The sequence below is a fragment of the Nocardia sp. NPDC058114 genome (genome assembly GCF_042884695.1).
Classification (GTDB): Bacteria; Actinomycetota; Actinomycetes; order Mycobacteriales; family Mycobacteriaceae; genus Nocardia.
The window spans coordinates 457,650-512,793 of the sequence record NZ_JBHVTK010000006.1; the positions used below are offsets into that span (position 1 = coordinate 457,650).

General features: G+C 67.7%; 60 protein-coding genes (2 of these 60 only partly in view). 30 read left to right on the forward strand and 30 right to left on the reverse strand.

Going from position 1 to position 55,144, the window contains the following annotated elements:
- A protein-coding gene (locus tag ACFVVI_RS23955) for an SDR family oxidoreductase (protein ID WP_378989724.1) crosses the window boundary here: on the reverse strand, nt 1-529 show its 5' portion. Its footprint begins 308 nt before the window's first position; 529 of the gene's 837 nt are visible here — the first part of the coding sequence; the start codon lies at nt 527-529; its stop codon lies beyond the left edge, outside the window.
- Nucleotides 530-665: 136 nt separating this feature from the next.
- Between ACFVVI_RS23955 and ACFVVI_RS23960 the strand changes: the two genes are divergently transcribed.
- Nucleotides 666-1,139, forward strand: a complete 474-nt coding sequence (locus ACFVVI_RS23960) for a MarR family winged helix-turn-helix transcriptional regulator (RefSeq protein WP_387446934.1) — start codon at nt 666-668, stop codon at nt 1,137-1,139.
- A gap of 78 nt (nt 1,140-1,217) precedes the next feature.
- Here ACFVVI_RS23960 and ACFVVI_RS23965 read toward each other — a convergent pair whose 3' ends face one another.
- Both ACFVVI_RS23965 and ACFVVI_RS23970 read right to left on the reverse strand, forming a co-directional pair.
- A complete protein-coding gene (locus ACFVVI_RS23965) occupies nt 1,218-2,921 on the reverse strand; it encodes an aldehyde dehydrogenase family protein (protein WP_387446935.1) in 1,704 nt (567 codons plus the stop codon).
- Nucleotides 2,918-4,489 (reverse strand): GMC family oxidoreductase, encoded by a 1,572-nt coding sequence (locus tag ACFVVI_RS23970; RefSeq protein ID WP_378989726.1) that lies wholly within the window; start codon nt 4,487-4,489, stop codon nt 2,918-2,920. Before ACFVVI_RS23970 ends, ACFVVI_RS23965 begins: the two co-directional genes overlap by 4 nt.
- A gap of 165 nt (nt 4,490-4,654) precedes the next feature.
- Here ACFVVI_RS23970 and ACFVVI_RS23975 point away from each other — a divergent pair, with 165 nt between their 5' ends.
- Complete coding sequence (locus ACFVVI_RS23975) at nt 4,655-5,884, forward strand: PucR family transcriptional regulator (RefSeq protein WP_387446936.1); 1,230 nt, start codon at nt 4,655-4,657, stop codon at nt 5,882-5,884.
- Here ACFVVI_RS23975 and fadD11 read toward each other — a convergent pair.
- The 7 genes from fadD11 to ACFVVI_RS24010 are packed head-to-tail and all read right to left on the reverse strand — an operon-like array spanning nt 5,871 to nt 14,346.
- The gene (gene fadD11, locus ACFVVI_RS23980; RefSeq protein ID WP_387446937.1) at nt 5,871-7,670 is read right to left on the reverse strand and encodes a fatty acid--CoA ligase FadD11; all 1,800 of its coding nucleotides are present in this window, start codon (nt 7,668-7,670) and stop codon (nt 5,871-5,873) included. The genes ACFVVI_RS23975 and fadD11 overlap by 14 nt on opposite strands.
- On the reverse strand, nt 7,667-8,614 hold the full coding sequence (locus ACFVVI_RS23985) for an alpha/beta hydrolase (protein ID WP_387446938.1): 948 nt from the start codon (nt 8,612-8,614) through the stop codon (nt 7,667-7,669). The genes fadD11 and ACFVVI_RS23985 overlap by 4 nt, the downstream gene beginning before the upstream one ends.
- Entirely contained in the window at nt 8,611-9,483 is an 873-nt protein-coding gene (locus tag ACFVVI_RS23990) for a short-chain dehydrogenase/reductase (RefSeq protein ID WP_387447025.1), read from the reverse strand. The genes ACFVVI_RS23985 and ACFVVI_RS23990 overlap by 4 nt, the downstream gene beginning before the upstream one ends.
- The gene (locus ACFVVI_RS23995; RefSeq protein ID WP_387446939.1) at nt 9,483-10,940 is read right to left on the reverse strand and encodes a flavin-containing monooxygenase; all 1,458 of its coding nucleotides are present in this window, start codon (nt 10,938-10,940) and stop codon (nt 9,483-9,485) included. The genes ACFVVI_RS23990 and ACFVVI_RS23995 overlap by 1 nt, the downstream gene beginning before the upstream one ends.
- A 3-nt stretch (nt 10,941-10,943) precedes the next feature.
- The gene (locus ACFVVI_RS24000) at nt 10,944-12,440 is read right to left on the reverse strand and encodes an aldehyde dehydrogenase family protein (protein ID WP_387447027.1); all 1,497 of its coding nucleotides are present in this window, start codon (nt 12,438-12,440) and stop codon (nt 10,944-10,946) included.
- On the reverse strand, nt 12,437-13,468 hold the full coding sequence (locus ACFVVI_RS24005) for a PDR/VanB family oxidoreductase (RefSeq protein WP_387446940.1): 1,032 nt from the start codon (nt 13,466-13,468) through the stop codon (nt 12,437-12,439). Before ACFVVI_RS24005 ends, ACFVVI_RS24000 begins: the two co-directional genes overlap by 4 nt.
- Entirely contained in the window at nt 13,465-14,346 is an 882-nt protein-coding gene (locus ACFVVI_RS24010; protein ID WP_387446941.1) for a metal-dependent hydrolase, read from the reverse strand. The genes ACFVVI_RS24005 and ACFVVI_RS24010 overlap by 4 nt, the downstream gene beginning before the upstream one ends.
- 98 nt (nt 14,347-14,444) lie before the next feature.
- On the opposite strand from ACFVVI_RS24010, the gene ACFVVI_RS24015 reads away from it, so the two are divergent.
- The 7 genes from ACFVVI_RS24015 (at nt 14,445) to ACFVVI_RS24045 (ending at nt 21,070) form a co-directional block, all read left to right on the forward strand.
- On the forward strand, nt 14,445-15,062 hold the full coding sequence (locus tag ACFVVI_RS24015) for a TetR/AcrR family transcriptional regulator (RefSeq protein WP_378989735.1): 618 nt from the start codon (nt 14,445-14,447) through the stop codon (nt 15,060-15,062).
- A 236-nt stretch (nt 15,063-15,298) separates the two neighbouring features.
- Nucleotides 15,299-16,798: a CoA-acylating methylmalonate-semialdehyde dehydrogenase gene (locus tag ACFVVI_RS24020; protein ID WP_378989736.1), complete on the forward strand. Its 1,500-nt coding sequence runs from the start codon at nt 15,299-15,301 to the stop codon at nt 16,796-16,798.
- A gap of 7 nt (nt 16,799-16,805) precedes the next feature.
- Nucleotides 16,806-17,945, forward strand: a complete 1,140-nt coding sequence (locus ACFVVI_RS24025; RefSeq protein ID WP_379314287.1) for an acyl-CoA dehydrogenase family protein — start codon at nt 16,806-16,808, stop codon at nt 17,943-17,945.
- The gene (locus ACFVVI_RS24030; RefSeq protein WP_387446943.1) at nt 17,942-19,012 is read left to right on the forward strand and encodes an enoyl-CoA hydratase/isomerase family protein; all 1,071 of its coding nucleotides are present in this window, start codon (nt 17,942-17,944) and stop codon (nt 19,010-19,012) included. Before ACFVVI_RS24025 ends, ACFVVI_RS24030 begins: the two co-directional genes overlap by 4 nt.
- Entirely contained in the window at nt 19,009-19,905 is an 897-nt protein-coding gene (gene mmsB, locus ACFVVI_RS24035; protein WP_378989739.1) for a 3-hydroxyisobutyrate dehydrogenase, read from the forward strand. Before ACFVVI_RS24030 ends, mmsB begins: the two co-directional genes overlap by 4 nt.
- Nucleotides 19,906-19,922: 17 nt before the next feature.
- The gene (locus ACFVVI_RS24040; protein WP_387446945.1) at nt 19,923-20,576 is read left to right on the forward strand and encodes a TetR/AcrR family transcriptional regulator; all 654 of its coding nucleotides are present in this window, start codon (nt 19,923-19,925) and stop codon (nt 20,574-20,576) included.
- Complete coding sequence (locus tag ACFVVI_RS24045) at nt 20,555-21,070, forward strand: SRPBCC family protein (RefSeq protein ID WP_387446946.1); 516 nt, start codon at nt 20,555-20,557, stop codon at nt 21,068-21,070. Before ACFVVI_RS24040 ends, ACFVVI_RS24045 begins: the two co-directional genes overlap by 22 nt.
- Nucleotides 21,071-21,088: 18 nt before the next feature.
- On the opposite strand, the gene ACFVVI_RS24050 is transcribed toward ACFVVI_RS24045, so the two are convergent.
- Together ACFVVI_RS24050 and ACFVVI_RS24055 are read right to left on the reverse strand one after the other, a co-directional pair.
- Nucleotides 21,089-21,730 carry a LuxR C-terminal-related transcriptional regulator gene (locus ACFVVI_RS24050; protein WP_387447028.1) on the reverse strand — a complete coding sequence of 214 codons (642 nt, stop codon included), beginning with the start codon at nt 21,728-21,730 and terminating at the stop codon, nt 21,089-21,091.
- Between the two features lie 23 nt (nt 21,731-21,753).
- Complete coding sequence (locus tag ACFVVI_RS24055) at nt 21,754-23,151, reverse strand: sensor histidine kinase (RefSeq protein WP_387446948.1); 1,398 nt, start codon at nt 23,149-23,151, stop codon at nt 21,754-21,756.
- A 169-nt stretch (nt 23,152-23,320) separates the two neighbouring features.
- On the opposite strand from ACFVVI_RS24055, the gene ACFVVI_RS24060 reads away from it, so the two are divergent.
- Nucleotides 23,321-24,412 (forward strand): alpha/beta fold hydrolase, encoded by a 1,092-nt coding sequence (locus ACFVVI_RS24060; RefSeq protein ID WP_387446949.1) that lies wholly within the window; start codon nt 23,321-23,323, stop codon nt 24,410-24,412.
- Here ACFVVI_RS24060 and ACFVVI_RS24065 read toward each other — a convergent pair.
- Nucleotides 24,409-25,182 carry a phosphotransferase family protein gene (locus tag ACFVVI_RS24065; RefSeq protein ID WP_387446951.1) on the reverse strand — a complete coding sequence of 258 codons (774 nt, stop codon included), beginning with the start codon at nt 25,180-25,182 and terminating at the stop codon, nt 24,409-24,411. The genes ACFVVI_RS24060 and ACFVVI_RS24065 overlap by 4 nt on opposite strands.
- Nucleotides 25,183-25,396: 214 nt before the next feature.
- Here ACFVVI_RS24065 and ACFVVI_RS24070 point away from each other — a divergent pair, with 214 nt between their 5' ends.
- Both ACFVVI_RS24070 and ACFVVI_RS24075 read left to right on the forward strand, forming a co-directional pair.
- Nucleotides 25,397-25,753, forward strand: a complete 357-nt coding sequence (locus ACFVVI_RS24070) for a hypothetical protein (RefSeq protein WP_387446952.1) — start codon at nt 25,397-25,399, stop codon at nt 25,751-25,753.
- 548 nt (nt 25,754-26,301) lie between these two features.
- A complete protein-coding gene (locus ACFVVI_RS24075; RefSeq protein ID WP_387446954.1) occupies nt 26,302-26,841 on the forward strand; it encodes a DUF6328 family protein in 540 nt (179 codons plus the stop codon).
- Nucleotides 26,842-27,050: 209 nt separating this feature from the next.
- Here ACFVVI_RS24075 and ACFVVI_RS24080 read toward each other — a convergent pair whose 3' ends face one another.
- On the reverse strand, nt 27,051-27,617 hold the full coding sequence (locus ACFVVI_RS24080; protein WP_387446956.1) for a hemerythrin domain-containing protein: 567 nt from the start codon (nt 27,615-27,617) through the stop codon (nt 27,051-27,053).
- 94 nt (nt 27,618-27,711) lie between these two features.
- Nucleotides 27,712-28,032 carry a hypothetical protein gene (locus ACFVVI_RS24085; RefSeq protein ID WP_387446957.1) on the reverse strand — a complete coding sequence of 107 codons (321 nt, stop codon included), beginning with the start codon at nt 28,030-28,032 and terminating at the stop codon, nt 27,712-27,714.
- A 398-nt stretch (nt 28,033-28,430) separates the two neighbouring features.
- Here ACFVVI_RS24085 and ACFVVI_RS24090 point away from each other — a divergent pair, with 398 nt between their 5' ends.
- From ACFVVI_RS24090 to ACFVVI_RS24100, 3 genes are all read left to right on the forward strand, one after another.
- A complete protein-coding gene (locus tag ACFVVI_RS24090) occupies nt 28,431-28,706 on the forward strand; it encodes a hypothetical protein (protein WP_387446958.1) in 276 nt (91 codons plus the stop codon).
- Entirely contained in the window at nt 28,703-29,086 is a 384-nt protein-coding gene (locus ACFVVI_RS24095) for a DUF1304 domain-containing protein (protein WP_387446959.1), read from the forward strand. Before ACFVVI_RS24090 ends, ACFVVI_RS24095 begins: the two co-directional genes overlap by 4 nt.
- A 120-nt stretch (nt 29,087-29,206) precedes the next feature.
- On the forward strand, nt 29,207-29,407 hold the full coding sequence (locus ACFVVI_RS24100) for a hypothetical protein (protein ID WP_378989752.1): 201 nt from the start codon (nt 29,207-29,209) through the stop codon (nt 29,405-29,407).
- 37 nt (nt 29,408-29,444) lie between these two features.
- Here ACFVVI_RS24100 and ACFVVI_RS24105 read toward each other — a convergent pair whose 3' ends face one another.
- From ACFVVI_RS24105 to ACFVVI_RS24120, 4 genes are all read right to left on the reverse strand, one after another.
- The gene (locus ACFVVI_RS24105) at nt 29,445-30,923 is read right to left on the reverse strand and encodes an FAD-dependent oxidoreductase (protein ID WP_387446961.1); all 1,479 of its coding nucleotides are present in this window, start codon (nt 30,921-30,923) and stop codon (nt 29,445-29,447) included.
- 105 nt (nt 30,924-31,028) lie between these two features.
- Entirely contained in the window at nt 31,029-31,583 is a 555-nt protein-coding gene (locus tag ACFVVI_RS24110) for a type 1 glutamine amidotransferase domain-containing protein (RefSeq protein WP_387446962.1), read from the reverse strand.
- A 46-nt stretch (nt 31,584-31,629) separates the two neighbouring features.
- Entirely contained in the window at nt 31,630-32,097 is a 468-nt protein-coding gene (locus ACFVVI_RS24115; protein ID WP_387446963.1) for an SRPBCC family protein, read from the reverse strand.
- 225 nt (nt 32,098-32,322) lie between these two features.
- Nucleotides 32,323-32,682 carry an Rv2640c family ArsR-like transcriptional regulator gene (locus tag ACFVVI_RS24120; RefSeq protein ID WP_378989757.1) on the reverse strand — a complete coding sequence of 120 codons (360 nt, stop codon included), beginning with the start codon at nt 32,680-32,682 and terminating at the stop codon, nt 32,323-32,325.
- A 99-nt stretch (nt 32,683-32,781) separates the two neighbouring features.
- Between ACFVVI_RS24120 and ACFVVI_RS24125 the strand changes: the two genes are divergently transcribed.
- The 5 genes from ACFVVI_RS24125 to ACFVVI_RS24145 all read left to right on the forward strand — a co-directional run bounded on the left by ACFVVI_RS24125 (nt 32,782) and on the right by ACFVVI_RS24145 (nt 35,949).
- The gene (locus ACFVVI_RS24125; RefSeq protein WP_378989758.1) at nt 32,782-33,300 is read left to right on the forward strand and encodes an ArsI/CadI family heavy metal resistance metalloenzyme; all 519 of its coding nucleotides are present in this window, start codon (nt 32,782-32,784) and stop codon (nt 33,298-33,300) included.
- Nucleotides 33,301-33,373: 73 nt separating this feature from the next.
- Entirely contained in the window at nt 33,374-33,745 is a 372-nt protein-coding gene (locus tag ACFVVI_RS24130) for an ArsR/SmtB family transcription factor (RefSeq protein ID WP_378989760.1), read from the forward strand.
- Nucleotides 33,742-34,830 (forward strand): ACR3 family arsenite efflux transporter, encoded by a 1,089-nt coding sequence (gene arsB / locus ACFVVI_RS24135; RefSeq protein ID WP_387446964.1) that lies wholly within the window; start codon nt 33,742-33,744, stop codon nt 34,828-34,830. The genes ACFVVI_RS24130 and arsB overlap by 4 nt, the downstream gene beginning before the upstream one ends.
- Nucleotides 34,831-34,842: 12 nt before the next feature.
- Nucleotides 34,843-35,256, forward strand: coding sequence for an arsenate reductase ArsC (locus ACFVVI_RS24140; protein ID WP_387446966.1), 414 nt, complete (start codon nt 34,843-34,845; stop codon nt 35,254-35,256).
- Between the two features lie 75 nt (nt 35,257-35,331).
- A complete protein-coding gene (locus ACFVVI_RS24145) occupies nt 35,332-35,949 on the forward strand; it encodes a hypothetical protein (RefSeq protein ID WP_378989763.1) in 618 nt (205 codons plus the stop codon).
- A gap of 4 nt (nt 35,950-35,953) precedes the next feature.
- Here the strand turns inward: ACFVVI_RS24145 and ACFVVI_RS24150 are convergent, their stop codons facing one another.
- Nucleotides 35,954-36,214 carry a hypothetical protein gene (locus ACFVVI_RS24150; protein WP_378989764.1) on the reverse strand — a complete coding sequence of 87 codons (261 nt, stop codon included), beginning with the start codon at nt 36,212-36,214 and terminating at the stop codon, nt 35,954-35,956.
- Between the two features lie 258 nt (nt 36,215-36,472).
- Here ACFVVI_RS24150 and ACFVVI_RS24155 point away from each other — a divergent pair, with 258 nt between their 5' ends.
- On the forward strand, nt 36,473-37,555 hold the full coding sequence (locus ACFVVI_RS24155) for a fatty acid desaturase family protein (RefSeq protein ID WP_387446968.1): 1,083 nt from the start codon (nt 36,473-36,475) through the stop codon (nt 37,553-37,555).
- Between the two features lie 46 nt (nt 37,556-37,601).
- Here ACFVVI_RS24155 and ACFVVI_RS24160 read toward each other — a convergent pair whose 3' ends face one another.
- The gene (locus tag ACFVVI_RS24160) at nt 37,602-38,063 is read right to left on the reverse strand and encodes a PaaI family thioesterase (RefSeq protein ID WP_378630826.1); all 462 of its coding nucleotides are present in this window, start codon (nt 38,061-38,063) and stop codon (nt 37,602-37,604) included.
- Nucleotides 38,064-38,152: 89 nt separating this feature from the next.
- Between ACFVVI_RS24160 and ACFVVI_RS24165 the strand changes: the two genes are divergently transcribed.
- Nucleotides 38,153-38,719: a TetR/AcrR family transcriptional regulator gene (locus ACFVVI_RS24165; RefSeq protein ID WP_378989766.1), complete on the forward strand. Its 567-nt coding sequence runs from the start codon at nt 38,153-38,155 to the stop codon at nt 38,717-38,719.
- A gap of 45 nt (nt 38,720-38,764) precedes the next feature.
- On the opposite strand, the gene ACFVVI_RS24170 is transcribed toward ACFVVI_RS24165, so the two are convergent.
- Complete coding sequence (locus tag ACFVVI_RS24170; protein ID WP_387446970.1) at nt 38,765-40,006, reverse strand: PE-PPE domain-containing protein; 1,242 nt, start codon at nt 40,004-40,006, stop codon at nt 38,765-38,767.
- Nucleotides 40,007-40,181: 175 nt separating this feature from the next.
- Nucleotides 40,182-40,877, reverse strand: a complete 696-nt coding sequence (locus tag ACFVVI_RS24175) for a DUF2993 domain-containing protein (protein WP_387446972.1) — start codon at nt 40,875-40,877, stop codon at nt 40,182-40,184.
- Between the two features lie 119 nt (nt 40,878-40,996).
- Between ACFVVI_RS24175 and ACFVVI_RS24180 the strand changes: the two genes are divergently transcribed.
- Complete coding sequence (locus tag ACFVVI_RS24180; protein ID WP_387446974.1) at nt 40,997-41,833, forward strand: alpha/beta fold hydrolase; 837 nt, start codon at nt 40,997-40,999, stop codon at nt 41,831-41,833.
- Between the two features lie 99 nt (nt 41,834-41,932).
- A complete protein-coding gene (locus ACFVVI_RS24185) occupies nt 41,933-43,036 on the forward strand; it encodes a metallophosphoesterase (RefSeq protein ID WP_387446976.1) in 1,104 nt (367 codons plus the stop codon).
- A gap of 30 nt (nt 43,037-43,066) precedes the next feature.
- Here ACFVVI_RS24185 and ACFVVI_RS24190 read toward each other — a convergent pair whose 3' ends face one another.
- Both ACFVVI_RS24190 and ACFVVI_RS24195 read right to left on the reverse strand, forming a co-directional pair.
- Complete coding sequence (locus ACFVVI_RS24190) at nt 43,067-44,131, reverse strand: PQQ-dependent sugar dehydrogenase (RefSeq protein ID WP_387446978.1); 1,065 nt, start codon at nt 44,129-44,131, stop codon at nt 43,067-43,069.
- Nucleotides 44,132-44,200: 69 nt separating this feature from the next.
- Nucleotides 44,201-44,827, reverse strand: a complete 627-nt coding sequence (locus ACFVVI_RS24195) for a winged helix-turn-helix transcriptional regulator (protein ID WP_387446979.1) — start codon at nt 44,825-44,827, stop codon at nt 44,201-44,203.
- An 83-nt stretch (nt 44,828-44,910) separates the two neighbouring features.
- Between ACFVVI_RS24195 and ACFVVI_RS24200 the strand changes: the two genes are divergently transcribed.
- The gene (locus ACFVVI_RS24200; RefSeq protein ID WP_387446980.1) at nt 44,911-45,804 is read left to right on the forward strand and encodes an alpha/beta fold hydrolase; all 894 of its coding nucleotides are present in this window, start codon (nt 44,911-44,913) and stop codon (nt 45,802-45,804) included.
- Here ACFVVI_RS24200 and ACFVVI_RS24205 read toward each other — a convergent pair.
- Complete coding sequence (locus tag ACFVVI_RS24205; RefSeq protein WP_379312983.1) at nt 45,789-46,211, reverse strand: PaaI family thioesterase; 423 nt, start codon at nt 46,209-46,211, stop codon at nt 45,789-45,791. The two genes, ACFVVI_RS24200 and ACFVVI_RS24205, sit on opposite strands and share 16 nt — an antisense overlap.
- 55 nt (nt 46,212-46,266) lie before the next feature.
- Between ACFVVI_RS24205 and ACFVVI_RS24210 the strand changes: the two genes are divergently transcribed.
- Entirely contained in the window at nt 46,267-46,884 is a 618-nt protein-coding gene (locus tag ACFVVI_RS24210; protein WP_387446981.1) for a TetR/AcrR family transcriptional regulator, read from the forward strand.
- A complete protein-coding gene (locus ACFVVI_RS24215; RefSeq protein WP_387446982.1) occupies nt 46,874-47,590 on the forward strand; it encodes an HD domain-containing protein in 717 nt (238 codons plus the stop codon). Before ACFVVI_RS24210 ends, ACFVVI_RS24215 begins: the two co-directional genes overlap by 11 nt.
- Nucleotides 47,591-47,629: 39 nt before the next feature.
- Here ACFVVI_RS24215 and ACFVVI_RS24220 read toward each other — a convergent pair whose 3' ends face one another.
- Nucleotides 47,630-49,090 (reverse strand): phospholipase D-like domain-containing protein, encoded by a 1,461-nt coding sequence (locus ACFVVI_RS24220; protein ID WP_387446983.1) that lies wholly within the window; start codon nt 49,088-49,090, stop codon nt 47,630-47,632.
- Between the two features lie 52 nt (nt 49,091-49,142).
- Nucleotides 49,143-50,246 (reverse strand): alanine dehydrogenase, encoded by a 1,104-nt coding sequence (gene ald, locus ACFVVI_RS24225; RefSeq protein ID WP_378989780.1) that lies wholly within the window; start codon nt 50,244-50,246, stop codon nt 49,143-49,145.
- Nucleotides 50,247-50,366: 120 nt separating this feature from the next.
- Here ald and ACFVVI_RS24230 point away from each other — a divergent pair, with 120 nt between their 5' ends.
- The 3 genes from ACFVVI_RS24230 to ACFVVI_RS24240 all read left to right on the forward strand — a co-directional run bounded on the left by ACFVVI_RS24230 (nt 50,367) and on the right by ACFVVI_RS24240 (nt 53,131).
- Entirely contained in the window at nt 50,367-50,879 is a 513-nt protein-coding gene (locus ACFVVI_RS24230) for an Lrp/AsnC family transcriptional regulator (protein ID WP_387446984.1), read from the forward strand.
- A gap of 60 nt (nt 50,880-50,939) precedes the next feature.
- On the forward strand, nt 50,940-52,217 hold the full coding sequence (locus tag ACFVVI_RS24235) for an MFS transporter (RefSeq protein WP_387446985.1): 1,278 nt from the start codon (nt 50,940-50,942) through the stop codon (nt 52,215-52,217).
- Nucleotides 52,218-52,315: 98 nt separating this feature from the next.
- Complete coding sequence (locus ACFVVI_RS24240; RefSeq protein ID WP_387446986.1) at nt 52,316-53,131, forward strand: cyclase family protein; 816 nt, start codon at nt 52,316-52,318, stop codon at nt 53,129-53,131.
- Between the two features lie 6 nt (nt 53,132-53,137).
- On the opposite strand, the gene ACFVVI_RS24245 is transcribed toward ACFVVI_RS24240, so the two are convergent.
- Complete coding sequence (locus ACFVVI_RS24245) at nt 53,138-54,691, reverse strand: FAD-binding oxidoreductase (protein WP_387446988.1); 1,554 nt, start codon at nt 54,689-54,691, stop codon at nt 53,138-53,140.
- Between the two features lie 123 nt (nt 54,692-54,814).
- A protein-coding gene (locus tag ACFVVI_RS24250) for a GTP pyrophosphokinase family protein (RefSeq protein ID WP_379312973.1) crosses the window boundary here: on the reverse strand, nt 54,815-55,144 show its 3' portion. It continues 462 nt past the right edge of the window; the window shows 330 of its 792 coding nt (coding positions 463-792); its start codon lies beyond the right edge, outside the window — the gene reads right to left on this strand; the stop codon is at nt 54,815-54,817.

A 55,144-nucleotide genomic window follows, 5' to 3' on the forward strand; every position in this document is an offset into this window, starting at 1 on the left:
TCGCCAGGACCTTGGTGAGCATGTCGACGCCGGCCTTGGCCGCACACACGTGCGCCTGGGTGATCGTCGGCAGCTCCGACTGCGGTGCCGAGATGTTGATGACGGAGGCGCCGGGCTTGCGCAGGAATTGGTAACTCGCGCGCAGGACGTTGTAGGTGCCGAGCAGGTCGATGTCGACGACCGACTTGAATCCGTTGGCGGACATGCCGACGGCGGCGGCGGGGAAGTTGCCTGCCGCACCGGAGATCATGACGTCGAAGTCGCCGAACTGCTCGTGCACCGATCGCAGGACGGCTTCGGTCGCGCTGTAGTCGCGGACATCGGCGCTCCCACCGAAGGCTTCGGCCCCGAGCTCGCGCAGCCGTTCGACGGCCGCGTCGACCTTGTCCGCGGAGCGGCTGAGCACCGCCACGCGAGCACCGGCCCGCGCGAAGTCCTCGGCCACACCGAGATTGATGCCGCTGGTGCCGCCCGCGACGACGACGACCTTGTCGGCAAGGTCGATCTTCTGGATGAATTCTGACGCCATGCCGGGCAGACTATCAGTAGTACGAACTATTATCTGTAGCGATTATCGGTGATGATGGCTGCCGATGACCGACGCGGGTGTGGCGCCGACTACGATCGCCTCTGCTGTCCAGCTCAGAAATCGAGGTTTCCCACCAGTGACCGAACCGTTGATCCCGGACATGGTCGCCGACCACACCAGCTGCCTGCTGATCAAGCTCGGGCAGGTGATGTTCCGTGTGAGCGAGGATCGGCTCGCCACCCTGGGCCTGCGGACCAGACACTTCATGATCTTGAAGGTGCTGGCAGGCGACCAGGCCAGCTCTCAGCTCGAACTGGGAACCCGGCTGCGCATCGACTCGACCACCATGGTCGCCGCGATCGACCATCTGGAGTCGGCGGGCCTGGCCGCCAGGATTCGCGATCACCGCGACCGCCGCCGGTTTCTCGTCGAGATCACCGAGCAGGGAATGCGCGCCGTCGAGCAGGCCGACGAGCTCGTCCGCACGCTGAACGACGACCTCTTCGACGGTCTGGATCAGGATCAGCGCGCGCACTTGCACCAAGCGTTGCTGGCGATGAATTCCGGCGAGGCGTTGCCGCGGGCTTACGACGCCGTGCGGCAACGCTGACCCCCGCGCGAGAGCGTTCCACCGGATCTCGGTGCCGGTCGATCCGGTGGAACGGGGTTTCGTCGCTGCGGCGAACAGCTAGCCGCGCAGGGCGGAGGCGAAGATCGCCGGTAGCTTGGACCACCCCGGCGCCGCCGAGAAATAGGCCAGCAGACGGCCCGTGGTGGCGGCGGTCTTGTTGGTCACGAACCAGGGCGGCTTGGGCGCCAACGTGAATTCACCGCGCGTGATCGACCTGGGCGCGGGTCGGAACGGCCCACGGACGACAGTGCGTTCGGGATCTTCGATCAGCAGCGCGTTGTGGACCACGCCGATACCGCTCTGCACATCGTCGAGGGTATGGCCGGGGAACGCACCCCAGCTCGCGCGGGCGGTCAGATAGCCGACTCCGGTCCAGGCGTTGATCGCGACGGTGCCGTATCGAAGGTCGACGATCGCTTCATCGAGCGCGGCGCCGAGCTGACGCAGCGTCTTCGGGTGGGCGATGATGTTCACGCCCAGGGTGCCGATGAACTGCTCGTTCGAGACCTCGACCGCGGCACGCAGGAACGCCGACCCGGTGCCGGGCAGTTCGGTGACACCGAAAACGGGGGAGAAGTACTCCTCGTGCAGCGCTGGTTCGTCCTTCGACGGCGAGATTCCGAGCACCAGCGTGCGGTCGTTGTTCGGGCCGACGCTCTGTGCCTGCGGATATTCCTTGCGCGCGTTGGCCACTCGACTCTCGCTGCCCGGGTAGTACGCCGGTCGCCCCGGTGCCCGCTCGAACGCCGCACGCAGCTCGGCGAGGAATTTCTCCTTCTGTGGCCAGTCCGCGCTCACGATGGCGACCTGGGACGCGACACAGTTGTACCCGTTGTTGTGCAGTCGCTGCGTCGCAAGGTGTTCGGCCTGGAACTTCAGATCCGCCTCCGACCACTGCCCGGGGATCACGATGGTGGGTGAGACGCCGCCGAGTTCGCTGGTGATCGGTTTCGTCAGCAGCGGTGTGTTCGCTGCTTTGCGTTGCGCGCCTTCGGCTCCCCGGCCGAACACGATGGCGTCGTGGGTGTTGCTGCTGCCGGTCATGTGCACCGAGGTCACGTCGGGATGGTTGACCAGCGCGGTGCCGACATCGGCACCGCCGGTGAGGATTCGCAAGAACCCGCGATCGATCAGCGGGGCGAAAATGCGCTCGAACACCGGAAGCAGCGGATCGGTGACGGGGTTGAGCTTCAATGCCACGACCCGGTTGTCCGCGATCAATTGGTACAGCAGGTCCAGCGGCGGAATGGAGAAGATGTTCCCGGCGCCGAGCACGACGCCGACCCCGCCTGCCGTGCGTGGTGCGCGTGCGCCCGAACCTGCTCGTGCCCGGACGGTGGCGGCGTCGACGCCGGGCTTGGTCCACACCTCGGCGGTGAAGCCGTTGAGCAGCAGCCGATCGAAGATCCCGTGCGGGAGCACGTGCACGGCCGACCTGTTGCCGGGCGCCGCGGTGACCTCGAAGCCGTCGACCGGGCTACGACCGGCGTCGAGCGCGGCGAGGCTTTCGATCAACGCGCCGGTGCCGGTGATCACCGGATAGGGGCCGCTGATCCATTCCTCGCCGACCAGGGGTGAATCCTTCGGCAGGCCCTTGATGCCGATGGCGATGTCTACCCAGTCCTGCGCGTGTTGCTCGGTCAGGTCGTGCACCTGCTGCAGCAGCAGGCGACGGTCGGCGAGCGCAGTCGCCGCCCACCGCGCCGCGCCCTCGGTCAATGCCTCGATCGCGGCGTCGATTGTCGTTGCTGTGCTGGTCATTTCGTTCCTCCGGTGGTGGCGACGGCATCTTCGCGAATGAGGTCGGCGGCCTTCTCGGCGATCATGATGGTCGGCGCGTTCGTATTGCCGCGCACGACCGTGGGCATCACCGACGCGTCGACGACGCGCAAGCCCTGCAGGCCGAGCACCCGCAGGCGGCTGTCGACGACCGACCCGATGGCACACGTCGATGTCGGGTGATAGAGCGTCTGGCCGTATCGGCGGGCGAAGGCGAGCAGGTCTTGCTCCGAATCCGACTCGGGGGCAACGAAGTCCGCGGTGATGTGCTCGGCGAGAGCGGCCCGGCCCGCGATGTCGAGGGCGATGCGCAGGCCCGCCACAATGCTGCGCCGGTCCTCGTCGGTGGCGAGGTAGTTGTGCACGATTCTCGGCGCGGTGGTCGGCGCCGCCGAACGGAGCATCACCTTGCCGACGCTCGTCGGATGGAGCACACAGGGTCCCACGGCGAATCCGTGCGCGACGGGTGCGCCGAGTCCCTCCTCGTGGAACAGCACCGGTGCCAGGTGGAACTGCACGTCCGGACCTTCCAGGCCGGACCTCGTCTCGAAGAATCCGCCCGCCTCTCCGATGTTCGAGGTGAGCGGACCACGGCCCTGCTCCTGCAACAACGCGAGGTTCTCCGGCGACAGCGCGGTCATCAGCGATTCGGTGTCGGTGCGGTAGTTGATCAGCGTCATGTAGTGGTCTTGCAGGTTCTCGCCGACCGGAAGGTCGCGCACCACCTCGATCTGGAACAGCGCGAGCTCATCGGCGGGACCGACGCCCGACAGCAGCAACAGATGCGCCGATCCGTAGGTGCCGCCGGAGAGGATGACTTCGCGTTCGGCACGAACCGTCTCGACCTCGCCGCCACGGCTGATCTCGACGCCGACCGCCCGATCGCCCTCGAACAGCACCTTCTGGGCGAGCGCATCGGTGATGACGGTCAGGTTCGGCCGCGTCATCGCCGGATGCAGATAGGCGACGGCTGTGCTGCACCGCATGCCGTCGCGCTGAGTCACCTGATAGCGGCCCACGCCCAATTGTGTTGCGCCGTTGAAGTCCTCGTTGCGCGCGTACCCGGCCTGCTCGGCCGCTTCGACGAAGGCTCCGGCAATGGCGTGCTGCGAACGACTCTCCGAGACGCGCAGTGGTCCACCGGCGCCGTGATAGGCATCCTTGCCCCGTTCGTTGTCCTCGGCTCGCTGGAAATACGGCAGGACATCGTCGTAGGACCAACCCTCGGCACCGGCCGCGGCCCAGGCGTCGTAGTCGGCACGGTTGCCCCGGATGTAGATCATCGCGTTCATCGAGCTCGATCCGCCCAGCATCCGGCCCCGGGGCAGGTACGCGCGCCGACCGCCCAGCTGCGGTTCGGGTTCGGTGTCGAGATCCCAGTCCCACTCGCTCTTGAACAAGGCGCCGAACGCGGCCGGGATATGGATCTCGTCGGCGCTGTCGGCCGACCCTGCTTCGATGACGGCGACCGATACCGCCGGATCCTCGGAGAGTCTGGCAGCCAACACGGCGCCTGCCGAACCCGCGCCGACGATGACGTAGTCGTACATTGCAATGCCTCTCGATGCGATGTAGTGAGGTGGATCACTTGTCTCGATCGTGGCCGACGGCGGGCGGGCAGCCTATGGTCCAGCGCTCCGGATTACCGTGACCTCAGTGTGCAAGTGCACAACGCAGCTGGTAGAGACGCTTTTCGCAGCGCCTACAATAAGAGGATGACGACAGTTCCCGAGGTGTCGTCCGACGTATCGGTGGAGCTTGTCGACAGGCTGTTGCTGCGGGCGGACGAGCTGACCGACGTGCTGGTGGCGCAAATCCTGTCCGGCGACCATGCCTATGCCGAGGCGACCCGGTTGACCCACCAGGACCTGCGCCAGGCCACCTACGACAACCTGGTGACTCTGCTCGGTCAACTCGGGGGTCGCTCCCGGCCGCGGCTGGACGCCGCGCGCGCCGCCGGACGGCTCAAGGCCGAGCAACAGGTTCCGCTGGCGGCGCTGCTGCACGCGTACCGGCTGGCGGGCCGGTTGCTCTGGGACCGGCTGCTCGGCGAGATGGGCGGCGAGCTCACAGAATCGTTGGCGCACAAGGGCTCCGAGCTGTGGAGCATCATCGACGACTACTCGAGCGCGGCCGCGGAAGCCTACGGTGAGGTGGCGTTCGAACGCGCCCATCGCGACGCGCAGACCCGCAGCCTCGCGTTGCGCTCACTGCTGTCGGCCGCCGTCGACGACGGCGCGCCACTGTGGGAAACCCTGCGCCTGCTGAACCTGCCGGAGACCGGGACGTTCCTGGTGGTCAGCGCCGAAATCGTCGAGCCGGTCGCGGCCCCGCTGCGCGGCGTCGAGGAACGTCTGCGCTCGATCGGCGTGCACTCGATCTGGACGGTCGAATTCGACACCCATATCGGCTTGATCAGCCTGAAATCGGGCACGACGCGGGCCGAAGCCGACGCGGTCCTCGGGGGCCTGGCCACCGGCCGGGTCGGGGTGAGCCGCCCGTTCGACGATCCGCGTCGAGCCCACGACGCGCTCCACGAGGCGAAACTGGCGTGCCGGTGCGCCCGGCCCGGCGATATCGAGGTCAACAACTTCGGTGACCAGCCGATCCCGTTGCTGATCGCGCATCTGCCGGAGGTGAGTCGTCAGCTCGCCACCGGAATTCTCGGCTCGGTCCTCGAGCTGCCCGCGATGGAGCGGGACACGCTGTTGGAGACGCTCGAGGCGTGGTTCGCCGCGGGCGGGGTGGTGGCCGATGCGGCGAAACGACTGCACTTCCACCGCAACACCGTGCACCAACGGCTGCGGCGAATCGAAGCCCTCACCGGCCGCAGCTGTACCGATCCCACCGCGGCCGCCGAGTTCTACTTCGCCTTGCAGACAACCCGACTCGTCCGACCGCGCCAGGCGGGGTCGGACGAGTCGGGTACCGCTATCCGGCGTTGACGACCTCGGCGGGCGGGTTCTCCGCGTAGAGCTCGTCGATCTGCGCGGTGTACTTCTCGGCGATGACCTTGCGCTTGAGCTTCAAGGTGAGCGTGACCTCGTCACCGCCCGCCTCCCAGAACGTGGGCAGAATGCGGAAGCGCTTGATCTGCTCCACCCGCGAGAGCTTGCTGTTGCCCTGTGCCACACCGGCTTCGATCGCGGCCCGCACCGTGGGATCGACCGCCAGCGCGGCGGCGGAAGCGTCGGGGAGCGCGTGCTCGCGTGCGTAGGGCTCGACGGATTCGGCGTCGAGCACGATCAGCGCGGTGTTGTAGGACCGGCCGTCGCCGAGCACGGCCATCGCGCCGATCAGCGGCGTGGCCGCCTTGATCGCGTTCTCGATGTTGGTGGGGGACATGTTCTTGCCCGCCGCGTTGATGATCATCTCCTTCTTGCGGTCGACGACACGAAGGTAGCCCTGGTCGTCGATGCTGACGATGTCACCGGTGCGCAACCAGCCGTCGGCGTCGATCGCCTCGGCGGTCTGCTCGGGCATCCCTCGGTAGCCCTTCATCACCAGCGGCCCACGCACGTGCAGTTCACCGTCGTCGGACAGCCGTGATTCCATGCCGGGCAACAGCTTTCCGACCGCCCCGAGCTTGGCGTCACGGGGGTGGCTGACGCTGCAGATGCACGACAGTTCCGACATGCCCCAGATCTCGGCGATCGGGATGCCGAGACCGGCGAAGAAGGCCAGCGTCTGCGGCGGGATCGGGGCCGCGCCGGACATGGCCCACCGCACCCGGTCCAGACCGAGGGCGGCGCGCAGCTTGCTCAGCACCAGTTCGTCGGCCCGCGCCCATTCGGCGGCGAGCTCGGCGGGTACCGGTTCATCGGCGAGCTGATGGGCGGCGCGGGCCGCGGCGACCGACATCGCCCACGCCATGCCCTGGCGGCGGGTCTCGTCGGGTTCGGCCGCGACCTTGAATTCGATGGCGGCCTTGAGCTTTTCCCACACCCGCGGCACCGCGCCCCAGATGGTCGGGTGCAGGTCGGCGAGGGCGGCGGCGATCTGCTTGGGATCGCCGACACTGGTCACCTGGGTGCCGAGCACCTCCTGGACATAGAGCGCGGTCAGCCGGTCGGCGATGTGCGCGGTCGGCATGAACGAGGTGATGGTGTCACCGAATTCGATGCCGAGGATGTCGGCGATGCCGTACACCTGGAACAGCAGGGCGGCATGGGTGGTCTCGACGCCCTTGGGCGCGCCGGTGGTGCCCGAGGTGTAGATGAGCGTCGCGACGTCCTCGCCACGGACCGCGCGCCAGGCGGCGTCGAAGTCGAAATCGTCACGGCCCGCCGCGAGCAGATCCTTCACCGACAGGGTTGCCTCGGGCGCCTCGTCGACGCACACGATGTGGTCGACGTCGACCCCGGACGAGGCGATCAGCTTCGCGTACTGCGGCTCGCAGATCACCACGCGCGCTCCGGCATTGCCGAGCACGTAGGCGAGCTGTTCGGGGGAGAGCGTGTTGTACACCGAGAACGAGGTTGCGCCCAGATGCTGCGCACCGACTTCCAGGGGATAGAACTCCACCCGGTTGCTCATCATCAGTGCCACGGTGTCGCCGCGACGCACACCGAGACCGGCCAGTCCGGCGGCGACGGCGCGAACCTGGGTCGCGTACTCGGCCCAGGTGAGGGTCTTGGTGTCGCCGGGGGTGCGCAAGGCGATCGCGGTGGGGGCGATCGAGGCGGTGTGCTGGAACGCTGCGGGCAGGGTGTCGAATCGGGAAATGCTCACGAGGCAGGCGCTTTCTGGGTCATGACCGCGGGGGCGGTGTCGAGATGGGTGGCGACGAAGCGAGCCGCTGCGCGATAGGCGGTCCTCGACTCGGGGACGACGATCGGCAGGGTCTGGAAGGCGTGCATCTGATCCGGCCACACCTGCAGTTCGCACTGCGCCCCGGTGGCCTGCCAGCGCCGCGCGAGTTCGGTCGCGTCGGCGCCGAAGTACTCGGTGTCGCTGGCGTGGATCAAGGTGGGCGGCAGCCGCATTCCGTGGACAGGCCGCAGGTCGAACGGTTCGGCGGTGAACGCGGCGATCGCCTGCCTGGCGATCTGGGTGGACAGCAGACCGTCGCGGTGCTGGTTCCCGTGGCCGATGGCGGTGGCCAGACTCAGGTCGGCCATCGGGGAGAACAACACCAGCGCACCCGGTTCGGGCTGCCCGGCGCGGGCGTTCTCGATGGTCAGATGAGCGGCCAGGAAGCCGCCGGCGGAATCACCGGCGACGACGATCCGGTCCGCCGGACAGCGCCGCGACAGCCACTCGAAGGCGGCGGCCACATCGGTGGGTGCGGCCGGGAACGGGTGCTCGGGCGCGAGGCGGTAGTCGAGGGTGAACACCGCGAGCTTGGTCGCGGTGGACAGCCGGGAGGCGACGCCGCGGTACCCGAGGGCCGAACCGGCGACGAACCCGCCGCCGTGGATGTAGAGCACGACCGCGTCGGTACGGTCGGCGCGCGGCCCACGCACCCACTCGCCGCGGATCCCGTCCTCGTCCACCGGCTCGGTCGCCGTCGCGCGCAACGGCGGCGCGCCCGCCCGCAGTGCCTGTTCGATCAGCAACCGCGACGGCGGCAGCGTGTAGGCGTTCACCGGCGCGAACGCGGCCAGCTGACCCACCGTGAGCGCCGACACCCGCCGGACGGTGCGCGCCCGCAGCGACCCGCGTTCGGCGCTCACCGGCGTTGCTCGATCGCCCGGATCAGCGCGTGCACCGTGGAGTCGGCGGCGAGCCGGTGATCGAGCACGACGTTGATCGCACCGCGCAGCAACGCGTAGGGCTCCCACCCGCTCGGGGCGATGGTTCGCGGTGCGCGCCGGGCGATGCCGTCGGCGATCGTCTTGGCCGCGTACTCGGCGGTGATCCGAACATTGAGCGGCCACGGCAGCATCGCGTCGAGCTCTTTGCCCAGGTCGTCGGTGTCGAGCATGTCGTGGGTCATCGCGGTGTCGACGACGCCGAAGTACGCGACGCCGGCACTGGCCCCGCTCGCGGCGAGTTCCACGCGCAGTGCCCGCCCCAGCTGTTCGACCGCGGCCTTGCTCACCATGTACGGCGAGCCGCCCATCCCCGGTGCGAACGCCGCGCACGACGACACCACCACGACGTGCCCGCGCGCGGACACGATGTGGTCCAGGGCCGGGTGCACGGTGTTGAACACGCCGGTGAGGTTGATCCCGATCACCCGGTCGAAGTCCGCCGGGTCCATCGTGCGCACGGTGGCGGGCTCGGGCGTCACGCCCGCGTTGGCGACCACCACGTCGAGGGTGCCGAATCGGCGCACCACCTCGTCGACCGCCGCTGTCATCTGCGCCCGGTCGGCGACATCGGCGCCGATACCGTGGGCGTCCAACCCCAACTCGTCGGCGGCCCGGCGGGCCGCGACCGCGTCGATATCGACCACCACGACCCGCGCACCACGGTGGGACAGGATCGCGGCCAGCTCACGGCCGATGCCCTGGCCCGCGCCGGTGATCAGGACGACCTTGCCCGCCACGTCGTAGGAACGCGTGAACCAGGAGGTCGGCGCGAGATCGGACAGGCCCATCATGCCGACACCTCATAGGACTCGATGTCGAATCGTCTGGTGCGGCGGCGGTATTCGAAGCTCCAGTTCGGGTACAGCCCGGCGTTGCCGCCCTCGGCGGTGGTGTAGTAGCTCTCGCAGCCGCCGGTGAGCCACACGGTCTCGGCGCTGCGCCTGCCCATCTCCTCGACGAAGTCGCGCTGGACCTGCGACCGCACCTCGATGCGGGTTTCGCCGCGGGCACGCAGCGTGCTCAGCGCGTCGACGATGTAGGCGATCTGCGACTCGATCATGAACACCGCCGACTGGTTGCCCGCCGCACCGAACGGACCGAGGGTGCAGAAGAAATTCGGGAACCCGGCCACCGCGGCACCGAGATAGGTCTGCGGACGCTGCCGGAACAGCTCGGCGATCGAGCGCCCGTCGTGGCCGACGATGCGATCGAAAACACTCGGCGTCGAGGTGAAACCGGTGCCGTAGATGATGGTGTCCACCGGGATCTCGACCCCGGCGCGGGTCACGATGGAGCGTGCGCGCACCTCGGCGATACCGTCGGTGACGACGTCGACGTTGTCCTTGTCGAGGGCGGGGAGATAGGCGTCGGAGAAGATGGCACGCTTGCAGCCGATCATGTAGTCCGGCGTCACCTTCGCACGCAGCTTCGGGTCGCGGATCTGGCGGCGCAGCTGGATCCGGCCCAGCAGCTCGAAAGGATGCCGGAATCGGTTGTCGACGAACCCGACCAGCCCGAAACCCTCGATGAGCGAGTACCAGGTCCCTCGAACAGCCTTCTGCGCCAACGGGATCTGGCGCAGCAGGCGACGTTCGAGCCCGATCGTCGGGCGGTCCATCCGCGGCACGATCCACGGCGCCGACCGCTGGAACACCGTCAGCGCGGCGACCTTCGGCTGGATCTCCGGTACGAACTGGACCGCGGAGGCGCCCGTGCCGATCACCGCGACGCGCTTGCCGGTCAGATCGTGGTCGTGGTCCCAGTGCAGGGAATGGAAGGCCGTGCCCTCGAAGGTGTCGAGACCAGGCAGCGACGGATACTTCGCCTCCGCGAAAATTCCTGCGGCGGAGAGGAAGTAGTCCGCGGTGAGCTCGCCTTGCGAGGTCTCGATCCGCCACAGCGACCGCTCGTCGTCCCAGCGCGCGTCCAGGAGTTCGGTACCGAGCCGCACGTGCCGGATCACGTCGTTGGACTCGGCGACAGTGCGCAGATAGTCGAGGATCTCGGGCTGCTTGCCGTAGGTGCGCGACCACTCCGGGTTGGGCGCGAAGGAATAGCTGTAGAGCTGGGAGGGGACATCGCAGGCACAGCCGGGGTAGGTGTTGGCCTGCCAGGTGCCGCCGAGGTCGTCGGCGCGTTCCAGCACGACGATGTCGTCGAAGCCGGCTTCGCGGAGTTTGATCGTCAGCCCGATCCCGCCGAATCCGGCGCCGAGCACGACGATGTGCGTGTGTTCTGCGGGCATGGGTCAGCCGATCCTTCCGTGCAGCACCGAGACCAGGCGATCGACGACGGTGTCGATCCGGGCGCTGCGGGTGAATGTCGTGAGCGCCAGCGGCGAGGGGAACCGCTGCCGCGTAGTCGCTTTGGCGTAGGTGAACTCGCGCAGACCGTCGGGACCGTGCACCCGGCCGAAGCCGGAGGCGCCGACCCCGCCCAGCGGCAGCGCCGGGATGGTGGCGTGCGCGACGAACGCGTTGATCGAGGTGGCGCCCGCGTCGATGCGGTCGGCGATGGCGTCGCCGTCGCGGCGGGCGAAGACGGTGGCGCCGAGCCCGTACTCCGAGTCGTTGACCCGCTCGATCGCCTCGTCCATGGACGCGACCCGGGTGACGACCAGCGTCGGGCCGAAGGTCTCCTCGGTGACCGCCGCGGCGTCGTGCGGCACGTCGACCAGGATGGTCGGCTGCACGAACTGGCCCTCGATGGCGTCGAGGCCGCCCAGCAACGCCCGCCCGCCGCGCGCGAGGGCGTCCTCGATGTGGCGGTGGATCACGGCCAGCTGTTTGGGCATGGTGATCGGACCGATCTTCGCTGTTCCCGACCCGGCTCGCAGGCCGCGGGCCCGATCGAGCAGTTCGGTGAGGAAGGTGTCGTAGACGTCGGTGTGGACGTACACCCGCTCCACCCCGAGGCAGGTCTGCCCGGCATTGGCCATGCCACCCCACAGCGCGGCGTCGGCGGCGGCGCCGAGGTCGGCGTCGGCGTCGACGACGAGTGCGTCCTTGCCGCCGCATTCCATGAGCACCGGCGTGAGCCGCTGCGCACAGGCGGCCATCACGCGTTTGCCCGTCTCGGTGGAACCGGTGAACCCGATCTTGCCGACCCGGCTGCGGCACAGCGCCGCGCCGGTCTCACCGCCGCCGGTGATCACCTGCAGCACCGGCTGTTCGGGGACGGCGCGGGCGAACGCCTCGGTGAGCCAGACGCCGACTCCCGGGGTGTACTCGCTGGGTTTGAACACCACCGCGTTGCCCGCGGCGAGGGCGAACGAGATCGAGCCGAGCGGGGTGAACACCGGGTAGTTCCAGGGGCCGATCACCCCGACCACGCCGAAGGGGCGGTACTCGAGCCGGCAGGCCTGGTTGACGGTCAACAGGCTGGGCGCGACCGATCGCGGACCGAGCACGTCTTTCGCGTTGTGCGCGGCCCATTTCAGGTGTTCGAGCGCCATCACGATCTCGAGCGCGGCGTCGGAGTGTGGTTTGCCCATCTCCTGGCTCATGATGCGAGCGAGTTCGTCACGGCCGCGGGTGATCTCGGCGCGCCAGCGATCGAGACGACGCGCGCGTTCGTCGAAACCCGCGGTGCGCCACCAGGTCGCGGCACCGTGGGCCCGTTCGACGGCGGCCTCGACGGCGCTCTCGTCGTGGCTGGGATAGGAACCGACCAGGGCACCGGTCGCGGGGCTGTGGACGTCGAAACTGAGGGTGGTGGTCACGGGAGGCGTGCCTTTCGCGGTCAGAGGTCCAGCGTGAGTGCGCCACCGGCGGAACGGGACACGCAGGTGAGGAGGTGGTCGGCACGCTCGCCCGGGGGGAGCAGTCGGTCGCGGTGATCGATCGAGCCCGCGAGGACCTTGGTCTTGCAGCTGCCGCAGAAGCCCTGTCGGCAGGAGTAGACGACGTCGGGGCGCACCCGGCGGATCGCGTCGAGCGCGGTTTCGGTGCTCTCGACGCGCACGGTCCGCCCGCTGCGCGCGAGGGTGATGTCGAAGGCTTTGCCGTCGGTCACCGGCCGCGCCGAGAACAGTTCGGTGTGTAGCGAGGCAGTGGGATTCAGCGCGAACAGGCTGCGTTGGGCGGCGTCGAGCACCGGGGGAGGACCGCACACGTAGACCGCCGCACCGGGGGCGGCGGTGGCCAGCAGCGCGGGCAGATCGGGTGTGCCGAATTCGTCGTCGGGGCGCACCTCGGCGCCTGCCGGGAGCTCGGCCAGGAACGGCATGGTCTCGCGCGAACGGCCCAGATAGACCAGCCGCCCTCGGGAACCGGCCGCCCGAGCCATAGGCAGGATCGGGGTGATCCCGATGCCCGCGGCGATGAACAGATACGACGGCGCGGTCTCGACGAAGGTGAAGGCGTTGCGCGGACCGCGGATGCGCAACACGTCACCGGCGCGCAGGGTGTGCATCTCCCGCGATCCGCCGCCGCCGTTGTCTATGCGGCGCACCGCGATCCGGTAGCGATGGCGGTCGCGCGGGTCACCGCACAGCGAGTACTGGCGCTGGCGGCCCGAGGCAAGGAAGACATCGATGTGGCATCCCGGCCGCCACGACGGCAGGTCCCCGCCGTCGGCGCCCACCAGGGTCAGACTCACCACGTCGGCGGCCTCGGCGTGCACCGCTTCCACCCGCACGTCGAGATCGAAGCCGTTGTGCCGCACCGGATGTGGTGGCGACAGCGCGGGCTGGGTGAAAACCTTCTTGTAGATGTCGACGGCGGCACCGAGGGCTCGCAGGCTCGGTGTCGCGACACCCGCGGGAGGGTTCACGCGCGAGCCGCCGGCGAGTGCGCCAGATACCGCAGGGCGTTGTCCATCGAACCCAGCTGGGAGGGATGGAAACTCGGTCGCAGGTAGCGCGGCATCTCGGTGACGAACGTGGTGAAGCTCGGAATCACCCCGCGCACGGTGGCGCTGACGAATTGCCTGGCCCAGGAGCGGCCCTTGTCCTTGCTCGGATCCTGGCGATACAGGTACGCGGTCGAGACGACGAACAGCGGCAGCAGAGTGCCGCTGGCGAGCAGCCCGGTGCGCAGTCGGCGGGCGTAGCCGCCGTCGACGTGCATGTAGGCGTCGAACACCACGCTGCGGTGCTCGACCTCCTCGGCGCCGTGCCAGCGCACCAGGTCGAGCATGGTCGGGTCCATCCCGAGCTCGGCGAGCACGTCCGATTCCAGCAGCCATTCGCCGATGACGGCGGTGAAGTGTTCCATCCCGGCGAACAGGCCGAGGCGTTCTTTGAGCCATTGCTCCTTGGCGCGGCCGGTGAGTCCCTGGTCGCCCAGGATCCGGTCGACCAGCCAGGCGATCTTGGCGACATAGGACTCGACATCGAGTCCGATCGACTGCAGATGCCGCCGCGCGCCCTCGTGGCTGCTGGCGTGCATCGATTCCTGGCCGATGAACCCGGTGACCTCCTCCCGCAGCCGCTCGTCCTCGATATAGGGCAGGGCTTCGGCCAGGCAGGTGGCCATCGCCCGTTCGCCCTCGGGGAGGACGAGATGCATCACGTTGGTGACATGTGTCGCGAGGACTTCGCCCGGGATGTAGTGCAGGGGCACCGACGAGAAGTCGAAGTGCACATCCCGCGCGTGAATTGCGTGCGCTTGTTCCTGATAGGAGCGCGCCGTTGCACCGTTATCAGCCATATCGGAACCGTACAGTGCAACAAATACTATCGCAATGTTGCAGACGGATCTGATCTGCGGTTGTGATCGGGACCCGCCGCGCCTGATACCGTCGAAGCGTGCTCTCCACCGCCGCGACCTCGGGAAATTCGCCCACCGCCGACTCCGTCGAAGAGCGAATTCTCGATGCCGCCCTCGTGCAGTTCGAGCGGGTGGGCGTGCGCAAGACGACGATCGAGGACATCGCCAAGGCCGCCGACGTCGACCGCGCCACCGTCTACCGGCGGATCGGTTCGCGCGACGACGTGGTGAGCGCGGCCTTCGAACGGGAGGTGCGCAGGCTGCTGGCCGATCTGGGTGAGATCCCGGCGCGCCACGACACCTTCGACGACATCGTCGTCGACGTGTTCACCACCGTGATCACGCGCTGGCGGGCGCACCCATTGGTCGAGCGGCTGCTCACGCTGGAGGCCGACCGCCTGCTGCCCCAGCTCACCGTCGACGGGGCGTCGTTCTTCCTGCTCTCGGTCGCGGCGTCCACCGAGATCCTCCGAAAGGTGCTCGAGGACAGCCGATTCCCCGACATTCCCGACCTGAGCGCTCGGGTCGAAGTGGTCTGCCGCGTGGTGCACTCGCTGATCCTGCAGCCGGTGGGCACCATCGACACCGGCTCGGAGCAAGCATTGGCGGCGTTCGCCCGCACGTATGTGGTTCCGATTCTGGTAGCCGGGTTGTAAGCGCGGGCTCCGCATCGGGGGGAAGGGTGTGGTCGGGTCCTCGGTGACCCGGTCGGCCCCCGCGTAGCTGGTGTCGAGTTCTGCACTACTTTGTTGGCGGTATGTCAATAGTGTCGGTCCCTGCATTGACAAACACCGGGCCGGACTGCGAAGGTACCAATTACTTGGACATCCAACTATTGGAAACCCTCCAACTGCGCACACCGCGCGACCGACATCAACGGAGTAGGACTGGCATGGTTCGCGAACTCACGCACTTCATCGGCGGCAAGCACGTCACCGGCACTTCCGGCGCCTTCGGCGACGTCTTCGATCCGAATCTCGGGCAGGTGCAGGCCAGGGTTCCGCTGGCGAATGCCGCCGAGGTGAGCGCGGTGATCGACAACGCGGCCGCGGCTCAGCCGGTGTGGGCGGCGTTCAACCCGCAGAAGCGGGCCAGGGTGCTGATGAAGTTCGTGAACCTGGTCAACGACGAGATGGACAGCCTGGCCGCGCTGCTCTCCTCCGAGCACGGCAAGACCATCGCCGACGCCAAGGGCGACATCCAGCGCGGCCTCGAGGTCATCGAGTTCGCCATCGGTATCCCGCACCTGCTCAAGGGCGAGTACAGCGACAGCGCGGGCACCGGTATCGACGTGTACTCGATGCGTCAGCCGCTGGGTGTCGTCGCCGGTATCACGCCGTTCAACTTCCCGGCGATGATCCCGCTGTGGAAGGCAGGTCCGGCGCTGGCCTGCGGTAACGCCTTCGTGCTCAAGCCGTCGGAACGCGATCCGTCGGTGCCGCTGCGCCTGGCCGAGCTGTTCCTCGAGGCGGGTCTGCCGCCGGGGGTGTTCAACGTGGTCAACGGCGGCAAGGAAGCCGTCGACACGATCTTGGGCGACAAGCGGATCAAGGCGGTCGGTTTCGTCGGCTCGACTCCGATCGCCCAGTACATCTACGAGACCGCGACCGCCAACGGCAAGCGCGCGCAGTGTTTCGGCGGGGCCAAGAACCACGCGGTCGTGATGCCCGACGCCGACCTCGACGATGTCGCCGATCAGCTGATCGGCGCGGCGTACGGGTCCGCGGGGGAGCGCTGCATGGCGCTGTCGGTGGCTGTGCCGGTGGGCGCGGAGACCGCTGATCGGTTGGTCGCGAAGCTGACCGAGCGGGTGCACAAGCTCAATGTCGGGCGCTCCGACGACGCGGGCGCCGATTTCGGGCCGCTGGTCGGGCTCGACGGGGTGAACCGGGTCAACGACTACGTCCAGATCGGGGTCGACGAGGGCGCCGACCTGGTGGTCGACGGCCGCGGCCTGAGCGTCGAGGGTGCCGAGAACGGCTTCTTCGTCGGCGCGAGCCTGTTCGACAATGTCACCGCCGATATGCGGATCTACAAAGAGGAGATCTTCGGCCCGGTGCTCACCGTGGTCCGCGCGGGCGACTACGAAGAAGCGCTGAAGCTGGTCGACGAGCACGAATACGGCAACGGTGTCGCGATCTTCACCCGCGACGGTGACACCGCGCGCGATTTCTCCGCTCGGGTGCAGGTCGGCATGGTCGGGGTCAATGTGCCGATTCCGGTGCCGATCGCCTACTTCACCTTCGGTGGCTGGAAGGGCTCGGGCTTCGGCGATCTCAACCAGCACGGCCCGGATTCGATCCGGTTCTACACCAAGACCAAGACGGTGACCCAGCGTTGGCCTGCCGGGCTCAAGGAGTCCAACGCTTTCGTCATCCCGACGATGGACTGAGGCGGCGATGTTCACCCTCGATGCGGACGAGCGCGCGATCGGCGAGACCGCGCGCCAGTTCGCCGACGAGTTCCTGGCGCCCAACGCGCTGGATTGGGATGAGCGCAAACACTTCCCGGTCGACGTGCTGCACAAGGCGGGCCCGCTCGGCCTCGGCGGCATCTCGGTGCGCGCCGATGTCGGCGGCTCCGAACTGCGCAGGCTCGACGCGGTGCGGATCTTCGAACAGCTCTCGACCGGGTGCCCCTCGGTCGCGGCGTACATCTCCATCCACAACATGGCGACCTGGATGATCGATGCCTACGGCACCGAGCAGCAGCGCCACCGGTGGGTGCCGGGAATGGCCGCGCTGGAGCTGCTCGGCAGTTACGCGCTCACCGAACCGGGCGTCGGATCCGACGCGGCGGCCTTGAGTACCAAGGCCGTTCGCGACGGCGAGGACTACATCCTGTCCGGCGCCAAGCAATTCATCTCCGGCGCCGGCGCCAACGACGTGTACGTGATGATGGTGCGAACCGGCGGGGACGGCCCGCGCGGCATCTCGGCGCTGATCGTCCCGGCCGACACACCGGGTCTGACGGTGGGACCGAACGAACGGAAGATGGGCTGGAACGCGCAGCCGACCCGGCAGGTGATCCTCGACGGTGCCAGGGTGCCGGTCGCCAACCGGCTCGGTGAGGAGGGCGACGGCTTCTCGATCGCGATGAACGGCCTCAACGGTGGCAGGCTCAATATCGCCGCCTGCTCGATCGGCGGCGCGCAGGCCGCGCTCGACAAGACGGTCCGCTACCTCACCGAACGCCACGCCTTCGGAAAACCCTTGGTGCGCAACGAGGCACTACAGTTCGAGCTGGCCGACATGGCCACCGAACTGGAGGCGGCGCGGACGCTGCTGTGGCGGGCCGCCGCCGCGCTCGACGCGGACGCGGCGGACAAGGTATCGCTGTGCGCGATGGCGAAGCGATTCGCCACCGATACCGGGTTCGACGTGGCCAACAAGGCACTGCAATTGCACGGTGGCTACGGCTACCTGCACGAATACGGCCTGGAGAAGATCGTGCGCGACCTGCGGGTGCACCAGATCCTCGAGGGCACCAACGAAATCATGCGGGTGGTTGTCGCCCGCTCGCTGATCGGAGCAGCATGACCGACGAACCCGAGGTGCTGATCGCCGTCCGTGACGGTCTCGGCGTGATCACCCTGAACCGGCCCAAGGCCATCAACGCGCTCAATCACGCGATGACACTGGCCATCACCGACGCACTGCGCTCCTGGGCTCACGACGACGCGGTGCGCGCCGTCGTGGTCACCGGCGCGGGGGAGCGCGGGCTCTGCGCGGGCGGCGACATCGTGGCCATCCACGCCGACGCGAAAGGCGGTACGGCGGGCGCCGATTCGCCCACCGGGCGGTTCTGGCGCGACGAGTACCACCTCAACGCGCTGATCGGCAGCTATCCCAAGCCGTATGTGGTGCTCATGGACGGCATCGTGATGGGCGGCGGGGTCGGCCTGGCCGGACACGGCAGCCACCGCATCGTCACCGAACGGTCCAAGATCGGGATGCCCGAGGTCGGCATCGGATTCGTCCCCGATGTCGGTGGCACCTACCTGCTCTCGCGGGCACCGGGTGAGCTCGGCACGCACGTGGCGCTGACCACCGCGCGGATGTCCGCGGGCGACGCGATCGCGGCCGGATTCGCCGACTACTACGTGCCCTCCGACGCACTACCCGAGCTGCTCGACGCGCTGGGCACCGTCGGTGTCGACGCGGCGATCGCGAAGTTCGCCGAGTCCGCGCCGGCCTCGGACCTGCTCGCACAGCAGCGCTGGATCGACGCTTGCTACAGCGCGGACACCGTCGAGGAGATCGCGGCGCGGCTCCAGGCCGACGAAGCGCCCGAGGCCGTCGAGGCAGCCGCTGCTCTCCTCGCGAAATCCCCAGTTGCGCTGAAGGTCACGCTGCGGGCCTTGCGTGCCGCGCAGGACCTGCCGAGCCTCGAGGCGGTGCTGGACCAGGAATATCGGGTCTCGATCGCCTCACTGGGCTCGCACGACCTGGTCGAGGGCATCCGCGCCCAGGTGATCGACAAGGACCGCAATCCCCAGTGGCGGCCCGCGACCCTCGCCGAGGTGACCGACGAGCAGGTGGCGGCGTACTTCGCCGGTCTCGGTGCGGCGGAACTGGGTTCGACGACAGCGGAGGCACAGCGATGACGAAGACGATCGGTTTCCTCGGGCTCGGCCACATGGGCGGCCCGATGGCGGCGAATCTGGTGCGGGCGGGCTACGACGTGCTCGCCTACGACCCGGTGCCCGCCGCGCAGGAGCAGGCGCGCGCCGACGGCGCGACGGTGGTGGCCACCGCCGTCGAGGCCGCCGTCGACCGTGACGTGGTGATCACCATGCTGCCCAACGGCAAACTCGTCCTCGACGTCTACGCCGAGCTGCTGCCCGCCGCCACGCCGGGCACCCTGTTCCTCGACTGTTCCACCATCGACGTGGCCGACGCGAAAGCCGCTGCGGCCCAGGCTGTGACGGCCGGACATCGGCCGCTGGACGCACCGGTCTCCGGTGGGGTGGCCGGTGCCACCGCGGGCACCCTCACCTTCATGGTCGGCGGCACGGCCGCCGACTTCGCCGACGCCGGCGATGTGCTGGAGGTAATGGGCGGCAAGGTGGTGCACTGCGGTGATTCCGGCGTCGGTCAGGCCGCCAAGATCTGCAACAACATGCTGCTCGGGATCTCCATGATCGGCCTGTCAGAGGCACTGGTTCTCGGTGAGCGGCTCGGCCTGAGCCATCAGTCGTTCTTCGACGTGGTCTCCACCGCATCCGGCCAGAGCTGGGCACTGACCAGCTACTGCCCGGTGCCCGGCCCGGTCCCCACCAGCCCGGCCAACAACGACTACCAGCCCGGCTTCGCTACCGCGCTGATGTCGAAAGACCTCACCCTGGCCGCGAACGCGTTGCAGGCCAACGGGGTCGACGGCCGGCTCGGCGAACTCGCCGCCGCGATCTACGCGCGGTTCAACCAGACCGACGCCGGGCGCGACTTCTCCGCCATCGTCACCGACATCCGGGACCGGTCCGCGGAGGCCGACCGGTGACCGAGGCAGACAGCTAGGTGCGAACCGACACGTCACCGCTCGGTCTGCGGGGGCCCGCCGCGCGGGCCCGCCGCAGACAGGCGGTGTTGGTCGCCGCGCAAGACGTGTTCGTCGCGCACGGCTATCACGGCGCCCGGATGGAGGAGATCAGCGCGCGGTCCGGGATCAGCAAACCGGTGCTCTACGACCACTTCGCGGGCAAACTCGACCTGTATCTCGCTGTGCTGCAGCACAATCTGGATCGGATGGTCGACGGCGTCCGGGCCGCCGTCGCCCGCGACACCGACCCACGGCAGCGGGTGCGCCGGGCGGTGATGTCCTACTTCGATTTCGTCGAACACGACGTCGGCGGGTATGTGCTGGTGTTCGAATCGCCGGTGCCCAGCGAGCCGTCGGTCGAGTGGCGGGTGCGCACCGCGATGCGCGACTGCGCCGCCCTGGTGAGCGTGGAACTGCGCGCGGGCGGGGTGGACGAGGCCAGGGCCGAGATCCACGCCTGGGCGCTGGTGGGTATCAGCCGCCTCACGGCCGGCCACTGGCTCGAGGCAGGGCGGCCGATCTCCAAAAGCGACGCGGTCGACACCGCGGCCGCCCTGTGCTGGGACGGATTATCGACAGTCGATCGACAACAGGAAGAACAAGGACAGTCATGGCTCAGGCTTTCGCATTGACCGAATCCGACGACGCGTTCCTCGCGAGCGCGGCGAACCGCTACGTCCACGTCATCGACATTGCCGCGCCGCCCTCGGCGGTGTGGGCGGCCCTGGTCGCCGATGACGCGCTGGTGTCGTGGTCCGGGCTGGTCACCGGTATGCGGTGGACCACGCCGCGCCCGTTCGGCGTCGGCACCTGCCGCGTCGTCACCCTCGGGCGCATCGCCGCGCTGACCGAACGCTTCTACCGCTGGGACGACCAGTGGCGCATGACCTTTACCGTCGACTTCGCCTCGATCCCCGGCCTACGCCGCTTCGCCGAGGACATCGAGCTGACGCCGACCGCCACGGGAACCCGGCTGACGTGGACCTTCGCCGTGGAGGGCAAGCCCGCGCTGCAACTGCTGCTGCGCTCGACGAGCGCGGTGACCGAGCGGATCACCGGCTCCATCGCCAAGGGTATCGCCGGCAGTGTCGCCGCGACAGCGCCGAACAGCGGCCCTACCGTCTGACGGTGTGTCGTCTGCGGCTCATCCTTTGAGCCGCAGCACCGCCAGCACCCTGCGATGGCGGGTATCCGACGGTGGCAGATCGAGTTTGGTGAAGATATTGCCGATGTGCTTCTCGACGGCCCGCTCGGTGACGGTGAGCGAGGTGGCGATGGCGTTGTTGGTGAGCCCCTGCGCCATCAGCTCGAGCACCTCCCGCTCGCGCGGGGTGAGCCGGGCGAGCGAATCCTGTTGCCGGGACGCGCCCATCAGCTGACTCACCACTTCGGGATCGAGTGCGGTGCCGCCGGTGGCGACCCGGTGCAGCGCGTCGACGAAGTCACCGACGTCGGCGACACGATCCTTGAGCAGGTAGCCGACGCCGCTGGCGCCGGCGGCGAGAAGCTCTGTGGCGTACCGGGTTTCGATCCACTGCGAGAACACGAGCACGCCGGTATCCGGATACTTCCTGCGCAGCTCGATGGCGGCCAGCAGGCCCTCGTCGGTGAAGCTGGGCGGCATCCGCACATCCACCACCGCGACATCGGGCCGGTGGGTGCCGACGACCTCGCTCAGCGACGTCGCGTCGCCGACCATCGCCACCACCTCGTGACCGCGTTCGGTGAGCAGCCCGGCCAGCCCGTCGCGCAGGATCGCGCTGTCCTCGGCGATCACCACCCGCAACGGTCCGTGCGCACCACCCGCGGTCACTGCGGGCCCTCGTTCGGCAGGATCATGGTCACCACGGTAGGCCCACCGGCGGGACTGTCGACGGTGAGCGTGCCGTCGACAGCGAGAGCGCGGGCGGCGAGCCCGGCCAACCCGCTACCGGTGACGGTCTGCGTGCCGGGACGGGGCGCACCACCGATTCCGTTGTCCCGCACGGTGACCGCGATGGACCGCAGACTGTCGGGCAGCACCGACACCGCCACCCGGTTCGCGTGCGCGTGTTTGACCACATTGGTCAGTAGCTCGGCGACGGAGAAGTAGGCGATCGCCTCGATGGCCGGGCTCGGTCGCCGCAGGATCTGCACACGCAGGTCGACCGGCACCGCGCAGCGGGCAGTGAGCGTCTCCAGCGCCGGGCCGAGACCGAGTTCGAGCGCGGGTGGATGGATGCCGCGCACCAGTTCGCGCAGTTCGGTGAGCGCCTCCTTGGAGTTGGCGCGCGCCTCGGCGATGAGGTCACGGGCGTCGCCGCCCGCGGCCAGTCGTTCTTCGGCCCTGCCCAGCGCCATGGCGATGGTGACCAGCCGCGCCTGCGTGCCGTCGTGCAGGTCGCGCTCGACCCGGCTCAACGTGGCGGTCGCGTCGTCCACCGCGGCGCGCCTGCTGGCCCGCAATTGCGCCAGTTGCCGGTCGCGCGGTGTCGCCGCCAACAGGTGCACGATCAGCATCCGATGCACCCAGCAGATTGCCCGGATCAGCCACGGCAGCGCGAAGCACAGCAGGATGCCGATCCCGGCCATGGCGAGCGCCCGCGGCCAGGTATCGATGTAGAACGTTCCGAACTGCGCGAGACTGTGGTGTTCCACGCCGTTGTCGTCCACCTGCACCGGATCGAGCAGCGCCCACGGCACGGGGGAGATCGCCGTGAACCCGACCATCGCGATCGTCACGAGGACGACCCAGCCCACCGCGACACCGAGCACCGACTGCGCGAGCAGGAACAACACCGCCCGCCAGCTCGGCCGATCGGTGAACGCGCTCTTCAGGAAACCGAAAAAGCCGCTCGACCTGGTGAAATCCGGTGGTGATTCGACGTGGGCGCCGAGCAGCCCGCGCCCGAGGAACCGGTAGATCCGGCCCCACACCCGCCCGCCGAGCAGCACCCCCGCCAGCAACGGGATACCGATGAGCACGATCGACGCGTACAGCCCGCCGCCGAACCCGAAGAACAGATAGCACACAGCCGCACAGCCCAGAACGAACGACAGGACCAGATAGGCGAGCTCCTTCCACGTCCTGGCCTCGAACGGTGCGCGCAGGATCGCCCCCAGCGGGCCCGTCCGGCGCTGCGGTGTCTCCTGCGTGGCATCGAGCGCCACGGTGGGTTCGCCGGCGATGTCGACCACGAGTGTCTGCTCGGCTGGTGTCTCGGTCATGACTCCATGGTTGTCGTCGCGGGCCGGAAATACGATCGAGCTGTCCACCGAGTCGATGGTGTAGCGAGCTACACCATCGACTCGGTCGAGGGAGAACGACCGCTGGCCGGATTGTCCGCGTCCGTGTTTGAATGCGGCGCAACCACATTCGCGGGTGGAGGAGGGCGCTATGGGTCAGGATGTCGACTTTCCGGGGCTGGCGGAGGGGGTGAGGTCTCGTTTCGTCGACGACGTCAACGGGTTGCGTGTGCACGTTCTCGAAGCCGGCCACAGCCGTTCCGGTCGTCCGCTGGTGGTGCTGCTGCACGGTTTTCCCGAACTGGCGTACTCGTGGCGCAAGGTCTTGGCGCCGCTGGCCGACGCCGGATTTCATGTGGTCGCCCCTGATCAACGCGGCTACGGCCGAACGACGGGCAGCGATGTCACCGACCTGGCGTCCTTCCGAACCGACAACCTGGCCCGCGACGCGCTGAGCCTGGTTCGCGCACTCGGCTATGACCGGGCGCATCTGGTCGGGCACGACTTCGGCTCTGTTGTCGCGGGATGGGCCACGCTCGGCGGCGAACACGTCATCAGCTCGTTGACGATGATGAGCGCGCCGTTCGCGGGTGCGGGAATCCCCAAGTCCTCGACCGAACTCGACGACGCCCTGCGCGCGCTGTCACCACCGCGCAGGCACTACCAGCATTATTTCGCGGGAACCTCGAGCGCCGCAGACATTTACCATGCCCCGCAAGGGATCGCCGACTTTCTGCGCGCGTATTTCCATATGAAGAGCGCTGACTGGCCGGGCAATGCGGACGCCGGAGAACTCCCGGGACCGACCGCGGCCGATTTGGCACTCCTGCCGCGGTACTACGTCATGGACGCGGGCGTCGGCATGCCGGAAACAGTAGCGCCGCACTTACCTTCACCGCAGGAGCGGGCCGACTGTGCCTGGCTGACCGACGAAGAACTGAATTTCTACGCTCGAGAATTCGGTCGCACGGAATTCCAGGGCCCACTCAACTGGTACAGAGCTCTCACCCTGCCGCTCACAGAAACGCCGACCGTCCCACGTATCGAAGTGCCCACCCAATTCATTGCCGGCCGATGCGATTGGGGTATTTGGCAATCGCCGGGCGCGCTGCGCACCATGGCGGAAGACGTGTGCGCGCAGTTCACCGGTACCTATTTGGTACCCGATGCCGGGCACTGGGTCCAGCAGGAGCAGCCACTCGCCGTCATCGAACAGCTCGCGAGATTCCTCGACGAAAACTAAGCCGGACGGCGCTGACTCCCTCGTCGGTCTCGCATCGCCTGGGTTTTCAGCACATCGACCTCGCAGCCGGGCGAGTTCGGGTCGAAGCCGTGCTCGACCAGCCAGCGGACTCCCAGCAGGCTGCGCAACGACCACCACGCCCGGATCACGTCGAGGTCGACGTCGGTGCCGTACCCGGCGATCACCTCGTCGAGGTGTTCCTCGTGCCCGAGCGTCAGGGTGGCGAGGTCGTACATGGCATCGCCGCGGGCGGCCTCGGACCAGTCGATCACCCCGGTGACCTCGTCACCGGCGACGAACACGTGGGCGACTTGAAGATCGCCGTGGATGAACACCGGTGTCCACGGCCGCAATGCCGACTCGGCGATCCGGCGATTACGGGTGACCAGGTCGGGGGGAAGCACGCTGTTGGTGACGAGCCACTCGCATTCACCATCGAGTTCCGAGGTGAGTTCGTCGAGGCGGCGACCCGGTCGGGGTGGCAGCGGCGCGTCGTGCAACATCCGGACAGTGGCGCCTGCCGCGGACCACGCCGCCGCGGATGCGGTCGACGGTTCACCGAGGCGGCCGAGTGCGCGACCCGCGAGCGCGGCGAGTGCGAGGACGGGCGGCTCGCGCCACAGGATCTCCGGTGTCGGAATCGGTGCGGCTGCCATTGCTGCGACCTCGACGTCGGTGCGTGCCTGGTCGGTGTCGATCTTCAGGAACACCTCGCCCGCACGCACCGTCGCGCGCTCGTGATGGGCGACAACGACTTCGACTGCTTCCACGTCGGCCAGTATGGCCGGGATTTCGACGAACATCGCCGGGTTTTCGCGCAACGGGGTTCGTCGTATGCACGCGCGAATCCATCTCTGTTTCGGATGTTCCAGCGCGGGTAGCGCGGTAGGAGACCGCGCTCAGAGAGGGTGTCGTGATGCCGAGGACCATCGAATCCGGGTCGGCGAGGAGCTCGGAGTTGTCGACTGTCTCGCGGCACTGCTGATGGCCGACGACGTCGAAAAGCCGGGGGCCGACGACGGGCAATACCGGCGTGCCGTGCTCTACGTCGTCTGCGTGGTGGGTGTCGCGGCTCTTGTCTTCGCCGCCGTGAACGTGTGGGCGGCCAACCGGGGTGCGTGCGCGGACGCGCAGACGCACCTGTGTGACACCCTGTCCGAATCGGCCATCGTGATCGGCCCCTCGGCCGTTGTGCTGCTCGGCGGTATCGGCGCGTTCATCCAGACCTACCAGCGGTGGCGGGCGGGCAACTCGTGGCGGACATGGCAGGGCGCGGGCTGGTTTCTGTTCATTCTGATGACGGCCTATCTGGCTATCGGGGCCGCCACGATCACGGCATAGCTCTGTTCCTGATCCCGCCCATGATCTCGGTCCACCATGACTGCAACGGACTGGGTTCGGGCCAGTGGACGAATGGTGCTTCAGGTTCCGATTCGGGCACGGGATCAACGAAGTCGAGTGCGAGATGGTCGGAATAGCGCATGACAACTTCCTCGGTCTTTCTGGAACTGTGCTTTCGCCGACGCTGCGGGGACTGTGGCCGGTGATCCGGTAGGACTACTACACCCCGAGCGGGATTTCCTCGGCACCGGCAGGATTCGCGGTGTCGATTCGCGGTGTCCCGGCTGTTCCTGCGTTCTCACGAGCGGTTGGTAGTACCCATTTGAGCACGCGAGTATTCGTCTGTCAGGCGTTGTGACCGTCCTGTTGTAATAGCCCAAGGAGTGCGGATTCGACCGAGTATCCGACGTACTTTCTGTCGTGGAGGTGAATACTGGGGTGATCACTTCGGTGGAGGACGGCCGCGCGTTCTCGAGTCACCACCGCAAACTGCGTTCCAGGCTCGGCGATGGACCGTATTCGGGGCGCCGAGGCAGGAGGGTCTGGTGATGGATGACTCTTCCTGGAATCGGCGCGTTCGTGGCGAGACCGAGATCCAGCGGCTCGACCGGAACTGGGCAGCACTGCTGCAGGAATTGCGCGTGGTGCAGACCGGCGTTCAACTGCTCACCGGGTTTCTGATGGTGCTGCCGTTCCAGCCTCGATTCGAATCGTTGAGCACGCCGATGCGGGTGCTGTACCTGGTCGTTCTCACCGCCTCGATCTGCGCTACCGCGCTGCTGGTCGCCCCCGTGGCCGCGCATCGGCTGCTGTTTCGCCGGCATCAGCTCGCGTGGCTGGTCTCGGCGTCGAATCAACTCGCGCTCACCGGAGTGATACTGCTCGGCGTGGCACTTGTCGGAGTGGCGGTGCTGCTCTTCGATGTCGTGGCGGGCCCTGTCGCGGCGGCGGTAGCGGGGGTGGTGTTCGGTGCACTGTTCATCGGGACCTGGCTGGTTCGACCCTGGCTCGCACATCGCCGATCAGCGCAGGGCGCCTTCGACGACCAGCAGCTCGGTGTCGAACGGGCCGACCCACCCGAACACTGACTCCTCGGGCGCCGGAGTGGTTGGCGGTTGCCGGGGCCGTCGTGTGGGACAGCGCCCGAACGGGACGCGCTGACCCCGGCAACCGCCCGCCCGCCGGTCAGGAGGTCGGCCATCCTGTTCCCGGCGGCGGTCTGTGGTTCGATCTACAACCGCGCGATACCCGAGCGCATCAGGTCGAAACAGGGGCGCCGATTCCCCGGCGTCTCGAGTCAGTTCTGCTTCAGACTGCCCACGGCGAGCGATCCGTTCGCCAGGGGCTCCTGCTCCTCCACGGCGCGGACATAACTGTCGGGATCCTTGTCGACCGGCCGGACACCGGCGTAGTGGCGCGCCTCGTAGGCGGCGAACGTGACAGCCAGCCGGTGGCGTTGCAATACCGGGGCCAACCGGCGGAATTCGGTGAGGCCTTCGCGTTCTTCCTCTGCCATGTGGTCGCTGTTGGCGAGGTTGGCCGCCGCGACGGCGGCATACCAGTCATCGGTGCCCACGTGATGACGCGCGACGTCGGCCACCGCGTCTCTGATCTCGTTGTGATCGTGGATGGCATCGAGCGTCTCGTCCTCCACCGCGCTCGTGCGCCTGGCCGCGATCCCCGTCTCGAGCAACGCTGGGTAGAAGATCTCCTCCTCGGCCTGCGCGTGTAGCTCGAGGAAAGCCGCGAGTCTGTCCCAGATCGATGACAGCGCACCGGTATCGGTGCGATCGATCTGTTCCACGATCGCGAACAGCCGCCGCTGCTCGTGGTGGTCATCAAGGATCAGCTGGGTAATGTCCACGATTCCTCCCTGATTGTCAGGTCAGCATGGATAGTCGGGGCAGCTTGCTTCGTCGCCGGTAGCCGACGATAACGCACCGCCGCTGCCTTCCTGGTCAGCGCCGTTGTTGTCCCCGCGCGACGGTGCGCGGCGCGGGCCAGTCCAGCGGGATCCCCAGGATGGAGCCCACACCGCGGACCGCCGAGATCACCGCGCGCACCTCGTCGATCCCCTGTCCGAAGGCTTCGGTGCGATCGTCGATCCGGAAGGGGCAGAGAAAGGTGTGCGGTCGATCGGGGTCTTGGCGGGGTCGTCCGAGCGTGATCACCACCGGACCCCCGGTGGTGTGCACGGCCTTGGCCGCCAGCGGCGGACCGAACTCGCGGGCCTTCGCGGCGGATGCGGAGGTGCCGACTACCGGCAGGGGAGGATGCACGGGTACTCGCGAGTGGTCCGAGTCGTCAGGGCGGCCCGACGAGCTGACGAGCGTCGCGGCGTGCGAAATGTCAATCAACGCGGCATAGATGGCAGCCAACCTGTCCGGTCCGCGAGCTTCGCGAACGGGACTGCCGACAACGCGGTACGTGCACCGCCATCCCTGTGTCGCATGGTCTTGGCGAGGATCGCCGACCTGTACACGCAGTGCACGGTGCCCGGCCTTCACGGTGCTCGCGATGGCTATCTCGTCGAGTTCAGTCTTCACAGGTCCTCCAATGGTTGTGCGCAATCGCGACGGACTTCGCTGCGTGCAGACCCGCGGATGGGTGTTGCCGCCTATAGGCTGGATCGGTTCATCTCCGACGTACCACTTCCACGACGAGAAGGGGATACACGTTGTCGACTCACAGAATCGCGTCCGCCCTGGCGATCGGCGTCACCATCGCTTTCGTGGCGGCCGGAACAGCGGCCGCTGCGCCCCGATCACTTCCCCCGACGCAGTTGCACCACGATGAGAGCGGCCAGATCGGCAAACGCGCAGCCGAAGCCATCGGCGACAGCGACGAAGGCGGTAAGCCGGACGGCGACGCCGGCGGTAAGGGGAAGGGCAAGGGGAAAGGTAAGGGCCAAGGCAAAGGCAAAGCCGGAAGCCCGGGCGAGGCGGATCGATGACCGCGATCGGGTTGATCTTCACCGGAGTCGCTGTGCTGCTGCACGGCTACATCTTCGTGATGGAGTCACTGCAGTGGACGTCGGCGCGGACGCGAGCGACTTTCGGAATATCCGCCACGGAGGCCGAGGCCACCAAGGAAATGGCCTTCAACCAGGGGTTCTACAACCTCTTCCTGGCCGTCGTGGCGGCGATCGGCATGGGGTTCACCGCGTTCGGGGACAAGGGAATCGGGCTCGCGCTCGTGCTGGCCGGGGCCGGTTCGATGGTGGCTGCCGGCGTGGTGCTGCTCGCATCCTCGCCGGACAAGGCGCGTCCGGCCCTGATCCAGCTGGTACCACCACTGATCGGTTGTGCCGCCTTGGTGATCGCCCGGCTGTGAGCGCGTCATCCACGGCCCGACATCGGCGCGGCTGTTTGGGACGCGGATTTCGAGGTAACACGACGATGCGGCCGTAGGCCGCGCGAGCAGGTCATCACATCGTCGGAGGAGGAGAAGTTCATGGATCCCCTGGACATCATCGCTCAGTGGCGTCGCGACATCGAGCTCGCCGATAGCGGTGGCGAGGAAGCCGCGATCCAGCGGTTGCGTGGCGAGTGGTCCGTGTCGGCAGGCCTCGACCCGCAGGACGCACTGACCCTGACTCCCGAGAGCGACGAGTTCGGTCGGCGTACCGGAACCACCGACGACGATCGGACCTGATCGGCTCGGCGTAGCCGGTCGGCAGCGCGCGGGACGATCAGTGGGGAAGCGGTGCGGTCGCTGGGCCCTCCAGCACCGCGCCGTCCGGTGCGAAACGGGACCCGTGCAGCGGACAGTCCCAGGTCTTCTCCGCGTCGTTCCAGTTGAGAATGCCTCGCAGGTGTGTGCAGACCGCCGACACCGTGTGGGTCGCACCGGCGACGGTGCACAGCGCGGTCGGGTGCAGGCCGCGACGCTCCACCCTGCCCTCTCCCTCGGGCGGCGTCGTTCCCGCGTCGGTGCCGAGCAGGTGCAGCCATCCGGTCGACAGGTGCCGTGCCACTGCGGTATTGGCCTGCACGCCCGCGACCAGGGACTTCACCGCACCGGAACGCCAGCCGTCGTAGGCTCGCGACCACGCGGGCTGCCGCTCGGTCAGCCTGCCGGCCAACACCAGTGCGGCGGCGACGCCGTTGGTCATGCCCCACTTGGCGAAACCGGTCGCGCACTGCACCTCGACGGCACCGAGCTGCACCGCGCCGACATAGGGCAGTTCGGAGATCGGGTGGTAGTCCTGCGCGGACCAACGGGCGATGAGCCGCGCGCCGGGGAACCATTGATTCGTCCAGTCCAGCAAGTCCCGGACATGATCGGCCTCGGAATCGACGCGGCCGACGTCGTGGCCGCTACCACCGACCAGCAGGACGTCGTCGGCCTCGGTGGGGCACCAGCGCAGCGAACGGATCGGCCGGCCTGCGCTGATGAACATCTCTTGCGGAATCGGTCCGGGAACCTGGAACGCGGCCAGGTAGGACCGCTGGGCCGTGAGTTGTGCCGCGAGGCCGAGCCGGTCGAACACCGGTGATCCGGTCGCCACGATCGCGTTCGCCGCCGAGACCTCGCCCTGGTCGGTGCCGATCACCACGCGACCTTCGCGTCGGCGAAGTCGCCGTGCGCGCGTCGATTCGAAGATCCAGCCGCCGCTCGCCTCGATGTCGGCCGCGAGCGCGGTGAGAACCGCGACCGGATCGACCTGCGCTTGCTCCCTGAGCCGGACACCGCCGTGCGTGGGGAAAGGGACGTCGAACTCGTCGATCAGCTGGGTGGGCAGTCCTACCGCTCGGGTGGCCTCGTACTCGGCGCGGACCGCCGCGAACTCGCCGGCATTCTGTGCGTAGGTGGCCGCGGGAACGCGCTGAGTCGCGATCTGGTGGTCGATACAGAAGTCGAGCAACCAGTCGAAGCCCGCCTGATTCGCGGCCAGATACGTCGACAGAGCGTCGGTGCCGTGCCGGCGGGCGATCGTCTGCGCGCGGGTTCCCTGCAGCAGGGAGATCTTCGCGGTGGACGCGCCGGTTGTCACGGCGCCGATCTGGCGTGCCTCGAGGACGGCGACCTGGCGGCCCTGCTCGGCCAGGAGCAAGGCGGTGGTCAGTCCGACGATCCCGGCACCGATCACCACCGTGTCGACCTCGATGTCACCGGCGAGCGGAAGCCGGGCCGGCGTCGGCGTACCTGCGAACCACAACGATGTCATGCGGGCCGCATACCCCGATACGCCGAACGAAACGACGCAATTCGACAGCGATACCAGCGCCAGGCAACCGCCGCGAAGCGGAAGTGCCGCTTACCCGGGCCGAGTTCAGTGTCTGCCCTCGGCGAATTCCTCGACGATCTTGGCGCAGAAGGCGGGCAGGTCGGCGGGATTTCGGCTCGACACCAAGCCGTTGTCGGTGACGGCTTCCTGGTCGACCACGGTGCCGCCGGCGTTACGGATGTCGGTGCGCACGCTGGGGTAGGAGGTGAGGGTACGGCCGCGGACGGCGTCGGCCTCGACGAGGATCCACGGTCCGTGGCAGATGACGCCGATCGGTTTGCCGGTGGCGGCGAACTCCTTGACGAAGGCGACCGCCGCGGGGTCCTGGCGGAGCTTGTCAGGGTTGGTGGTGCCCCCGGGGAGCAGGAGCGCGTCGAAGTCGTCGACGGCTGCTTCGGCGACGCGTCGGTCCACCGGGAAGGTGTCGCCCTTCTCGACGTCGTGGTTCATGGCCTGGATGGCGCCGTTGGTCAAGGAGAGCAATGCGGTGGTGGCGCCCGCGTTTTCGACGGCGTCGCGTGGCTGGACGAGTTCGACCTGTTCGACTCCGTCGGTGGCCAGGATGGCGACGTGCTTTCCGGTCAGTGGTTGCTGAGGCACCGTGCACTCCTTCGGATCAATGGGGTTGCGTTCGTGGGCATGGCCGTCACTCGTCCCGGCCCTCGGCTCTCGCATCCGGGTATCCGCCCTCGGCGAGGTCGGCGAGCCGCGACAACGATTCGCGATTACGTGGCACGAGCGGCAGCGCCTGGACCGCGTGCGGCAACAACCGGCTCGGTCCGCGAACGGCGCGTTCGGTCATCACGGCCTCACACGACGTGGGGTCGATGGCGCGTAGCTCCACCCGGACTACCGCGGCGCCGATCGGCCAGAGCCTGGCGTCGAGTTCGATGCTGTGCGGCGAATCGATGGCGCGGACCGACGTCGTGTCCTGGACGGTGCACGGCCACGGTCCGACACTGTGATGAATGCGAGCTCCCACCTCCGGCCATGTGTCGTCCACGTCGCGGATGTGGGAGGCGCCGACGACCCAACTCGCATAGGACCATCCATCGGCGAGCACCGCGAACACCTCTTCCACCGGGGCATGGATCGTGCGCGTCACCTGGACCATGTCGTGGATCGCCTCCTCGGCCGCGTTGTTCTCGCTCGGTCACATCGACGCGTACCTGCTCTTGCCTGCACGCTCGAACGGAAAGCGTCAGCTCGTAGTCGGCGGAGGTGCGCGATACCGGGCTATACCCGGTTATCGGCCACCCACACCGGAGCTGATCCACCGGCCGTGGTGATCGTCAACCGTCCAGCCGGACGTGCCCGTGGCGGTGCGCTGCGCGGCGAACTAGGTGCAGCAGTTCGGATCCAGGACCGTGCACAGCGCGGACAGTGCGTCGCGGCGGGCACGGTGAATCGTGTTCATCCCGCGCCGCTCGGACTCCACCAGGCCGGCCTTGCGTAACTGGCCGAGATGATGCGAGACCGTGGACTCGCTCAGGCCGACCGCGGCGGCGAGATCGCCGCCGTTCTCCTCGCCGAGCGGGCTGGTCAGCAGCAGCGACAGCAATTTGACCCTGGCCGGGTCGGCGATCGCCTTGAGTCGCAACGCCACCTCCAGCGCGGCGGCGTCATCGACGGGCCCCGCCGCGACAGGGGCGCAGCAGACGGGGGTGGACATGTCGATCACGGGGAGTGCCTTGGGCATGAAATCGACCCTACCCGCGGTATTGACATATGTCGAAAAGGTGAGCAGACTCGGCACCACAAGTTCTTCGATATATGTCACACAAGTGGAGGTTCGATCATGTCTCGTATCCAGCTGGCCCTCAACGTCGACGACCTCGACACCGCCGTGCGGTTCTACTCGACCCTGTTCGGCACCGAACCTGCCAAGCGCAAGCCCGGCTACGCCAACTTCGCGATCGCCGAGCCCCCGCTCAAGCTCGTACTGATCGAGAACGCGGGTCAGGGCGGGTCGATCAACCACCTCGGCGTCGAGGTCGACACCTCCGAGCAGGTGCGCGGCGAGATCGCCCGGCTCTCCGCCGCTGGCCTGTTCACCGAGGAGCAGATCGCGACCACCTGTTGCTTCGCCACCCAGGACAAGGTGTGGGTGACCGGGCCGGGCGCTGAGCGGTGGGAGGTCTACACGGTGCTGGCCGACAGCGAAACCTTCGGCACCGCGCCCGAACTCGGCCTTACCGACGCCGAAGCGGTCGACGTCTGCTGTGGAACCGCCGCCGAGGCCGAAGCTGACGGTGCCTGCTGCGGAACCGAGGCCAAAACGAAGGCCGTGGCCTCCGGGGCGAGCTGCTGCGGCTGACCCGATCCGAGAGCGAGCGAGTTCACTCGACGTTCGCTTGCTTTCTTGATTCGATATCGATCAATATCGACATATGTCGAATCAAGACTTGCCGCTGAGTGTGGCCTCACCCTCGTGTGAGGCCACACCTCGCACCCGCCCACCGATGAGCGGCGAGACCGCCGCCGAACTGGCCGTGCTGTTCAAGGCGCTCGCCGACCCGGTCCGGCTGCGGCTGCTCTCGGCGATCGCGTCCCGAGCAGGCGGTGAGGCCTGTGTGTGCGACCTGTCGACCGGTATCGACGTCACCCAGCCGACCATCTCCCACCACCTGAAGGTGCTGCGCGAGGCCGGATTGCTCACCAGCGAACGCCGTGCGTCCTGGGTGTACTACCGGGTCGTCCCGCACGCGCTGGCGCGGCTGTCGGACGTGCTCGCGACCGAGGCCGGAGCGGTGACCGCGTGAGCACCACCACCGACCACCCGGCCGTCGTGGGAAAACTCTCGACGCTGGACCGGTTCCTACCGGTCTGGATCGGCGTCGCGATGGCTGCCGGACTGCTACTCGGACACATGATTCCCGGTCTGGGCGACACGCTGAGCGCCGTGGAGATCGACGGCATCTCGTTGCCGATCGCGATCGGGCTGTTGATCATGATGTATCCGGTGCTGGCGAAGGTCCGCTACGACCGCCTCGACGCCGTCACCGGCGACCGCAAACTCCTGATCAGCTCGCTGGTGCTGAACTGGATCCTGGGCCCAGCGCTGATGTTCGCCCTGGCCTGGCTGTTCCTGCCCGACCTGCCCGAATACCGCACCGGCTTGATCATCGTCGGCCTGGCCCGCTGCATCGCCATGGTCATCATCTGGAACGACCTCGCCTGCGGTGATCGCGAAGCCGCCGCCGTCCTCGTCGCGCTGAACTCGGTCTTCCAGGTCTTCATGTTCGCCGTGCTCGGCTGGTTCTACCTCGCGGTCCTACCCGGCTGGCTCGGCCTGGAACAAACCACCATCGACGCCTCCCCATGGCAGATCGCGAAATCGGTGCTGATCTTCCTGGGAATCCCGCTACTGGCCGGGTTCCTCACCCGCCGTCTCGGCGAACGAGGCAAGGGCCGCGACTGGTACGAGTCGACATTCCTGCCCAAGATCGGGCCCTGGGCGCTCTATGGGCTGCTGTTCACCATCGTGATCCTGTTCGCTCTGCAGGGCGACCAGATCACCTCCCATCCACTCGACGTCGTCCGCATCGCGATCCCCCTGCTGGCCTACTTCGCGATCATGTGGGGCGGCGGCTATGCCATGGGCGCGGCTCTCGGCCTCGGCTATGAACGCACCACCACCCTCGCCTTCACCGCCGCGGGCAACAACTTCGAACTGGCCATCGCCGTCGCGATCGCCACCTACGGCGTCACCTCCGGCCAGGCGCTCGCCGGGGTTGTCGGTCCGCTGATCGAGGTCCCTGTCCTGGTCGGCTTGGTCTATGTCTCCCTGGCCTTGCGCAAACGGTTCGAGCCCACCACCCACACTTCGCCGGCCTCGGCCGGCTGAAAGGCACCACCCATGACTACCAAGCCCAGCGTGTTGTTCGTCTGCGTGCACAACGCGGGTCGCTCCCAGATGGCCGCCGGATTCCTCGCCCATCTCGCCGGTGACGCGATCGAGGTCCGGTCGGCGGGTAGCGCGCCCGCCGACACGATCAATCCGTCCGCGGTCGCCGCGATGGCCGAACTCGGCATCGATATCGCCGACCGGACCCCGAAGATCCTGACCTCCGACGCGGTGGAAACCTCCGACGTCGTGATCACCATGGGCTGCGGCGACACCTGCCCTTGGTACCCCGGCGTGAGCTACCGGGATTGGGTCCTGGACGACCCCGCGGGCAAGGGCGTCGATGCGGTCCGCCCGATTCGCGACGAGATCAAGTCCCGCGTGCAAGCCCTGATCGGGGAGTTGTTGCCACAGACCATGCGGTGATTTCGGCGCCGGTGCGTATTCGGTCCCGGTCGGGGTAAGCGCTTCGTACTTCTGTTCTCGATGATCGGAGGCGTCATGGTGGATCACGACGAGAAAGTGTCGACCGGGACCGTCGGGCGATTGCGTATTCCGCGTAGCCGGGGCGCGCTGGGCGGGCTCGCGGTGCTGCTCCTCGGCATCTGGGGCGCACTCATCCCGTTCGTCGGGCCGTACTTCGATTTCGCGTACACCCCCGACGAGCCGTGGGTCTGGACCTCGGCCCGCGGCTGGCTGCAGGTCCTGCCGGGCGTTGTCGCGATCGTCGGTGGACTGCTCATGCTGATGAGCAGGAACCGGGTGGTCGCGAGTTTCGGTGGCTGGCTGTCGGTCGCGGCAGGCGCGTGGTTCGTGATCGGGCCGTTCCTGGCCGATCTGCTGCGTCTCGGGGACATCGGCGAACCGGTCGCCACCTCGGATCTGAAGCGCGCGCTGCTGCAGCTGACGTTCTTCTACGGACTCGGCGCGCTGATCCTGTTCTTCGCCGCGAGCTCGCTGGGCCGGCTATCGGTGCTCAGCACCAGAGACATCGCGTTCGCTGAACGCGCGCGCAGTGTCGAGCAGCGTCGTGTGATCGAGAAAGAGGGACCCGCCACCGGCGGTTACGCCGCGCCTCGACAGCCTTACCCCGCCGATGTGCGGCATCGGCCGGTCTGACGGGCTAGGCCGTTTTGACGGTGACCATCGTGTCGGCGCTCGGGAAGTCGAGCACGCGCAGGCGTCCGGTGACCAGGTCGACGGTGTCGGCGACCACCCGGCCCGCGCGGCGGGCGTCGTCGGCGAAGCTGGTGCTGACCACCCGGTAGCTGCGCTTGGCGGTGAGCACGATGTCGCCCGCCCGTAGCGACCCGGCCGCGGTCGGGGGCTCGGTCGGGACCGTCGCCTGTGCCGGTTTCCGTATGAGCTCGATCAATTTCAGCAAGCTGTTCTCCACCCTGTGAACGTCCGCCAGGACGCCCCGTTCGCCGGATTCGCGAACGGTGTCGAGCTTTCTTTACCCGCAAGCGTCACGGTTGAACCCTCGAATCCGCGCCGTCCGCTCGGGCGGCGCGGATGCGTCCGTGGGTCACCGTTCGGTCGCGTCGGCCCGTGGGCGCGTCGGGAATATCACCCCGCAGTCCGATTCGATGTCATACCAAGGGATTACGGCCGACGAGAATTCGGTCGATAGCTTCGGGAGATGACGACACCTGCTCTGGTTCCCGAGTCACCTCCACGGTCGCCGCGGCGCCGCGCCGACGGCGATTACGCCCGCCTGTTGCGCAGAATCTCCGACGCGGGGCTGCTGCGCCGCCGCCCTGTCTACTACGCGATGCGGCTGAGTCTCGTCGGGACCGCGTTCGTGGGCGGCTGGGCGGCGTTCGTCCTCGTCGGCGACTCGTGGTGGACCCTGCTGGTCGCGGCGTTCATGGCCGTGACGTTCGCGCAGGTCGCGCTGGTGATGCACGATGTCGCCCACCGGCAAGTGTTTCGGCTGCGTCAGCCCACCGAGTTCGTGGGAAGGATCGCGGGCAACGCCGGCATCGGCCTCGGCTACGGCTGGTGGCAGGACAAGCACACCCGCCATCACGCCAATCCGAACCACGAGGAACTCGACCCCGATGTCGCACCCGACATCCTGGTCTGGTCACAACAGCAGGCACGTTCCAGCCGCGGTCTGCCGCGTCTCATCGGACGGGCGCAGGCGTTCCTGTTCTTCCCCCTGCTGTTGCTGGAGGGCCTCAACCTGCACCTGGCCGGTGTGCGGGCGCTAAAGAATCGTTCGGTCAAACATCGCGGCTGGGAGGGCGCGCTGCTGTTGGGTCACTTCGCCCTCTACCTGACCGCACTGTTCGCGGTCCTGCCCGCCGACAAAGCTCTCGTGTTCCTCGCCGTCCACCAGGGCCTGTTCGGCCTGTACATGGGCTGCATCTTCGCCCCCAACCACAAGGGCATGCCGACCTTGACCGGTGACGACCGCCCCGACTACCTCCGTCGACAGGTGCTGACCTCCCGCAATGTGCGCGGCGGTGTGGTGACCGACCTCGCCCTCGGCGGGCTCAACTATCAGATCGAACACCATCTGTTCCCGAGCATGCCGACGCCGAACCTGCGTCATGCCCAGGTGATCGTCCGCGACTACTGCGCCGAAATCGGCGTGCCGTACCACGAGACCGGCCTGATCGCCTCGTACCGCGAGGCGCTGACCCACCTGCACCACGTCGGCGCGCCCCTTCGTGCCCCCGAGCCCCCGGATGCCGACGTGCTCCGCCGCGATCGCTGAATCCGGCCCCGGTCACGCTGGTGATCGGGGTTCGCCCCGGCTGAGGTCAGCGATGAATGATGCAGGTGGTGGTGGCGTGGGCGACGAGTTTGCCTGCCTCGTCGAACACCTTGCCTTCGGCTGTGGCCGTGGTGCGGCCGACATGCAACGTCGTGCCGGTGCCGATGAGGCGGCGCCCGTCGGTCGGGACAGATCGGATGTAGTTGACCTTCAGCTCCAGCGTGCCGTATCCGACCCCGGCATCCAGTGCGGAATGAACCGCGCAACCCATCACCGAGTCCAGCAGGGTCGCGCAGATACCGCCGTGGGTGGTGCCGAGTGGGTTGGCGAAATCGGGCCGCGTGACGAGGCTGAACGACACCCGCCCGAACTCGAGTTCCTCGACCGTCATGCCGAGCAGCGTGCCGATTCCGGCTCGATCGGGCATCGCGGTCGCCGCGCGCAGCAGTTCGAGTCCGCTCATGGTGGCGAAATCCGGGGTTTCGGGGTTGTGCGTAGCGGTAGTCATCGTGCCCTCTCTGTGGATAGACCAATCGTTCTATCGTCGACGACGATACCGTAGGATGAACTGATCGGTCTATTGCGGAAGGGTTGCCGATGAACACAGTGGCGGGGCCACGAGAACGCCTCATCCGCAGCGCGATAATCATGATGCGGGAACACGGAGTCGCCGCGACCGGGCTGACCGAGCTCCTCGCCCACAGCAAGACCGCCCGCGGCTCGATATACCTGCACTTTCCCGGCGGCAAGAACGAACTCATGGAGCAGGCGACCCTGCATGCCGGGCAGCAGATCAGTGCGACGATCGACGCGCTGGTCGCTGCATCATCGTCACCGGCGCAGGTCGTTCTCGGACTGGTGGAACTCTGGAAGCGGGTACTCGACACGTCGTCGTTCACCGCAGGCTGCCCGATCGTGGCCGCCGCGCAGAGCGGCGCCGACTCGCCGGCCGTGCAAGCGGCGTCGGCCACTGTTTTCGCCGACTGGACCCGCCGACTGGCCGATTTGCTGATCTCGACGGGCATGGACTCCGCCGCGGCAGCGTCGGTCGGTAGCGTCATCGTCAGCACGATCCAAGGCGCGATCATTCGAGGTCGCAGCGAGAAATCTCTTCAGCCGCTCGACGACGCGGGGATCAACCTCGTCAAACTTCTCGAACTCTGAAAGTTCGCCGCACACCCGATCGGCGTCGACCTGAGACCGGTGGCGCTAGCCCGTCGGTGTGAAGAGAGCGCGGACGAGAGGCGTCGCAGGGTTCGGAGGTAGCAGATCCTCGGCATTGGCCAGTACCGATTCCAGCGGCAGCGTTCGGTCGGCGTGGTGTGCCGGGTTCTCCATCACCGCGTCGGCGTCGGCGATGCCCTGCTCGATGGCGAGCCGAAGATCGGCCGGCAGCTGAGCGGTCTTCTCCGGGTTCACCGGCTGGTCGAACCGCAGTGGCGTAGGCGTCGAGTAGTCCGCGCGGTCGTATCCCGTTTCGATCAGTACCCGCAGTGCGGGCTCCATCAGGGCGGCCGCGGGTTCTGTCACCGCCGAGTGGTCGGTGTGTTTCCCGAGTGCACGCAGCGGATACAGCAGCGGCAGCGTTCCCTGCGGGTTGGGCAGCGAAATGTAGGTCGTATCGCCGTGGTGCTGGCAGTTCCCGGGATGCGCGGCGCAGTTCTGTTGCGCGATGTAGTCGGAGCGGTCCGGGTATCCGTAGACGGCCGCGCCCGCCTTGGGTTGGCTGCCCGCGCCGTTGCCCTTGGGTTGCAGATACGACGGATGGATCAGGACAGTGCCCAGCACGGCATTCGCGTCGGCGAGCACATTGAGTGGATACGCCGGAAAGTCCGAGATGCCGTCGTACTGCATCGCGATATCCGTTGTCCGGATGCCGGTATCGGTGGGGGTGGGTGGGCCGAAGCTGATGTCGGCGATCGGGAGCCGACCGAAACGCACCGGCCGTTCGATGATCCCCCCGTTGGGCCGGTTCGGATTCGCGATGAGTACGAACGACAGGCGGTCCTTGTCCGTCTGCGACAGCTCGGCCGAGGCAGCCTTCTCCGCGCTGGCCACCGTCGCGCCCTGTGAGTATCCGAAGATGACAACGGCGCCGCCCGGATTCGAATCCATGACTCGCGTCGCGATCGCGTCGAGGTTCGCCACACCGTCGGCGACCGAAGTGTCCCACTTCGCCGACGACGCGTCCGGGCCTTTCGACGAGATGAGCGGCCACAGCGCCGCGTCGTACGGGACGGGAACGAAGGCGACGCCGGGGCACTCGTTGTCGGTGCAGCCGCGAGCGCCGGGATCGATGAAGTTCTGGTACGCGTTGCTTTCGAAGTTGTGCGCCACCGCGGGGTCGCTGGTCCCGGTTCCCGGAACGATCAGCGCCGTCGTCGCCAAAGCCACCGTGCCGAAAGCCTGTGCCTTGATCCAACTCACGCCCAGCGCCGTCAGCACTGCCACAGACGCGCCGTCGCGGATCATCGACCGCCGTCGACGGTGACCACCGAATCCGGTCGCGACGGGCGGTGTATCGGTAACTCGCGCTCTCGACGCCTGCATCATTGACTATCCCTTCGATGGGAGGAAGTGCGAGGTCAGGGCAATTCTGGCGGACCGTGCTACCGGGCAAGGAGTGTTACGGAAGATCGTCGAAACGCACGTCGTGGGCTACGGCGGTCGCGTGTAGACCGTCGGCGCCCGGTTGGATGGCGGTCAGGCGGGCACCGAGCGGCAGTGCTTGCAGCGGCACGACGAAGGTCAGCGATTGGCGCAGCAATGCCAGGGAGATCGTCGGTCCGCCTGCCGCCGCCTGGACCGACACCGGGGTGACCTCGATGCCCGCCTCGGTCGGTGCGACGGTGACGAAAACCGTCGCGGGCACCGAGATCCCCGCCACCGAGAACGACCCGGTGGCGCGCAGCCCTTGCGGACTGTCGGCGATCGACTCCACGCCCGCCGGCGCGAAACCCAGCACGACGTCGTAGGGGACCACCGCGGTCGCGGTCGCCGTAGCCGCGACAAGTTCGGACGTGCGGTTGTTGATCAGGTCGCCCAGCGGTGCGGAGACGTCGGTCAGCGCGACGTCGAGATCGTGGACGGAAATGTTGTGCCCACTCCAGTCGCCGATCCTGATGTCGATGTCGGAATAGGTACCGGCGACGGCCTGGGTCAGGAACGGAAACCCGGCGATCTCGACATCCGGTCGCTCCGCAAGGTTGTACTCGGCGGCAACCTGGCGTCCGATCTCGTTCTGCGCCACCACAACTGCGACCCGATCGCCCACAACCAGCCCGATCGCCAGCACAACGATCAGGATCAGCAGGGCACGCATACATTCACCATCTCGGCCATCCCCCCATCATGCTGTGGATCGCGACCGAATGCTGCCCTCGACCCGCCAGACATTCCTCTACCGTGGGTGGTTGCCGCGTTCACCGAAGGAGAGCCGAGTTGCTGAGCCCGTGGGATGGCCGACCGACATTCGTGTTCGTGCACGGCGCGCACGGCAACGCCGGATACTGGACACCTCTCCTGCGTGAACTCGGACTGTGTGGACACAGAGCGATCGCCGTCGACCTACCGGGCCACGGCGCCGACGCCTACTTCCCGATGTCCTACCAGGCCCCGCAGGACCTCGCCGCATTCACGGAACTGCCGGCGCCGACGGCTGCGGTGACACTGCAGGACAACGTTTCTCACGTCGAAACCATCGTTCGCAGAGCCGGGGTGTTCGGGCCGGTCGTGCTCGTGGGGACCAGCGGTGGAGGCGCCACGATCAGCGCTGTCGGCAACGCGATTCCCGAGGCGCTCGCCCGCGTCGTCTACATCTCCGCCTGGTGCTGCGTCGAACTCCCCAGCGTGGCCGCCTATCTGGCAACCCTCGGCCACCACGACGTCGCGACCGTGCCGGTCAACTGGCGTACGGCTGACCCGGACACACTGACGGCGCTCAAGGACGGTCTGATGGCCGACGCCACGGACGAGCAATTCCGCGCCTGCCTGAACCTGCTGGAACCGGCGGATTCCCCCTCTGTACTGACCGCCGATTCGCGCGTGCACGCCAGCACCTGGGGAACGATCCCACGCACCTACATCCGGCTGTCCAGGGACCGGGCGATCCCACCCGAAATGCAGGACAAGATGATCGCCGAAGCCGACGCCCTCACACCCGGCAATCCTTTCGACGTCCACACGGTCGACACCAGCCACATGGGGATTCGCCTGCACCCCACCGAGATAGCGGACATCCTCGACCGCCTCACGAGTTCGGATGACCGTGCCGGCTGATGCGACGACCTGAACTGAAATGATCTGGGGTGGCGTGCTGCCCGGACGGGGTGGCCCTGGGTGGAACGGGACTTCGTGAGCTCCGCTGTAGTGCTGATAGTGATCGTGTTGATTGCGGCGGTGATGTTCGCGGTGCCGTGGTGGGTGCTGGTTGCCGCGCCGACCGGGCGCAGTGGGTTGCGGTATCGGGTCGGGACCGGGGTCTGCGTCGCCGGCTTCGTCGGTCTGCCTGTCGCCATGTTCTTCGGGCACGGTCCGCCGCAGTTCGACCCGGCGGCGATTGCCGGTGACGTGCTGCTCGGGGTGTTGTGGGTGGTGTTCGTCTGGTCGGTGATCGGGTCGGTTGTCCGGGGTGTGCTGCGCGTTGCCGGGGTCACCGGGATGCGCGTTACCCAAGGGGTGGCTCTGGGTGTGGTGGTGGTGTCGGCGGTGCTCACGGGGTACGGGGTGTACGAGGCGCGGCGGGTGCCGCAGGTTCGGACCGTCGACATCGCGATCCCGGGCTTGGCCGAGGGGCTCGACGGGCTGCGGGTCGTGGTGCTCACCGATACTCACTTCGCCGCGATCGACCGGGAGGGATGGTCGCGAGAAGTCGTCGACGTGGTGAATGCGCAGCGGCCCGACATCGTGGGGCTGGCCGGGGATCTCGTCGACGGTTCGGTGGAGCAGCGCCGCGATCAGGTCGCCCCGCTCGCCGACGTCGAAGCGCCGCTCGGCCGGTTCTACATCACCGGCAATCACGAGTACCTCGACGACGCCCAGAGCTGGATCGACTACATGGCCGGCATCGGCTGGCAGCCGCTGCACAACGCGCACCGGACCATCGACCGCGACGGTGACCGGTTGGTTGTCGCCGGTATCGACGACCCCACCGCCGATGTGCCCGGACACGGTCCCGACCTGCCCGCCGCGCTCGCGGGCACCGACCCCGCCGCACCGGTCGTCCTGCTGGCCCACCAGCCCGCACAGGTCACCGACAGTGCCGCGGCCGGGGTGGAACTGCAGATCTCCGGGCACACCCACGGCGGTCAGATCTGGCCGTTCCACTATCTGGTCCGACTCGATCAGCCGGTCGTCTCCGGCCTGAGCAGGCACGCGAACACCCAGCTCTACACCAGCCGCGGCACCGGCTACTGGGGTCCGCCGATGCGGGTGTTCGCACCGAGTGAGATCACCGTGCTGGTGCTGCATCCCCAGCGGTGAACGCCTGCGGCACAGGATGTTTCGCCGCGTTCAGGTGCCGAGTCCGAGCCGGACGATGCGGTCGTCCCTGTCGGTAGGATCACCGCGGCCGTCGGTGTTGTTCGTCAGCAGCCACAGGGACCCGTCCGGCGCGACGGCGACATCGCGAAGGCGTCCGTACTCGCCGACGAGGAGCTCGGTCGAGTGGGCGAGGTCGTCGAGCGGGATTCGGCGCAGTCGCTCACCGCGCAGATTCGCGAGGTAGACGGACCCGTCGACAGTCGTCATCCCGCTCGGGCTGGCCTCGGACGGTTTCCACTGCTGCACAGGGTCGAGGAAACCCGCCCGCCCCGCGATGCCTTCGACCTCGGGCCACCCGTAATTTCCGCCGGGTTGGATGAGATTGAGTTCGTCCCAGGTGTTCTGGCCGAATTCACTGGCGAGCATCCGCCCGTCCGGCGCCCAGGTGATGCCCTGCGGGTTCCGGTGGCCGTAGCTGTAGACGAGTGATTCCGGCAGAGGGTTGTCGGCGGGTGCCCGCCCGTCCGGTGTCATGCGCAGGATCTTTCCGCCGAGGGACGCGCGATCCTGGGCCGTTCGGCGATTACCCGCGTCGCCGACGGTGGCATACAGCATTCCGTCGGGTCCGAAGGCGATCCGGCCGCCGTTGTGATTGGTGGCGGCGGGTAGGCCGGTGAGAATCGGTGTGCCGCTGCCCAGTCCGAGGTTGCCGGGCTGCCCGGTGAGGTCGAATCGTTCGATGCGATTGTCGTCGGCGGTGGTGTAGTAGGCGAACAGGTGCCCCTCGCGGACCGCGATGCCGAGCAGACCGCCCTCGCCGGACGGCTCGACGTCCTCGATGACCCCCACCTCGTATTGTGTTCCGTCGGTACCGATTTCGAGGATACGGGCGCTGTCACGTTCGCTCACCAGTGCGGTCGAGCCGTGGAAGGCGATCGACCACGGGGCGTCGAGCTCCTCGGTGACGGTGGTGTCGGGGCCGGACGCGCCGGTCCGGGTGGTTGCCTGCTCGGCCCGCTCGCTGGGGGCGCAGCCGCACAGCAGAGCGATGGCCGAGCCGAACGCCACGAGACACGCTCTGGTGCGGAACTCCATGTCTTCGAGACTAAACCCGCTGTTCGATCGCTTGCCAGGGGTGGCGAGCGCCTGAAACCGGTGACCGCGTCAGGCGAAGACAGCGCGCGCAACGGACTCGTCGCCATCGATCGCGACCAATCCGAGCGCGAAGGCATCGCTGAGAGTGATCGCGCCGGCGGCGAGGCCGAGGATGTAGCCGGGGTCAGCGCGGACAGTGGCGTCGAGTGCGCGGCCGTCATGCGCGCCGACCTCGAAGCCCGAGCGCGACGCGCGGAGCTGGAAGAGTGAGTCGCCGATCTCGAGACCGACTGTCGCCGACGGACGAACCTCGATACGGGCGTCGAGCAAGGCGGGGACGGCGAGGGCGAGCCATCCGGGGCGGAAGGCGTCACCGTCGGCGGGACCACGAACCATCAACGGGGTGGACCAGCGAATCAGGCTCTCGATCGGTCGGCGCAGCTCGGCACCCCACGGCGTCAGGGCGTACTCGACCACGCTGCCCTCGCCGGTCAGTCGCCGCTCGACCACGCCCGAGGCCTCGAGGTCGCGAAGCCGGTCGGCGAGCAGGTTGGTCGCGATGCCGGGCAGGCCCTCGATCAGGTCCCGGTAGCGAGCGGGGGCGAGGAGAAGCTCGCGGACGATGAGCAGGTTCCACCGGTCACCGACGACTTCGAGGGATCGGGCGAGCCCGCAGTACTGACCGTAGCTACGCATCGTTTCCTACCATCGCTTGATCTTCTCAAGTGCACGTGAGATCCTCAAGTATACCCTGATGCCGAGCCCTGAGGGGGGCCACCATGGTCGACACCACCAAGCGCGTGCGGCCCGGATGGGTCGACGACGAACTGTTCCCGTTCGAGAGTCGATTCGTCGAGATCGACGGGCACACCGTGCACTACGTCGACGAGGGATCAGGCCCCACTCTGCTGCTCCTGCACGGCAATCCGACCTGGTCGTTCCTGTGGCGCGACGTGATCGGTGCACTGCGCGCCGACTTCCGTTGCGTCGCACTCGACTACCCGGGATTCGGGCTGTCCTCGCCGCGGCCCGGCTACCGCTTCCTGCCCGAGGAACACGCAGCGGTGGTCGCCGGGTTCGTCGACGCGCTCGGCCTCGAGGGAGTCACCTTGGTCGGGCAGGATTGGGGCGGCATGATCGGCCTGGCGGTCGCGCAGCGGCGGCCGGGCGTCTTCGATCGGCTGGTCCTCGCCAACACCTGGGCCTGGCCGGTCAACGGGGTCCTCCACTTCGAGGCCTTCGGTCGCATCATCGGCGGCCCCGCGATCCGCTTCCTGGTCCGGCGGCTCAACCTCCTCGTGAACGGGTTCATTCCCACCGGCCATCGACGGCGAAAGCCGACCGCAGCCGAAATGACGCACTACCGTCAGGCGCTCGGCACCCCTGAGCGGCGCCAAGCCAGCGCCGTGCTTCCCGGCCGGGTTCTCGCGAGCCGGGACTTCTTCGCCGAGGTCGAGGCCGGGCTCGGCGACGTCGCTCATCTGCCGACGCTGATCGTGTGGGGCGATGCCGACATCGCCTTCCGTGCGCAGGAGCGCGAGCGTCTGGAAGCGACGTTCACCGACCACGAGACGGTGATCGTCGAGGGCGCGGGCACCTACGTCGAATCCGACGCACCCGAGGAGTTCGTCGCCGCGATCCGCGACTGGACGGCGATTCAGCCCACTTTGTAAGTGCCGCCGCCCGCCGCGATCAACCGACCGTCGTCGGTGGCGACGATGTCGACCCGGCAGGTGCTGAGCCGGCGGCCCGCGCGCAGGCGGGTGCCGATGATGTCGATGCTTTCGGCGCGGGCGGGCTGGATGAAGTCGATCGACATCGAGACGGTGACGCCGCGCAGCTGCTCGGGCAGGCGCGCGCCTGCCCAGGACGCGGCCATGATGCCGATGTCGATGCAGCTCGCGAGGGCGCCGCCGTGAACCATGTCGCCGACCGTGACGAGTTCGTCCCGGAACGGCATGCGCAGGCGGGCCCGGCCTTCGTCGATGTCGATGAGCTCGATGCCCATGTGCTGGACGAAAGGGGATTGGGGCAGGAACAGCGACATTGCTTCGCTGCCGGTGCGGGGGGAGGTGATCATCGAGACTCCTATCGGAAGTTGACTACGATATCGGAATGAGACTACGGTATTTCGTATGACGTTGGAACCCCCGACAGACCGACGAAAACGCCGGACACACACCGCCGTTCTCGATGCCGCGCAGATCCTGTTCCAGCGAGAGGGCTACCGCGGCACCACCATCGACATGCTCGCCGGTGAGGCCGACGTCGCGGTCAGTTCGATCTACGCCAACTTCCGTGCGGGCAAGGCCGATGTGTACGCCGCGCTGGCGTGGCGCATCGCGACCCGCCATGCGGAGGCGATGTCCGCACCGACCGGCGACGAGCCGATTCCGCGCGACGAAGTGGCCGCCGTCTTCGACCGCTACGTCACGTTCCATCGGGAGAACCCGCTCGCGCTGCGCATTCTGGCGCTGACCGACGTCGATATCAGCGAATCCGAACTGGCGGCGAAAGCCAAGACGCAGATCGACGGTGTGCTGGGCGGGTTGGTCGAATCCTTCGCCGCCGCAGTGCGGCGCGGGGGATGCGATGTCGAAGCCCGTGCGCTGGTGCTGGTTTCGTGGGCGGCGGTGAACGGTGCCTACTCGTTGTTCCAGCGACGGATGGTCGACCGATCGACCCTGGATGTCATGCTCGGTATCGCCCGAGCCGATCTTCTTTCCCATGTGGGCGGCCACGATGAAGCGTGACGGCGAGCTCAGCCGACGGCAGCAGATCCGTACTGTGAGTGCGGCATCGGTCGCGCAGACCATGGCCCTGCCCCATCTCGTTCGCGGGCTGCGCCGCGGCGGCGACGTTTCGGGGTGGCCTGCCCCGGTACCGCCGGATTCGCGGCTGTGTCGCTCCGCGCTCGACGAGGCGACGGAAGTGCTCACTCCGGCGCTGCTCGCGCACAGTCTGCGATGCTGGGAATTCGGTACGGCCTTGGCGCAAGTGGACGATCTCGCGCCCGATCCTGAGGCGCTCTACCTCGCGTGCGTCCTGCACGATGTCGGAGTGGGTGCGCCCGACGATGCGACGACGGGGTGTTTCGCCCTGCTCGGCGCCGACCGGGCTCGCACGTTCGTCACCGACCGGGGCGCTACCCCCGAGCTGGGCCAGTGCGTCCATACCGCCATCGCCCGGCACATGGATCCGCGTACTCCGCGCGACGACGGCGCCGAAGCGAGGTTGCTGCACGACGCCGCCCACCTGGACGTCGTCGGGCTGCGCGCCCACCACCTCGATCCCGGTCAGATCGCCGAAATCCACGCCCGCCACGGACGCGACGGATTCAGTAGCGAGTTCGCCGCCGCGATGCGCCACGAAGCGCGCGTCCGCCCACGCTCGACAGCGGCGACACTGTGGTGGGCGGGAATGCCGATCGCCATCGCGCTGAATCCCCTCGATCGCTGACGGCGGTCGAGGGGGCAGGCAGCGATCAGGAAACCAGGATCAGTCGGTGCGGACACCCCGGGCCGGAAACAGGCTGTCCCACAGTCGCGTCGGGGTTCGCTCGGGATCCATCAAGTCGTTCTCGGCCAGGGGACTGTCCTCGTTCTCGACGGTCGCCGGCTCGAATCGTTGCAGGGTCCGGCCGTCGCCGCGCAGTGCCTCGACGGTGCGCACCAGCGAGGATGTCTCGGCGAGCGTGGCGTCGAACTTCGCGGGTTCGGCGTCGAGATGTTCGCACAGCAGCGTGCGCCGGATGCCGAGGATGGTCTCGCGCAGTTGCTCACCGTCTGCGGTGGCAGGGGTGACCTCGACGGCCAGATCGCATTCGGTGTCGAATCCCATCGAACGGTTGTTGAGATTCGACGATCCCACCCGCAGCAGGCGGTCGTCCATCACCAACACCTTGGCATGGACATAGATGGGCGCACCGGCGGCGGTGACGGGATAGTAGACGCCGAGCCGATTCTCGGTGTCGGCCTTCCACAGCAGGTGCAGCAGGCGGCGGCGGGCTCCATCCATGGCCTGTTGCTCGAGCCAGCCGTCGGCGTTGCGGGGCAGTACCAGCACGACCTCCGGGCCGTTGCGCTCGCGCAGGCGGGTCGCGATCGCCTCTGCGAGCGTGCGCGAGGCGAGGTACTGGCTTTCGATGTAGAGCGAGCTGGTGGCGCCCGCGATCGCCGCCAGATACAGCGCCTCGATCTCGCGAACTTCGGCGCGGTCGGCGAGTTCTGGCAGCGTCCGCGCGATACCGACATCGACCGACCGCATCGTCGGTTCCAGGCCCTGCGGCCACGGAGTGTCCCCGGCGATCTCGCCGAGCGGGTCCAGTTCCCGGCCGGTGGCCGCTTTCCATCTGGCACGAGCCAGCTCGCCGATGGCTTTCGCCGCGTCCCCGTCGACGGCGGTGGTCGCGTCGTGCCAGGGACCGTAGCGGTTGCCGTTCGGCGCGGTCCGGAAACCGTTGTCGTCGCGGTGGTCGCTGGTGTCCCAGCGATCGACAGTCATGTCGATGCCGCCGCAGAACGCGAGCCGGTCATCGATCACCACGATCTTTTGATGATGTGCCGACCCGATCGGGTGCGCGGCGTCCATTTCGAAGTGCAGTCGACGGTCGGTCAGCCAGTTGACGACGAAGATCGGTGTCATCCCGCGGCTCATCGCGGTGAAGGCGCCGATGTTCCATTTCAGCAGATAGATCTCGAGGTCCGGGCGATGCCGTGGCAGCCAGGACAGGAATTTGCCCAGCCGCTCTGGTCCTTCGAGGGTCTTGCCGTGTGGTTCGAATTTGATCCGGGTGTCGAAATCCCAGCCGATCAGCACGATGCGTTTGCGGGCTTGCAACATCGCCGACTTGGCATGGCGGAAGTAGTCCGCCGCGTCGACGATGCATGCCAGCCGGTCCGCCTCGGCGATCTGCCAGCAGGTTTCGCCGGGAGAAAGGATCGGTTGCTCGTCGCGCATGGGTAGTCAGTTCTTTCGTCCGTCCGGCCACCTGTCCCCGCAGGTGAACGATTCACACTACTGCGTGGACCCCCAGGTCGTGGGCCGCGGCGACCGCGGCGTTGGTGAGGTTGCCCGCATGGGTGTTCAGGCCCAGCGCGAGACCGGGATCTTCGGCGCAGGCGCGTTCCCAGCCCTTGTCGGCCAAGGCCACCACGTAGGGCAGGGTGGCGTTGGTGAGTGCGTAGGTCGAGGTGTGCGGTACCGAGCCCGGCATGTTCGCCACGCAATAGAACGTCGTTTCGTGGACCGGATAGGTCGGCTCCGCGTGGGTGGTGGGGTGGGTGTCTTCGAAGCAGCCGCCCTGATCGACCGCGATATCGACCAGCACCGAACCCGGCTTCATCTGCGCGACGAGGTCGTTGCTCACCAGCTTCGGGGCGGCGGCGCCGGGGATCAGCACAGCGCCGATCACCATGTCCGCCGCGCGGACCTGCTCGGCGATCGCCAGCTTCGACGACGCCAGGCCGCGCACACGGTTGTTGTAGCGCCAGAACGACATCCGCAACTTGTCGAGATCGGTGTCGAGCAGGGTCACGTCCGCGCCCATACCCAAGGCGATGTTGGCCGCGTTCTGGCCCGCGACGCCCGCCCCGATGATGACCACCTTGGCCTGGTCGACACCGCCGACACCGCCGAGCAGCACTCCGCGACCACCGTAGGGCTTCATCAACGCGTGCGCGCCGACCTGTGGCGCCAGACAGCCCGCGACCTCCGACATCGGATACAGCAACGGCAGCGCCCCGGACGGCAGTTGCACGGTCTCGTAGGCGATGGCCGTAACCCGGTGCGCCAGTAGCTGTTCGGTCAACGGTCGATCCGCGGCCAGATGCAGGTAGGTGAACAGGGCGAGTCCTGCGCGCAAGCGGTGATACTCCTGGGCGACTGGCTCTTTGACCTTCAACACCAGGTCCGCCCCGGCCCAGACGTCGTCGGCCGCGGTGAGGATCTGTGCTCCGGCCGCGAGGTATTCGGAGTCGGGAATCGACGATCCCACCCCGGCCCCGGCTTCGATGATCACGTGGTGACCGTTCGACACCAGTTCGTGCACGCCGATCGGTGTGATCGCCACACGAAACTCGTTGTTCTTGACTTCCTTGGGGACACCGATGCGCATGGAAGCTCCTGCTCGAGGATGTTCGGGTTCTGACATGAGCATCAGCGATAACCACAGCAATCAGCGATAAACTCTGCACAATCAGCGGAATTGGGCGTCCGAGCTGAGTATCCTGCGGTGATGGCGTCGCGACAGCAACCCCGACCGCACCCCGTGCAGCCGTTCCGGGGGTCGCCGTCGAGCCTGGACGACATCGACCGTCAGCTGCTCGCCGAACTCGCCGAGGACGCGCGCGTACCCAACAACGTCCTGGCGGCCCGGGTGGGCATCGCCGCGTCGACCTGTTCGCTGCGGCTGCGCAGGCTCCGCGAACTCGGTGCGATCCGCGGCTTCTACACCGACATCGCCCCGGAGGCGCTGGGGCTGCCCCTGCAGGCGATGATCTCGGTTCAGGTCCAGCCGGCGGCGCGGGCGCGAATCGGTGAACTCAGCGCCAAGCTCGCCGCGCTGCCGGGTGTGGTGAATGTGTACTTCCTCGCCGGGACGGTCGACTTCTTGATCCAGATGTCGGCGGCCTCACCGGACGCGTTGCGCGAGTTCGTCACCCAGGAGCTCAGCGCGACCCGCGAATTCGCCTCGACCGAGACGAGCTTGGTCTTCGAACACATTCGCAGCCCACCGCCCACCCGCTGAGATCGGATCACGCCGAGCCTGTGCACTGTGCCCGCGTGGACTCTCTGCGACGATGTGCCCATGAGCACCACCACCCGACCGGGTGTGATCACGGCAGGCACGCTGGTTCTGTTGTCGTCGCTGTACTTCGCGCAGGGGCTGCCGTTCGGCTTCTTCACCCAGGCGCTGCCGGTGGTGTTGCGCGAATCGGGCTATTCGCTGGTGGCGATCAGTGCCTCGGGGGTGCTGTTCCTGCCGTGGGCGCTGAAGTTTCTCTGGGCGCCCTACGTCGACCGCTACGGCACTCGGCGCACCTGGCTGCTGGTGTTGCAACTGCTGTCGGCCGCGGTCGCGCTGGTGCTGGCCTGCCTGGATCTGTCGTCCTCGCTGCGATGGTTGTTCGCGGGCATCGTGGTGGTGAATCTGCTGTCGGCGACCCAGGACGTGGCGACCGACGGTGTGGCCGTGCGATTACTCGGGCCGCGAGAGCGTGGGCTGGGCAACGGGATCCAGGTCGGTGCCTATCGCATCGGGATGATCGTCGGCGGTGGCGCCCTGCTGTGGTTGTTCGCACTGGCCGGGTGGCGGGCACTGTTCCTGGCCATGGCGGCGTTGATCGTGCTCACCACGGTGCCGGTATGGCTGATGCGCGAGCGGGTCGCGGACCGGCTGCCGGCACCGAAACCCGCGCGGTTGCTCGGCGCCTGGTGGACCCGATTGCGCCGCCCCGGCATGCTGGCCTTCATCGCGTTGATCGGCGCCTTCAAATTCGGTGACTCGATGGCCGCGGCGCTCAACGGTCCCTTCCTGTCCGACGCCGGACTCGGCCTCAGCGAGATCGCGCTGATCAAAGGCGTCCTGTCCTCGGCGGGTGCGCTGGCGGGCGCGGCCATGGGCGGCTGGCTGGCCTACCGCTACGGCCGTCGGCAGGCGCTGCTGATCGGCGGTGTCACCCAGACCGCGAGCATTGCGCTGTATCTGGTCGCGTCCCTCGGCCTCGGTGGCTTCGAACTTCTGGTCGCGGCAAGCCTGGCCGAACACATCTTCGGCGGTGCCGCCACCGTCGCCGTTTTCGCGCTGATGATGGACGCGTCCGAATCCGAGCACGCGGGCAGCGACTACACCTTGCTCGCCTGCGCGATCGTCGTCGTCCAAGGCATCGCCGGGATGGCCGCGGGTCTCATCGGCGACCTGGCCGGATATCCCACACTCTTCGCCACCGGTCTCATCCTCTCCGGACTCGGTTGCGCCGCGATGATTCTCGGCCTGTCGCGGGGTCTCGGTCCCACCGGCCTGCACCGAGCCCTCGTGCCGACGGACAGTCCACGACACGACGGCGACCGCAGCGCCGTCCGGTAGCCCGGCGAACGCGGTCCACCTGGTCGACCGGAAGTCCCGGCCTTGCCATCGACGCCGATCAGAGGCCGTACCGGGCTCGCTCGGCTATCTTGAGTCCGATGTGCTCGCCGGAGATCGTTCGTCTCGCCCACGAGAGTGCGCCGCAGCCGAGTCGGCGGGCGGTGTTCGGTCTCGCGGGCCTCACCGCATTGGCCGCGGTGGCGCCCGCCCCTGCCGTAGCCGCGCCGCGCTCCGGCGTCGTCGACCTCACCCACACGCTCACGCCGCAACTGCCGGTGTGGCCGGGTAATCCGCCGATGGCCATGGTCCCGGTGGCCTGGCACGAGGCGGGTGGGTTCGGGCAGTTCGCGCTCAGGTACTGGGAGCACACGGGAACCCATCTCGACGCGCCCGCGCATCGGATCCCCGGCGCCACGACCACCGATGTCCTCGCTGTCGAGGACCTCGTCGCGCCGCTCGTCGTCCTCGATATCAGCGCCAAAGCCGCCGTCGACGTCGACGCGGTGGTGACCATCGCCGATATCGACAGTTGGCGATCACGGCACGGTGACATCCCCGAACGGGCCTTCGTCGCGATGTATTCCGGCTGGGAACATCGCCTCGACCGACCGTCGACCTTCCTCAATCTCGACGAGCGCGGCACACCACACGCGCCGGGATTCTCCGCCGAGGCCGCGCGATACCTCGTCGCGCACTGCGGAATCGTCGGCGCCGGAGTCGACACGCTCAGCCTGGATTGCGGTGCCGATCCCGAATACGGTGCGCACACAGCCTTTCTCGGCGCGGGGCGCTACGGGGTGGAGATGCTCGCCAATCTCGCCACGGTCCCGGCGACGGGCGCGACGATCGTCGTCGGCGCACCGAACCACGCGGGCGGCACAGGCGGACCGTGCCGGGTGCTCGCACTCACCTGACCACCGTCACCAGTCCGGTCGACCGATCGACAGTCGGTGCCGGAAAATGTTTCCCGGATCCGCGGCCGCCTTGACTCGGAGCAGTCGCCGATAGTTGTCGCCGTAATAGAAGGCGTGCCACGGCAGGCCGGAGGTGTTCCATTCGGCATCGGCCAGATCCGGGTCCGGGTAGTTGATGTAACTGCCGCCGTAGGCCTTGTTCGGCACCGGAACACCACCGGTTTCGGCGTGGACGTCGCGATACATCTGGCGCGCCCAGCGCACATACCGGTCGTCATCCGACGGCAGCCGCCACGATGCGTGGATCAGCATCTTCATGAACGAATCCCGGGCGGGCATCGCCGTCGCGTCGCCGGCGACGGCATTGATCGCGCCGCCGAACGGCAGGAATTCGAGCTGGGACTCACCGAGGAAACGGAGATCGGTGATGGAGCGGTAGAAGATTCGGAGTTGATCGGGGGAGTACGCCGTGCGCAGATAGGCGGCTTTGACCTTGACGCGCGTGGTGTTCACGCCCTTCGCGTAATACACCTGGTTCACAGTGTCGGCGTAGGACAGCTGGGCGAGCGGGGTGAGAATGGGCGGCGGGAACACGCCGTCGCTCACCGTGGCGACGAATTCGTCGAAACGGGTTCGCGCGTGCGGTGTTCCGGCATCGAGCAGGATCAGCATCTCGGCCGCGCCGGTGCCGGTCGTCCGGATCATCAGCGGCGCGTAGAGACCGGCGAAGTCATTGCCGGGGGCGCTGTGGCGTTCGAAGAACCCGAGATAGTTGGTGAGTAACCGGACGAACGAATCCTCGGTCGTGATCGGCAGGATCAGTCGCGCGTTGAGCATGCTGCCCGGCGGCTTCGGTAGCGCGTGTGCCGGGTCCGCGCCGTCTGATTCGGGCGACCGGAGCAGATACCGGGTCACCACACCGAAATTGCCGCCGCCGCCACCGGTATGCGCCCACCACAGATCGCGGTCTGGGCCATCGCCGGTCGCGACCACGATGTTCGCCGTGCCGTCGGTATCGACGGTAACGACTTCCACCCCGGCCAGGTGATCGGCCACGAGTCCGAAGCGCCGCGACAGCGGGCCATAGCCACCACCGCAGACGTGACCGCCCATCCCGACGCCGAGACAGATCCCACCCGGCACGGTGACGCCCCAGCGGTGCAGGGCGTTGTAGACGGTGCCGATGTCGGCGCCGGCGTCGACGGAGAACGCGCGGTGCCGCTCGTCCCAGAACACCGCGTTCAGTCGGCCGAGGTCGATGATCGAACGGGTCCGGTCGTTGTCGACGAAATCATCGAAGCAATGTCCGCCCGAGCGCGCCGCGATCGGCGAGCCCTCGGCCACCGCCCCGGCCACCGCGCGACGAACCTCCTCGGCGCTGGAAGGCACGAAGATCTTCGCGGGGCGAGCCACGAAGCGCCGGTTGTAGCCGCGCGCGGCCAGCGACTGGAACTCGCTCGTGCCGAGCACCGGCTCCTCGGCGCGGCTCACGGGCACACCCAGCGCGGCCGCTGTACCACCGGCCGCGGCCGCGGCGATCAGCTGTCGACGGGAGAGCACCACCGGGTTCCTTTCGCGCCGTGTTCGAGGATCTGCTCGGACAGTAGCGGAATCGCCAGGGCATGGACGCCAGAAATGCGGCGCGGCGCAGTGGTTGTGAGGTCGATATCGAAGCCGGTGGCGTCAGGTCGGCGGATCGGTGGGGCGCAGGTAGACGGGGTGGCCACCGGTGAGGCTGTTGTACAGCACGCTGAGGTCGAGGGAGTCCGTGGTCGGCTTCGTCTTCGGGGGTGCGCTGCGGTCGACCTGGCGGTGGAGCGCTTCCATCTTCTCGTCGAGCTGGGTGGCGACCTCGGCGGCCTGGGCCAGGTCGGTGCGCAGGTTCGGCGGGACCTCGCCGCGGTACTTGTAGTAGATCTTGTGCTCGAGGCTGGCCCAGAAGTCCATCGCGATCGTGCGGATCTGGATCTCGACCGGAATCAGCTCGGTGCGGTCGGAGCGGAACACCGGGAT

Coding starts and splice junctions, on each gene's coding strand:
- ACFVVI_RS23965 (WP_387446935.1), bottom strand. CDS start 2,921: ATGACCAGCACAGCAACGACAATCGACGCCGCGATCGAGGCATTGACC.
- ACFVVI_RS23970 (WP_378989726.1), bottom strand. CDS start 4,489: ATGTACGACTACGTCATCGTCGGCGCGGGTTCGGCAGGCGCCGTGTTG.
- ACFVVI_RS23975 (WP_387446936.1), top strand. CDS start 4,655: ATGACGACAGTTCCCGAGGTGTCGTCCGACGTATCGGTGGAGCTTGTC.
- ACFVVI_RS23990 (WP_387447025.1), bottom strand. CDS start 9,483: ATGGGCCTGTCCGATCTCGCGCCGACCTCCTGGTTCACGCGTTCCTAC.
- ACFVVI_RS23995 (WP_387446939.1), bottom strand. CDS start 10,940: ATGCCCGCAGAACACACGCACATCGTCGTGCTCGGCGCCGGATTCGGC.
- ACFVVI_RS24010 (WP_387446941.1), bottom strand. CDS start 14,346: ATGGCTGATAACGGTGCAACGGCGCGCTCCTATCAGGAACAAGCGCAC.
- ACFVVI_RS24020 (WP_378989736.1), top strand. CDS start 15,299: ATGGTTCGCGAACTCACGCACTTCATCGGCGGCAAGCACGTCACCGGC.
- ACFVVI_RS24025 (WP_379314287.1), top strand. CDS start 16,806: ATGTTCACCCTCGATGCGGACGAGCGCGCGATCGGCGAGACCGCGCGC.
- ACFVVI_RS24030 (WP_387446943.1), top strand. CDS start 17,942: ATGACCGACGAACCCGAGGTGCTGATCGCCGTCCGTGACGGTCTCGGC.
- mmsB (WP_378989739.1), top strand. CDS start 19,009: ATGACGAAGACGATCGGTTTCCTCGGGCTCGGCCACATGGGCGGCCCG.
- ACFVVI_RS24045 (WP_387446946.1), top strand. CDS start 20,555: ATGGCTCAGGCTTTCGCATTGACCGAATCCGACGACGCGTTCCTCGCG.
- ACFVVI_RS24055 (WP_387446948.1), bottom strand. CDS start 23,151: ATGACCGAGACACCAGCCGAGCAGACACTCGTGGTCGACATCGCCGGC.
- ACFVVI_RS24060 (WP_387446949.1), top strand. CDS start 23,321: ATGGGTCAGGATGTCGACTTTCCGGGGCTGGCGGAGGGGGTGAGGTCT.
- ACFVVI_RS24070 (WP_387446952.1), top strand. CDS start 25,397: ATGGCCGACGACGTCGAAAAGCCGGGGGCCGACGACGGGCAATACCGG.
- ACFVVI_RS24075 (WP_387446954.1), top strand. CDS start 26,302: ATGGATGACTCTTCCTGGAATCGGCGCGTTCGTGGCGAGACCGAGATC.
- ACFVVI_RS24095 (WP_387446959.1), top strand. CDS start 28,703: ATGACCGCGATCGGGTTGATCTTCACCGGAGTCGCTGTGCTGCTGCAC.
- ACFVVI_RS24100 (WP_378989752.1), top strand. CDS start 29,207: ATGGATCCCCTGGACATCATCGCTCAGTGGCGTCGCGACATCGAGCTC.
- ACFVVI_RS24105 (WP_387446961.1), bottom strand. CDS start 30,923: ATGACATCGTTGTGGTTCGCAGGTACGCCGACGCCGGCCCGGCTTCCG.
- ACFVVI_RS24115 (WP_387446963.1), bottom strand. CDS start 32,097: ATGGTCCAGGTGACGCGCACGATCCATGCCCCGGTGGAAGAGGTGTTC.
- ACFVVI_RS24120 (WP_378989757.1), bottom strand. CDS start 32,682: ATGCCCAAGGCACTCCCCGTGATCGACATGTCCACCCCCGTCTGCTGC.
- ACFVVI_RS24125 (WP_378989758.1), top strand. CDS start 32,782: ATGTCTCGTATCCAGCTGGCCCTCAACGTCGACGACCTCGACACCGCC.
- ACFVVI_RS24130 (WP_378989760.1), top strand. CDS start 33,374: ATGTCGAATCAAGACTTGCCGCTGAGTGTGGCCTCACCCTCGTGTGAG.
- ACFVVI_RS24140 (WP_387446966.1), top strand. CDS start 34,843: ATGACTACCAAGCCCAGCGTGTTGTTCGTCTGCGTGCACAACGCGGGT.
- ACFVVI_RS24145 (WP_378989763.1), top strand. CDS start 35,332: ATGGTGGATCACGACGAGAAAGTGTCGACCGGGACCGTCGGGCGATTG.
- ACFVVI_RS24155 (WP_387446968.1), top strand. CDS start 36,473: ATGACGACACCTGCTCTGGTTCCCGAGTCACCTCCACGGTCGCCGCGG.
- ACFVVI_RS24160 (WP_378630826.1), bottom strand. CDS start 38,063: ATGACTACCGCTACGCACAACCCCGAAACCCCGGATTTCGCCACCATG.
- ACFVVI_RS24165 (WP_378989766.1), top strand. CDS start 38,153: ATGAACACAGTGGCGGGGCCACGAGAACGCCTCATCCGCAGCGCGATA.
- ACFVVI_RS24175 (WP_387446972.1), bottom strand. CDS start 40,877: ATGCGTGCCCTGCTGATCCTGATCGTTGTGCTGGCGATCGGGCTGGTT.
- ACFVVI_RS24190 (WP_387446978.1), bottom strand. CDS start 44,131: ATGGAGTTCCGCACCAGAGCGTGTCTCGTGGCGTTCGGCTCGGCCATC.
- ACFVVI_RS24195 (WP_387446979.1), bottom strand. CDS start 44,827: ATGCGTAGCTACGGTCAGTACTGCGGGCTCGCCCGATCCCTCGAAGTC.
- ACFVVI_RS24200 (WP_387446980.1), top strand. CDS start 44,911: ATGGTCGACACCACCAAGCGCGTGCGGCCCGGATGGGTCGACGACGAA.
- ACFVVI_RS24205 (WP_379312983.1), bottom strand. CDS start 46,211: ATGATCACCTCCCCCCGCACCGGCAGCGAAGCAATGTCGCTGTTCCTG.
- ACFVVI_RS24210 (WP_387446981.1), top strand. CDS start 46,267: ATGACGTTGGAACCCCCGACAGACCGACGAAAACGCCGGACACACACC.
- ACFVVI_RS24215 (WP_387446982.1), top strand. CDS start 46,874: ATGAAGCGTGACGGCGAGCTCAGCCGACGGCAGCAGATCCGTACTGTG.
- ACFVVI_RS24220 (WP_387446983.1), bottom strand. CDS start 49,090: ATGCGCGACGAGCAACCGATCCTTTCTCCCGGCGAAACCTGCTGGCAG.
- ald (WP_378989780.1), bottom strand. CDS start 50,246: ATGCGCATCGGTGTCCCCAAGGAAGTCAAGAACAACGAGTTTCGTGTG.
- ACFVVI_RS24230 (WP_387446984.1), top strand. CDS start 50,367: ATGGCGTCGCGACAGCAACCCCGACCGCACCCCGTGCAGCCGTTCCGG.
- ACFVVI_RS24235 (WP_387446985.1), top strand. CDS start 50,940: ATGAGCACCACCACCCGACCGGGTGTGATCACGGCAGGCACGCTGGTT.
- ACFVVI_RS24240 (WP_387446986.1), top strand. CDS start 52,316: ATGTGCTCGCCGGAGATCGTTCGTCTCGCCCACGAGAGTGCGCCGCAG.